The following is a 57,671-nucleotide window of genomic DNA, read 5'->3' on the forward strand; positions in this document are numbered from 1 at the left end:
TGTCGACGCTTCTCTAAAGGAAGTTTATCGAAACGAAGTGGCCAGGCTTGGTGTTGGAATGCAAACTCAATCAGCTAGGTCTCCACTGCATAAATCAGTTGCCTTCTCCTTCAATGAAGGAACAGCTGAAGCCCCATATAGACACCGCATCGTCTCCGCAACTGAGAAAACATCAGCTTCCGCAATGACAGATCAGCGGCACTTCGCGCTTACTGCATGCGATGACGGATCCACACGGTGGGTCGAATATTTCCCTGACCGCGGAATGGAAGATCCAATGGGCCCCGGCTCAGCACGCATCGTGACTCTCCAGGCCGACGGAGAACTCAGTGAAATTGACGTTGAGTGGAATTTCCCGGATCGGCCCTCCGCCCCAATTATTCTGTCTTGCGAAGATCCAAGCGCTTATATAGTTTCAGAAGAAGACATCATCTATGTAAAAGACGAGGTAAGCCCTGCCGAATCCATAAGAAAATTACGTGCATATGAAACTCCGGACCGCGCCCGATTCGATACAGTTTCCGGCGAAGACTACTTCGCTTTTACGTCAACTGGGATGCTGACACGCATCAATATTCCCCAAGCAAAAATCGTCTACGCACAATCCATTGACCTCTACGGCAAGCATCCGGTTTCCATAACTTTCGATTCCGACCGTGCATACGTGGTTACTGCCGGGGATTCCGGGGAAAGCCTTCTTGAAATCGACTTGAATGATCCAACATGCACTTCAGATCAGCTCTCGCTCACTGGTTTCAACCAACTGCTTACAGCTCGGAAACCTAAGCCAGAACCGTCGATCATCATCGAAACCATCTTGCCAATTGACCCAAACTACTCACTGGGTTGTAAGAGTTAGATTTTGGACGGAAGTGTGTATGCCGTTATTTCTTCCACCTGCCGCGATAGTTCAAACCGCCAGGCAACTTCACTGAGATTCCACCACGCGAATTAATAGTCACCGGCCCGATTCGCTTCGATCCGGAAACACCAGACTTGGAAACATTCAGCCAACTGCCTTTTCCGGTCTTAATAATTTTCCGATAATTCAGCCCCATGTGAACCAGCATAATCTTCATCACATGGTGTGTGCAGAAATATTTTTGCCGGCCTATTGTGGCGACCGAGGGCCTTTGAAGGTTCGACAAACTGTATAAGGCCTTAAATCTTGAGAATCTATTTTGAGGAAGCAAGAGGAAGTGTCATGAGCAAAGTTGCAATGGTTACCGGTGGTGCACAAGGCATCGGTCGTGGAATTTCAGAGAAGCTGGCAGCAGATGGTTTCGATATTGCCGTAGCCGACCTGCCACAACAGGAAGAACAAGCTGCAGAGACCATCAAGTTGGTTGAAGCTGCAGGTCAAAAGGCTGTATTCGTTGGATTAGATGTCACCGATAAGGCTAATTTCGACAGTGCAATTGATGAGGCAGCAGAGAAACTTGGCGGCTTCGATGTGCTAGTAAACAACGCCGGCATCGCACAAATTAAGCCACTTCTGGAAGTCACCGAAGAAGACCTAAAGCAGATCTACTCCGTGAACGTTTTTAGCGTATTTTTTGGTATTCAAGCAGCATCCCGAAAGTTCGATGAGCTTGGCGTAAAAGGCAAGATCATCAACGCTGCATCAGTCGCTGCTATCCAAGGTTTCCCAATCTTGAGCGCCTACTCCACCACCAAATTCGCGGTTCGTGGCCTCACCCAGGCTGCTGCTCAAGAACTTGCTCCGAAGGGCCACACTGTCAACGCATATGCACCTGGCATCGTGGGTACCGGAATGTGGGAGCAGATCGATGCTGAACTTTCCAAGATCAACGGCAAACCAATTGGTGAGAACTTCAAGGAGTACTCCTCCTCCATCGCGCTGGGCCGACCATCTGTCCCCGAAGATGTAGCCGGACTCGTTTCCTTCCTGGCTTCAGAAAACTCCAACTACGTCACCGGACAGGTCATGCTTGTCGACGGCGGCATGCTTTACAACTAGTTTTTATCTGCTAATCCCCCGCGTATTCTTGACTAATCTGCGCGGGGATTAGCTATTCAACCAGTCGCCCAGACTGCGAATTACTTCAGCTCCTCAAATTGTGGAACATCACCTGACTTATACCGTTCCCAAGCACGAGAAAAGAGCTGTGGCATCGGCACTAACGGTGGGCAAGATTTCACCACTGGACGCATCCGTGCGTCTTCCCACAACAGGTAAAGCGGCGCTTTCCACACCTCCATCCCCTTTTCACTGACAATTGAATCTAACCAGCCACCGGGCAAGAAACGTGTTCGTCCTGCTCCCGGGCGTTTCCCTACCTCAAGTACTCCCAACTCAGTCAAAGGGGCAGCTGCTTGATCAATTTCCTTCTTCTGCCACGCATTCCATTCCCGAACTAAAGCATCCGACGGAGTTGTCAGTGTCAGTACTTGGAGGAAATAGCGAGCCGCATCCTGGGGTACATTCAAGGAACTCATCACTGATTCCACCACTTCAGGTGCAGAAACCATGGGATCAAAAGGATGACCAGGTGGCGATTCATAAGTAGTGCGCAGATCTGCGATAAGACCATCGAGATGCCCTTCGCTAAGTACTCGGAGCGCATGTACCTCACGATCATCTTTAATCACCGAGAACTCTGCACCTAACTCGCATATAGAGATACTCTGAACAAAATCTTGATCCACTGACCATTGATCAATATGATCCCGGAGACGATCAAACTGCTCCGCGATGAAAGGTCGGATTGGATCATCGCTGCGACGAAGAGCAGCAAGGGTAAGCAGTGGAGCAACAAATTCATATCGAGCACGGTAGAAGTCATCTTCAAAGATCAAGGGGCGCAAGATCTTTTCTACTTCCGCAGAGTCCCTCGAATCCACTGCTCTTTCCAATGCGGTCCGCTCTTGCTTAGTGATTCGATGCCCGGCGTCGTTGGTGCGACTACGCCACACGGCAGCCATTGCAGGATAATCAAGCCCCGCTGCGATTTCCGCAGGGTTTTCTGGAACTGAAGCAACGATCATTTCGCTCATGAGATCTGGCCTTACCGAAATCAGACGTTGCCTAGCAGCCCGAAATTCCCCCAATTTAAGTCCCAATGCATCACGGTGGGCGATGCTTGCTGGACTGTCTGGAGATCCCCTAAACAGCACAGGTCCACCTGCAAGGTAAATACACGCTTCTTCAGGCAAGGTAGTTCCGGACAACAATTGTGAAACTCCATCAGAAATATCGGGAACCACCCCAGAATCCAGCCGTTTTTCTAGGGCGGTCAACGCGCTGAGAAACTCGGCAGCTGAGATCTGTCCACCCATATTCTCATATACCGGTACACCAGCTACTTCTTGAATATCGTCTTGGGTAAGGAGGGAACCACTAAAAACTCTGCGACCGACCTCGCCGGAGATTGCAAACGATCCCTCAACCCAATCCCCTTGTTTCCAAAGTCTCTTATCGCAGCGCACACTCACGATTCGCCACTTTCCACACAGTATTCCCATACTGACCAACTCTCGGAAAATGCCAATTATAGGACGAATGCTGAGAGGATTAAGCTTGGGCGCTGCAATCCGACCTAGCAACTCACGTTCACTCCCCATGATCGAAAGCGCCGAAAATTGGCCATACAGTAGACCTGTGGCCTGCTCGCCCGGATTCTCCAAAATCTCTTTCACATGCCCAAAAAAATCCAACACGGAGCGACGGCTCTTGTGCATACGAACGCCAATGAGATCCATAAGCAATATCGAGGTCTCTGGTTCAAAATCTTCAATTACTGGTTCGATCGGCTCTTTCACCGGCGTAACCAAAGATTCACGCAGTGAATCCCACATCCGTCCAAGCGCGACTGCATCTTCTGCCATATTCACAACAGCAGAGACAAGCACTGGATCTTCGGAGTCCAAAAAGTCCGCAGCTGCGCTCCAAACTGAAGTTCCCGGTTCAGCGTCTACTTGTTCCACATCGGACGGATAGCTCCCCGACAATATCGATTGTCCAGCGACTTTCCGTTCCATATTTGGTTCTACTGCGCCTAAAAGCACTTGAGCTGAAGCAACATTGCAGTTGCGCATCTTTACACTTGCTGCCTCATCTCGAGGTCTCAAGTGGTGAAGATGATCGATGCCATCAAGCATATATACAAGGTTTCCCCCATAGATACTTAAACACAGATCTGAAGAGGCATCACGCAGTTGCTTCCAATCAGTCAACCAGTATCCTCCACCAGGACGAGCTAAGACCTGTTTGAACTTCGCTGGGGATTCAAAGACCCCTAGAGGAGTGACCACTTGGTGGATCTCATCATGTCGAGAAATAATCCTGACATGTTTGCCGTTAATATTTCCTGCCAGACTCCCTTTAGTTTCTGGAAATACCGGGAATATGGAAGGTTGAATCTCACTAGGATTGTCCAGATTCACGCCCAGATCCGCTACCCCCAGCGCATCTACTACTTCGTGTACATCGATTGGATCACTGAATCTTTGCTCCTCCGAGAGCCACTGCGCAGTTCGTTCCCGATCAAATCTAAAGATTCGGTCATCGTGAAGGCTGCAGACCAAACCACCACAGTAGGTCTTTAAATCCAGCGACCCTACAGTGACCAGTCCAGCTGCGGTGAGGCGTCCACCAGCGTAAGGGAAACTCATCTGATCATTCCCTCTGAAGGTCACTGACAGATCCGCGGTCGATACCTCGACTGTGTCACCGTTCCAATACACCAAAGGTGGCCCACTGGAGTAGGAACAAAACGCCACGTCGTCATCGATGGAATAGGCTGTGGCGAGGCGCTCTTCCACTTCATCGGGAAGCTCACCCCGAGTGCGCACGTTATGCGCGTCGATAAGCTCAAAGTACTTTCCGCAATTAACGACAAGATCAGGGAAGGTGCCGAGCAGTTTGATCTTCGATTCGGGGCTTAGTTCTTTCAACCGAGACACCGATTCCTCAAAAACCTGCCAAGTCAGTTCCGCGAACGTCCCTGCACGAATTGACCAAGTAAGTGCTGCAGCTGGATCATAGCTAAGGATCTTGTCCATTGCGGCAGGATTGACCTCCACAAGAAGCGGGATACCCAGATCTTTGAGCCGTTCCTCAAAAATCCACGATAATTCGGTCAATGAACCTTGAGCATTAATTACTAGATCAGCAATGGAATCTAGATATTGCGCCAGCAAATTACGTGCGCCAGAGACCTCACACAACAGATCAAGATTCGCCTGTATGAATTTTGCATCAAGACGGAGTGCCGCACACTTTGAAAGCACTGGATCTGAAGCAATGCTCTCCAAGTCGCGACTGTGTTGTTCTTGTGCAACCCAATTGTCCCACTGCCATTGTGGATAAAACCCGACCTCCGTCCAGGTCACGCCAGCCGCACACAGCGCATCCAGGTATTCCAGGGGAAACTCAAGAATGTCAATTTCTATTTGTGTCCCTGCCAACTTAGTACCCAGCAACTCAATGGCAGCAAGCATCCGGGGACTAAAAGATCTGGATTTCCTATCTTTTTCCGCGAGTCTTGCTCGAACCCAAGTAATTAACGCGTCCTCATCGGAGAGCAAATTTTGCCAGACGCCAGCATCTTCTAAGAATTCCAACCACTGTTCCATCGAAAACTCTATTGGCCGATTCTGCAGAAGAATACCGGCGCGTCCAGGATTGTCCCGAAGCCAGAATGCGAGTGATGCCTGGGCCGTCTTCCAAAAACCAGCTGGAGCGTAGATTATTGAACGAAACTCAATCATGGAATCAAAAAAGCGAGCATCTGCCTCGGTAGAACTCAATCCAGCGAGCGTTCCTAGCTTTCTTAAATCTCGCAAGACACCCGGATATAGTGGCTGCCCGGCGCGCAGACTATTGACATTAATCCGCACAATGGCATCAAAAGCACGGGCTGGGTCTTCGAAAAACTCTGGTGTATCTTTAGCTGCCCGGGTAAGTTCTTTCGGTCCAACTACACCGCTGAGAGCAAACTCAAGAAGTGCTGCCTCATGACGTGCTGGGTCAATGGAGATCCCATAGCTTCGTTCAACCTCCCGTGCCCTGTTGAAATATTTCCGAGCGACATCGTAGTTGCGCACAGCAATAAAAATTCGTGCGAGTTCTTCAAGCAAAGTCGGCACGAAATGCGGCGCGGACCTAGTGAGATCGCCAACACGGTCATCAAACCGGTCTCGTACTTTCTTCGCACTACTGCTTGCGTGTTTTCGCGCCCACTCCAAATCACTGACCAAGTTCAATGCGAACCGGGCATTGTCTGGATCAGTGATGATCGGCCAAGCCGGAAATCCCAATGCTCTTGGCTGCACTCGTGCAACCGGTTGCGCATCCTGCGCAAGAAAACCAAGGGTCGTCTGCATTACTGTCTCTGCAGCTAGTAGTGCTTCGGGAACCAGTCTCACCATCTTGCGACCACCAGCAACGAAGCTGACTGCAGACAGTGTTACTGAGTCAGCGTCCGGGGTTCCTAACGCCTGTAGCTTTTCGACGACCACTTGAGTTTCTCCTTAGCGCCTTCTATAACGCTGTGTTCTTAGCTCTTCGTACCCTGGGACGTCGCCGCTTTGGTAGCGTGCCCAGGCATCTGAAAATAGCTGAGGTAGCGGGGTAAATGGTGGGCAAGTGCGCACAATTGGACGTACCTTAGCATCCTTCCACAAGAGATACAGTGGAGCTTTCCATACCTCAAAGCCTTTTTCACCGGCGCTAGATTCCAGCCAGCCGCCTGGAAGGAATCGTGTTCGCCCTGCTCCTGAGCGTTTTGCGGTGATGAGAAGTCCGCGGTCAGTCAACGGAGTCGCTGCAGCATCGATGTCCTTCTTCTTCCAAGAGTTCCACTCCCTGATCGATGCATCAGTAGGCGCTGTCAGTGCGAGTACTTGTAGGAAGTATCGGGCAGAATCCTCGCTGAGATCCAAGGTAGTAGCAATTTCGGCTACCGTTTCGGGCGCTGATACCAGTGGATCCAAAGGGTGACCGGCTGGGCTTTCATAGGGGTGTTTGAGATCTTCGATGAGATCGTCAAGAAGCCCTTCGGTGAGAACCCTAGTTACATGCCAATTGCGGTAATCACCAATTTTGTCAAAGCTATCACCTAATTCAACTTTGTCGGTTTCTTTTAGATAGGGATTTTTAGCCTTGTGTTCCTCAACGAACTGTTTAATTGTTTCAAATTGTTGAGCGATGAATGGCCGAAGTGGATCGTCACCACGCACGTTCACTGCCAAAGTAAGCAGAGGTGCGATAAAGCGGAACTCTGCAGAATAACCTTCCTTATGAAGTTCCAGCGGTCGCAGAATACGCTGTTCATCGTTGCTGGTATGAGGTTCAGTGGCACGATTTACCGCACTGCGCTGTTTTTCTGTGATTCGGTGTCCCAGATCGCCGACTTCATTGCTCCAGGCAGTGGCCATGGCGGCAAAATCTGGATAGGTTGCTACTGCTGCTGGATCAGATTCAGGAACGAGAGCTGCGAACATTGTTTGCAAGAGTGTCCAAGGTTCTGACCGCAGCTGTGTACGTGCAGAATTGAACGCAGTAACTCCTAGTCCCAATGTCTCGCGGAGGGTGTTGAGCTTCTCATCAACCTCGCTGCCCCATTGGTTTGTGCGTCCGGTAACTCCGCTCTGGAGATACGCGCAAAACTCTGGTGTCAAAGTAGTCTTTTGGGCCAAATCATCGACATTTATTTCCCGAGTATTTGCAAGATTGTTTTCAATCGCAGATAAGCCTGCGAGGAAATCTTCTGCGGAAATTCGCTGGTCATGGTTGTCCACGACTGGGAAGCCAGAAATCGTTGGTCGATCGCCAAATACCAATAATTCATAGCCGTCGTAAACCTTTGGGCCCAATGCTAAAGCACCGTCAACCCACTCCCCTATTTTCCAGCCTTGGTGTTCCGCGTATACGACTACTGATCGCCAGCCAGAACACAACAAACCAGCCTTTGTGAACTCTCGGAAAAGCTCAACCAATTCCTGGACGGCTGGCTTCTCCGTGATCTGAGCAGCGAGCATTCCCAATAAGGCTCGTTCATGGCCGATCAGCGCAGGAAGAGCAGATTCAGTAATGTTCTTTTGCTTCACCGGAGTTCCCGGAGTCTGCAATCCTGCCAAAAGGGTTTCAAAGGCCTCTGGAACATCGAGGTAGTTACTAAAGTAGTGGTGTCCGTCAATCAAATCTACGAACAATGCTGCTGCCTGTGATGTCAGCTGTCGATTCTCTGGTTTTGTATCGGGAGAAATCAGCTCGTTTCGCAAGCGTTCAAATTCCAGATCCAAAGCTGCGCTATCAACTGCCAGTTCCACCACAGCGCTGACCAGTACTGGATCTTCAGAGTTCAAGAATTCCGATGCTGCTTTCCATGCGGATGTCCCAATAGCAGAATTAATGTTGCTAGAAACTTCCTCTTCTTCTCGGTAACGATCCCAAGAAGGACGTACCCTAGCTGCTTCACTCGATACCTTGCGCTCAGGTTCTGGTTGCAATGCGTCCAGTAGCTTTTTCGCATCAGAAGGCGTGCACGACCGCATGACTTCGCTGGTTTCGGGGGATCGGGCCTGCAGCTGGTGCACCGCGTGTACTGGCAGTTTGTCTAGATAACCGGAATGCCGACTGAGGTTGTTACCGCTCTCTGCATCGATAAGTGTTAGATCGCGCGACAGCCATACTCCACCGCCTGGGCGACTGAGCGCATAGTGGAAATCCGTTGGGGCGCTGAAGCTACCCAGAGGGGTCACTGCACGATAAGTGTCGTCTGAACTTGATCGGATTGTAAAGTGCTTGCCGTTATACGTTCCGGCGAGGCTGTCATTAGTTGAAGCAAAGGCAGGGAAAATCGTTGGCTGGAGTTTACCCTCGCCATCCTCACCGACCTCTCCAACCTCAGTATCCGCGCCAAGTGCAATGCCGATTTCGTCAAGGCCAAGGTGTGGCAAGATCTTTGAATTTACTTCCCAGTCACTGAATTTTTCAGCGTCGGCTAGCCACAGGGAACCACCGCGATAATCAAACTTGTAAATCTGATCGCTATTCAGCGAACAAACTAATTCACCGACTCCATAGTTCTTATCGGTCGCTCCGACTTTAAGCAATCCGCTGCCTGTCAATCGACCATCCGGTACCGGGAAGGTTACGCCCAATCCGTACCTGAAATATCCGCCGCTGCTATCGCTAGCTTTTTGCCCGGTGCCACCATTCCAGTACACGTGGATTTCCCAACCTGACGGTGGGCGGTAGAAAAACACCACGTCATCGCCAACTGAAAAAGCAGACTCGATTCGGGCGCCTACTGGTAGCTTTCCTGTAATGCGTACTGAAGAACCACTGATCACCTCAAATTGATCACCACACACCACAATTAGGTCTGGATGACTGTGATAAAACTCGATTTCTTTATCTGGTGATTCAGCTTGCAACCTCGACGCGGATTCTTCCATTGCAGGCCACGCCAATTCAGCCAGTATTCCAGCACGAATCGCCCAACTCAACGCAGCTTGGGAATCAAAGGCAGTCATGGTCTTCATTGCCTCTGGATTGAGTTCCATCAGGCGAGGGTCATTTAGATGAACCAAGCTCTGATTAATTAGCAGCGCTAATTCGGCAAAAGCTCCTTGTGCATTAACAACCCGTGATGCAATCAGATCGAGATAACGGGATAGCAGTTCCTTTGCGCCGGAGACCTCAAGGAGCAGATCTAAAGAATTGGAAACAAATCCGGCCTCTAGTGATTTTGCAGCCAACTCAGAGATTTCTGGATGTGCGACTAGCGCTTGGAAATCCCTAGTTCGGCTTGTTTGCTCTGCCCATCCGCGCCAGTTGACGTCATTTCGTTTCCACTCAGCAGCCTCTGTCCACTTAACGCCTGCAGCAATTAGTGCGTCAACATATTCCAAAGGCAGCTGGCTATATGCCCCTTGGATTTCGGTGCCACGCAATGCATCGCCAAGGAGCTCAATGGCGCCAAGAAGTCGAGGGCTAAATTTCATTAGCTCATAAGAACTTCGTCCAAGCACTATTTGCATCCAGGTGAGGAATGCTTCATCATCTGCAATGAGTCGTTGCCAAATTCCGGCTTCATCCAAGAATTCAAGCCACTCTTCATTGGAAAACTCTTGTGGCTGATCATTGATAAAGGCTTCCCCTCGATCTGGGTTGGAGCGCAGCCATTCTGCAAGAGGAGTCCGCGTTGCTTTCCAGAATCCACCAGGGGATTTAAGAACTGAAGACAGTCCTACTATTCCATCAAAAAGTTGAGCGTCTACTTCCTTAGCGCTTAATCCAGCAGTGGCTCCGAGCTTGCGAAGGTCCCTGGCAAGATACGCATATGGTTGTTGACCTGCACGAATACGCGCGACATTAAGACGCAGGACATATTCAAAAGCAGCTGCTGGAGACTCCAACCTAGCCGATGCATCAGTGACTTCCTGAGTCATGTTTTTCGCACCAACAACACCAGATCGGGCAAACTCCAAGAAGGCAGCTTCGTGTCGTTCTGGATCAACAGGAATATTGTGGGCCCGTTCGATCTCACGTGCCCGACCAAAATACTGCTTGGCAAAACTATTATTTCCGGCAGCGGAGAAAATTCGAGCAAGTTCCTCAAGCAATGTCGGAACGAAGTGTGGGGCAGAATTTGAAAGATCACCAACGAGGGCGTCGAAACGCTCTTTTACTTTCTTTGCCTGACTACTTGCATGGCGACGCGCCCACTCCAGATCGCCTACCAAGTTCAACGCGTGCTGGGCATTATCCGGATCATGGATAATCGGCCAAGCAGGGAAACCAACTGCCCGAGGCTCAGCCTTTCCAACAGTATGATTTTCAAACAAATTGAGTCCAAGAGTTGCCTGGGCTATCGATTCCGCTTCAATGAGAGATTCCGGAATAAGCCGGACGATAGTATGTCCACCACCAACGTAAGTGGCAGCGCTAAGCAACGAAGTGTCTGTGTTTTCAACTCCCAGGGCATAAATCTTATCGACGCTCACTTGTTTTCCTCATTATTGTCTTTAATGGTGCGGCCGCTGAACACGAACTCAGCCATTCGTACGCCTTCAGACCAGACGACAGGTCCAACTTCCTCAGCTGGAACAATTCGACCGTCCCAAGTGAAATAAAGGGCACCCAGGGATGCACTTTCTTCGTAGGAATCAATTACCTCTAGTGTCGCAGTAATCTCCGCGTTGTTTTCCATTCCCGGTTCAACCACATCAAGGCTGACACCAGCAACGCCTTCCTCAAAGTCCACGGTAAATCCACCACCGCGGGAACGACCCACCAAAACATTTGTCTTCTCATACTCTCCGCCAGAGTATTTTCCGAGAACTTCGCGCTGCCCTGCCTCGTCAGCAGGCTTGGGATAAGTGTCTCGGAATAGTTGGTCAAATCCTTGGTGAACGCTAAGCTCCACGGCGAATTCACGCCAGTCGCTTAAGTCATCCATCAAAATGGGATGTGGCAAAGAAATCACAGAGTTATCATCAACCGGCACGTTGACGGTTTCTCCATCAAGGTCAACCAAGCTCAGTGAATCTGCTGTTGCATCCCGAAGAAGACCAACGGAGCCATCGAAGTTGAGGATGGCGTCTTTCAGCATTGCTTGCCATGCCGGATCATGCCACACTGCTGAAATCACCCGAGTAGGGATTGTTTGGCCGTTAAGAAACCAAGCACTCACTGTTGCAATACAGGTCTGACGGTGCTGTGAAAGTGCAGTTCTTAGGGCATCAAGCTGCTCAAACTCTGGTAATTTACGAGCCTTTGCAGGAACCGTTTTGAGCTGTTTTCCTTTAGCATTACGCGCTAGGATTTCTTCCCCGTCCAGCAGGAATTGATATTCCCCCGCGTCAATCCACTCAACTGCCAACTCAGCCATATTTGCTCTTTTCGTCTTGACTTTCAACGAGGAAGTCACCGCAACGGGATAGCCACCGCCATGAGGCGACCCTTAGAATTTTCTTAAGTCTAAATGAACTTGCGCCCTGTCGCCTGAGAGAATTACATCCGCAGCGAAAATCAAATACCGATTATTCACATCACCAGCGCTGGAACAGCCAGATTTGTATTTGAATTCCTCCTAGAAATTACCCAAATAGCCCTGTATTCGAGCCAGCGCTGTTGCATCCAGTTCGGTTAAAAGACTGCGCAATAGACCTGCCGCCACAGGTGCCGCCAACGCATCGAGTTTGGCAGCATCATTAGCCAAACGGTTTGATTGTCCACCTAGTGCCACAGCGCCACCAGCTGTAACAATCCCACACCACAGGGACAGTAACTCTGACACACCGAGAGTTTGCATACGGAGTTCCCGAGGACCTGAATCATCGGGAAGATCAGTTCCATCTGGGTGATCTAATCCGGGAAACACTTGTTCCGTGGAGGTAAAAACTCGAACCACATGTCGGTCTCTGCTCACTACCTGCAGTTCAGGTTGGTTTTTTAGCCAGCTCAGTACATCACCAAGCCCGGCGCGCCTGGCTGCCGATAAAAAACTAAGGGGAATGTCACCAGAGTCGGTGCGCAGAATAAATCCGCGTCGGTCACCGGATATTACGGTTCCGGAAAAGTACTCAAAGCCGGGTACTTCGGGGAGGTCGGTAATCCCCACGGCCTCACCAAGGGCAGCACGCACACCTTTGCCTCGACCGATCCTGCCGTCTGCGCTGGTTCGGCCACCAGAGAGCAACAATTTGTGCTTGGCTAGTTGTGAATAGGAACAGTGAAGATCTCCTAAAGCTGCGCGGCCTTCCCAGGCACTTGCAACGTCTTTAGCTTCACCTGGCGGGGTATGTGCGAGCTGGAATAATTCGCCTTGGGTATCTGCAAAAGTGACTACCACTCCAGCAAATCCAGAGGCAGCTACCACTGGTTCCGCCATCAAAGGCACAAAGATTCCGGTGCCTTTGCCATCAAGATTTGAATAGCTGCGCCGTGTTTGTCCGATGGCTTCTTCAGACGTCGGATCTTTAGCCAACACGAAGGCGGCTAACGCGAGAACGCTCAGTCGGTTTCCAAGATCATCGCGTCCTGGTGGCGTGCCTAAACGTGTACTTCTCAATCCACCAACTACGCCGGTGAGTGCCCGTTCGAGTCGAGGTAGCACTGCTGCGCGGGTTGCTTGAAGCAAGGCCAAAGCTCCTGCGTAATCTTGGACGCTCAGTGCGCCGAGCCCATGTTTCAGGCAGGCGTTAACCAGATCAGTGCAGCGAGAGGCTAGTTGAATGCGGGTATTCAGTGCAGATTCGTTAACAAGCTTTTCCGGCTGCGCCACATCCTGCGCCACATCCTGCACCCCACCAACCGGCACCTCAGCAGCAGCTCCCACCGGCGCGGCCAACACAACTGCTCCAACGTGAGCGCATTTTGGAGAGAGCAAACAACTGCACGTGATGTCTTCAGCGACCGTCACAGTGTGCTCGCCAATCACCACCACACCATCCTGAACGGACCAGGAACTACTTTCGGCGGCGAGTGCTTCGGCTCGTCGTTTTAGCCGGGAAGGCAAAGCGGAAAGCAGATCAGCTGCAATATCGGGGGCGACAGCAGGAAGCGATGTTGATGTCATGAAAGTACCTCTGCAACCCATCGTGCCAATTGCATGGGGCTTAATGAGGCCACGCGCATTCCCGCGGCTGCTATTGCTTGAGCGATGCCAACGTTATAGACGGCTGCTCCGGTGTCATCGAGTGCTGCGCAGCCGATGAGGTGAACTCCAGATTCTGCGAGGTTGCGGACTCGCTGAACCAGTCTGGATACTGGTCCGTATTCGTCGAAGTCAGAGACCACAATAATTGCAGTGCGCGATGGTACTTTTACTAGATTTCCGGCGTAAAACAGTGCTTTGGCAATGTCAGTGCCGCCGCCAACGGAGATTTCTAAAAGCAGTTGCAGTGGATCATCAACATGTCCGCTTAGATCCACTACTTCGGTGTCAAAGGTGAGGAAGCTGACTTCATAGGTTTTGATTCCGGTAAGTATTGCTGCTGTCATTGCTGCATAAACAGTTGATGCTTCCATGGAACCGGAAACATCAACGACCACGATGATATGCCAGGGGCTGGTGCGGACTTCGCGTGATTTGAAGTATGGGGTCACTGGAACAACGCGGGGAGTATCGCCAATCATGGTGACGTGCCGGAGGTTTCGTCGAATAGTGGCGTTGAGATCGATGTCTGGTCCGCGGCGGCGGGTGGGCACGGTTGAGGGCACACCTCGCAACACTGGGGTGAGGTCGCGGGCGAGCAAAGCGGATAGTTCTGCAACAACCTTTTCGATGAGTGGCCTGATCTTGCGCAGACGTGCTTCGGGCAGCGCGCCACGTAGATTAAGCATGGTGGTGAGTAGCTCTACGCTGGGGCGGACCGCATCTAGGCTGAGGTTTTCCACCACGTCTGCTCGCCCCATAGAGGCGGCTGTACCGATGATTTCTTGAAGGTGATCATCGCCGAAAAGCATGGTGATCTCTTCAGTCCACTCGCGGGCGCTCAGTGTTCCGGGTTCATTTCCAGCGCCGATCCGCCCGTCTGATTCCCCGGATGGGTCCAAACCAGGGTTTCCGTAAAGTTCATCAAGAGCGGCTGCAAACCTGCCAGCGCCAGCGCTTAGTGCACCCGGTTCAGCGCCGAGTGCCAAACGCCAGCGAGTAGCAGGACTGAGAGCAAGGTCCATTAAGCCAAGAGCTCGAAGGCGCGCGGCTGCTGCGGTATCTGCAGTAGCATTCGCAGCAAGGGTGTCCGGATGCGCAGCTTGCGGGGGAATGGTGCCGATTCTTAAGGACAAATGATCCAAAAATCTTTCCCGCTCTGCGGGTGGCACCGGATCAAAGGCAGCGCGCAGGCGCGGGAGGATCTGGATGAAGCCCGCGTCGGAAAGCTGTTCCACCCGCGAGGTCGCGCCGTCGAAAAGCTCACTTTCGCTCCATGTACCGTGGCTGGCGATGAGGAAACCGCTCAACGTGCGCGCGGCATCGGCGGAGCCGGCAAGCTGGTCAATCCAGCTGCCTACCAGCTCAGATATGCCCTCCACAGATCCCATTGTGGCAAGCACAGCCGTTGCGGCGCCGCGCATGAGTGGCGATCCGGCATCCGCAATGTGCTTGAGCAACGAGGTCGCACGCACCTGATGGCTTTCCACCAACCCATTTACTCCGGACAGCAGGGCAGCATCTGAAAATTCATTCGACCCCGCAATGCCGGGGAGTTCGCGAACTGCCGCAGCGCTCAGCGTTTCCGCCACCTGCGTGGAGCGTTCAAGCAGCGCCTCGGGCAACAGCACAGCTGCCGGTTCCCTGCCACCGCTTAAGCCCAACAAAGTTTCTGTTGCGCGCACTGCAGTGGCAAAACTCGCCCGCGCAGACAGATCCAAGTCAACAAGATCCAAACAAGCAGCCACTTGTTCAGGCAATGCGCAGCTCACCGACGTATCAAGCAGGTACAACAGCTCATCCGCATCGCCCGCCCAACAAGCAATACGATTCGCGATCGTATTCTGCACCGCCTGCTCCAACGTCGCACCCGCAATGCACACGCCCAACGCGCCCGCAGTTCCAGTACTGAAATTACATTCGGCACTATAACTACGGTTTTCCAACCCACGATTTTGCCCCAAGCTACGCTCGCGCACATACGGAATGTTCAAGGCCTGTAAACGATTCAGCGCAAGATGCCGCTCGAGCTGCCGACCGCCCTTAAAAGGCTCAACGCGCACGATTGCGCTCCGGTCAGTCTCACCAGCAGGCAGCCTCAGCTGCGCCAACAACTGCTTCACCTGGCTCAGCAACGCCGGCACAGGCGCGCCGGGAGGTAACGTGCCACGGCGATCGCCGATCATGACGGCCTGCAACGCCTGAGCCACCGCGCGACCTCGGCCAATCACGGAGCCTTGCGCGAATACGCTGGTTAAGGCTTCAATTGCTTCTCGACGTCCAGTTGCTGGCAATCTGCGCAAGCGAGCTAAATCCCCCGCCATGCGTACTGCTTCAGCCACTTCGCCGGTACCCGCAGGAGTGTCTTTCAACCGCATGTAGCGGGCTACTTCAGTAACAATTCTTGCAGTGTGCTCTGCTATGTCCTCGGCATTTGTTGCGTCAAAAACACCTTGCTGCCACTGGGGATCCCTGATTCCGGAACCATATCCAGAACGAGAATCCAATTGTGCAAAAGTATAGGGCAGCAATGAAACCGCAGCTGGCGGTGTTACCGGCGGCCGGATTGCGGGTCCTTCAAACAAACCCCCGCAATGATAAGAACCAACCACCACTAAAGTTCGGGTTCCTTTGAGATCCTGCAGGCAAGCTCGCATATGCGCTTCCCTGGCGCGCGTTTTTGCATCTGGAGTGTGCTCAGCCAAACGCACACCTAAACCCACGCCCAGAGCTGCCCGGCGCACCTGCTGCCAGGTTTGCCCCACTGCACGCGCCTCCACCTGGGTATCCCAAGATTCCTGTCCGACCAGCTGCTCCACATCGATCGTCGGCCCCTCTTCGGGGATTTCGTCCTCTAATATTTCCGCCCCTGCGGGCAAATCAATGCAGTGCACCGGAATGTTCTGAGCCTGCGCCCACCTTAGAATGGCAAGTTCAGGAGAAAAATCCGCAAAAGGATAAAAGCCCGTTCCCTGACCACCCGCAATGGCCACTGCAACCGGAGCTTCGGTTCGTGGATCGGCAATTATTGGAACAAGTTCATCAAGGTCAGTGGGTAATTCAATCGCAATTGCCTCTGGCTGCCACTCCTGCGCAGCTGCTACCACCGCGCGGGCACATGCTGGGGAATGATGCCGCACCCCGAACAGCAAGGTGTCAGCATCAGGACCTGCAATAAGGTCACTTAAGAGCTCTTCCACGGACTGCATTAGAGCTGGCTCCGCTGCTCCCACAGCACGGTCCAGGCACTATTGTGATCAGCCTGACTACGACGATGAACCACGCCATCCCAATATGCGCGAAGACGATCAGCATCACGATCATCATCTTTACGAACCGCACCCAACAGATGCTCTGGGATAAGTGCTGTTGGTGACGCCACAGGAAAATACGCGCCGGCAAGCGCAATGGACGATGAAATAGCCACTGCTTCTGCAGTCGACAGCACACTGCCTGGCTTTTCCACCGCCCAACCTTCACGAGTTCGACCCATGCGCAGGTCCCGGAAAATATCCACAAGAGTGTGCACTACGACTTCGTCGACATCAGCAATGACATCAGCTTGTGCCAGAGCAGTCGCGGTCTTAGACATCACCAACGATACTTCCGCATCACGATCAGCGATGGGTTCAACCAACTCAAAGTTAAAGCGACGCTTCAGCGCGGCACTCATTTCACTGACGCCCTTATCCCGCAGGTTAGCTGTGCCAATCAGCCCAAACCCCTCCACTGCCGCAACGGAGTATTCACCCAACTCAGGGACGGAAATTCTACGTTCAGAAAGCACCGGCACAATTGCGTCTTGAACCTCCGGCAAACAACGGGTGATTTCCTCTACCCGAGCAATACGTCCCGATTCCATTGCCTGCATCACTGGCGAAGGAACAAGCGACTCCCGCGAAGGCCCATGCGTCAATAGCAGACCGTAGTTCCAGCCATAACGTAATTGATCCTCTGTGGTACCAGCACTTCCCTGCACCGTCAGCGCGGAAGAACCACAGATCGCCGCTGCCAAAAGCTCCGACAACATGGACTTTGCCGTGCCTGGTTCACCAACGAGCATCAGTGCCCGTGATCCAGCCAAGGTAACCACGCAGCGTTCAACTAGTGCCCGATCCCCCACGAATTTGGTGGAAATATCCATCCGCTTCCGGCCATTTCTTAAGCCCTGCGCACCGCAAATGAAATCCACGGCTCGCGCCGGTGTCATTGCCCAGCCTGGTGGCCGAGGCCCATCATCCACGCTACGAAGAAACTCGAGTTCATCCTGATAACGTTGCTCGGGCAATAAAACTTGGGCGCGGGAGTTCATAAAGCGAAATACTACCGAAAAAGCGCCATTGCTTTTCGACGACAAAATGCGCTACACCCAGGTGACTAAATTTCCCGGGACTTTATCTAGTTATTCGTTTGAAGCTGTATACGGTTTTCTGGGCGTTCTTGAGTCTCATTGGCGAATCAATGTCACGACCATTTGCTCGGGACTCTGACTTTTGTGTTTTCGCTTCGCGGTAGGAAATCCACGCATATCTGAATTCCTCAGGGTTTAGATCTAAGGATTCACTATGGAAGTGAGCAATGAGCGCCACCAGATAATCAATGACAACGCGTCCGCCCTTGAGCTGTGCTACTACCTGTTTCCTCTCCCCATCACCTTTTGTTCCGAGCTTTAACTCAATCAGAAGAATCCTAGAATGTTGGGCATCAATAATTACGTAATCGCACCTTTTTCCCACATCTGAATTTCCGGCAGTACAAATGAAACGACCTTGAAGATCAAAATTGTCGACCTTAATGATCTGCGCGTCAGCCGGAACATCCGAGAGTTTAACGGTCCTCTTTTCTCTACCCGCCTCATCTTCAGTTAGAACTAACAAGCCGTCCTCATTAATACGTTCGCCAGCCAAGAAAAGGGAATCATCCTTAAGCAGTTCGCTTAACTTCGCTGCAAACCTGGATAGCTCGCTCATCCCCACATGACCTCTTCGAAGACATCATTCTGTTGCCGGATTGCGTCGTCGAAAAAGGGAGTGGAGATTCCATCTTCAGCTGTCACTTCAACTGATCGCAGCTTTGACCGTTGTAAATCTCCTTCAAACTCAGTGTAATCAACTCTCACATCTTCAGGGGATAAGACGAAGTCATGAATGTAACCAGTGGGCAGTGCTGACTGGTCTTTTTGACTCAGCATCACAAGAATCGACAGTTCCCTAACGATGTAATCACTGTGCGTGGTCACCAAGATTTTGAGCCCTGCATTGGATAGCGCGGCAAGTAGACGGCCCATCAACACTTGGTTTTGTGGATGGAGATTCAACTCAGGCTCGTCGATAATTAACCACTGACCTTTTTGAGCTCGGTACCTGAGAAACTCACCCAACTCAAAAAGCGCACGAACAGTACTAGAGGTCGAGGTCATTGGGATGGGGCCTTCAGCACCTTCTGGGGCAAACTTGAAGGCTCCGTCAATTTCAACGAACCGTCCCGAGACCATTCGGTCAAACAGTTCCAATACTTCCGGATGATGAGCTGCTAGAAAGCTGTTGCTCTTTCGCCAACGATTGAGAGAACGAAAAGTATTGAAATTATCTTCAATTGCAGGCGACCAGATACTACGGTCAACTCCGTCTAGGGCTTGTTCACCCTCAATGCGAAACTCTTCGACCATGCGAGATCGTCCAAAATCAATATCTTGCTGGAATAAACTGATTCCGGTTCGCTCTGCACTTAGAATATATGGAACAGGATTAGATCTGCTGAATGCCATTTCTAAAAGGAACTTGATGTTCTGGGAAATTGTCCTAGTATCTGGCGCTGAAAGACGATTTTCAGATTCATCGTTTGTGCTATTTTCAACACGACTAATAGTAAAAGTAGCGCTGCGCTTAGATGAATCCACTTCCAAATTGCAGTTGAAATCCCCCGATCTAGCTTTCACCTGAACGCCAATTCGTCGATGCATCTTGAATAAGGACTCTTCAACCGTGCTTTCATCCAAGGTGAGTTGCAATCCCAATTGAGCTTCACCATCTCCAGCGTTCAGAAAACTTTCGAGCTGTCGTGTAGATGCACTAGCTCTACGTTCAATCAGTTCTTTTACTAATTCGATCAGTTCTTGTCCGCCCAGCTCGACTATATGGTCATCGACAAGTAGCTGTGCAAGATCCTCTAGAACCGGTGAAATCTGTTTTTCTGAAAGACGGATACTCCTGGACAGGCCTTTAAGCAACAGGTAGATGGCATGCGCCAAGTATGTTTTTCCCGAGCCATTGGGACCTGCGATAACATTCAGATTTTTTGGGGACCATTGAGGATTTTCAAGTGGGCCAAGTTTGCTCGCGGAGATCTGCATATCTGCAGGTTATCACAGTAATTTCTGATGAGTCTGGATCAGACACAGACCAAACCCCGTAACCTTTTTCAAAGTTACGGGGCTTGGTTTTTACGTCGAGAAGCGTACTACTCCTTGCTTGGAGCAGTGCCTCCCTGATCATCGGTGCCGTAGTAGTCACCGGATACCTGATCAATGTCGGTGCCGTTTTCTACATCTTCCTCGAACTTCTCAAGGGTTTCAAGGTCAATGTCGGAAAGTGAATCGGTTTCTGGGACATCGCCGTCAGCTGCGGAATCTACATCTTGGATTGCTTCTGCAGCCTGTACGGAGATCTCAGAGAACTTACCTTCTGGCATTGGCTTTGGACGTGGTGTGAAGGTGAACTTCGCACGGTCGGTGTCCTTGGACTCGCCGTCCCAGCCTTCGACGTCGACGGTGACGATCTCGCCAGCACCGATTTCTCCGAAGAGGATCTTCTCGGACATCTGGTCTTCGATTTCGCGCTGAATGGTGCGACGCAATGGTCGTGCACCCAGAACTGGATCGAAGCCGCGGCTGGCAAGGAGATCCTTAGCCTTCTCAGTCAGTTCGATGCTCATGTCCTTCTCAGCCAGTGCGTTGGACACGCGGCCAATAAGAAGGTCGACCATCTGAACGATCTGATCCTTGGTGAGCTGGTGGAAGACCACGATCTCATCAATACGGTTCAGGAACTCAGGGCGGAAGTGCTTCTTCAGCTCGTCGTGGACCTTGTTCTTCATGCGGTCGTACTGAGCATCGCTGTCAGTCTCAGAGGATCCGGAGAAGCCCAGGCCAACAGCCTTGGAGATGTCAGAGGTGCCCAGGTTGGAGGTGAAGATCAGGACGGTGTTCTTGAAGTCCACAATGCGACCCTGACCATCGGTAAGGCGACCATCTTCCAACACCTGCAGCAAGGTGTTGTAGATCTCCTTGTGGGCCTTCTCGATCTCGTCGAAAAGCACAACGGAGAATGGCTTACGGCGAACCTTCTCGGTCAGCTGGCCACCTTCTTCGTAGCCAACGTATCCCGGAGGGGCACCGAAGAGTCGGGACGCGGTGAAGCGGTCGTGGAATTCACCCATGTCGATTTGGATGAGGGAATCATCGTCACCGAAGAGGAATCCAGCAAGTGCCTTGGACAGCTCGGTCTTACCAACACCGGATGGACCAGCGAAGATGAAGGAGCCGGAAGGACGCTTAGGATCCTTCAGACCTGCACGGGTACGACGGATCGCACGGGAGACAGCCTTGACAGCTTCATCCTGTCCGATGATGCGCTTGTGCAACTCTTCTTCCATGTTGAGCAGGCGGGAAGACTCAGCTTCGGTGAGCTTGAAGACAGGAATACCAGTCCAGTTGGCCAGTACTTCTGCGATCTGCTCTTCGCCAACCTCAGCAATGTCCTCGAGGTCGCCGGAGCGCCACTGCTTTTCCTTCTCTGAACGCTCTTCGCCGAGCTTGCGCTCCTTATCGCGAAGACCTGCTGCCTTCTCAAAGTCCTGAGCATCGATCGCTGCTTCCTTCTCACGGCGAACATCAGCGATGCGCTCATCAACCTCGCGGAGGGAGGACGGTGCGGTCATGCGCTTGATGCGCATGCGGGCGCCAGCCTCATCGATGAGGTCAACGGCCTTATCTGGCAAGAAGCGGTCGTTAATGTAGCGATCAGCAAGCTGAGCTGCTGCGGTAAGAGCACCATCGGTGATGGATACGCGGTGGTGAGCTTCGTAGCGGTCGCGCAGACCCTTCAAGATCTCAACGGTGAGATCAACCGAAGGCTCTGGAACCTGCACTGGCTGGAAACGACGCTCAAGAGCTGCGTCCTTTTCAATGTGCTTACGGTACTCGTCCAAGGTGGTTGCACCAATGGTCTGCAGTTCACCGCGGGCAAGCTTTGGCTTAAGCAGGGAGGCGGCGTCGATTGCGCCTTCTGCTGCACCTGCACCCACGAGGGTGTGGATCTCATCGATAAACAGGATGATGTCGCCGCGCTGGTTAATCTCCTTGAGGACCTTCTTCAGGCGCTCTTCGAAGTCACCGCGGTAACGGGAACCTGCAACCAGTGAACCTAAGTCAAGGGAGTAAACCTGCTTGTCCTTGAGGGTCTCTGGAACCTTGCCGTTAACAATGTCTAGTGCAAGACCTTCAACAACTGCGGTCTTACCAACACCTGGCTCACCAATAAGAACTGGGTTGTTCTTGGTACGACGGGAGAGCACCTGCATGATGCGCTCGATTTCCTTATCACGACCAACAACTGGGTCCAGCTTGCCGTCCTTTGCGGCCTGGGTGAGGTTGCGGCCGAACTGGTCAAGAACCAAAGAGGTAGAACGCTCGCCTGGGCCGCCCGAAGATGGACGACCGCCAGGAGCAGCTCCTGCACCAACAGCGTCACCGCCAGTAGGGGCGCCCTGACCGCCCTCTGGGGATCCGCCCTGGCCACCTTCGTAGCCGGAGAGAAGCTGAATAACTTGCTGACGCACGCGTGGCAGATCAGCACCAAGCTTGACCAGGACCTGGGCAGCAACGCCCTCGCCCTCACGGATCAAACCGAGAAGCAGGAACTCAGTACCGATGTACTTGTGTCCCATCTGTAGTCCCTCGCGGAGGCTGAGCTCCAGGACCTTCTTGGCACGTGGAGTAAAAGGAATGTGGCCGGTGGTGGGCTGGGAGCCCTGGCCGATAATCTCTTCGACTTCCTGGCGGACGGCGTCCAGGGAAATTCCCATGGATTCCAAAGCCTTGGCTGCAACGCCCTCGCCCTCGTGAATGAGGCCGAGGAGAATGTGCTCCGTGCCGATGTAATTGTGGTTGAGCATGCGCGCCTCTTCCTGCGCGAGCACAATCACGCGGCGTGCACGATCGGTAAACCTCTCGAACATGTCTCTCCCCTTAATTCTTTATTTCTAAATTCGCTTTCACTCACTTTAACGCCCTTATTGGGCAAAACTTCCAGACTTTTTCAGCTCGGCTTGGAATTAGCTAAACACCAAACCATATAAGCCCTGTTCAGGGCTAGTTTTTGAGGCCCGAAAGGCCCTGTACGCCTGTAGCGAACACCGGGTTGGGGCGTCGAAAAGCAGTAGTAAAGCAGCAGGAAGGCGGTGGAAAGAGCAATTGAGGTACCCTTGCCGTGTTCAGGGATAACTGATTTACCAACTAGGAGACCCATGCGTTTTCTTAACAATTCCAATCCGCCCTATGAGCTGACCTACTCGGACGTGTTTATGGTTCCTTCACGTTCTGATGTGGGCTCCCGCATGTCCGTGGATCTGCGCACCAACGACGGAACCGGAACAACCATCCCGCTCGTTGTGGCAAACATGACTGCTGTTGCTGGCCGACGCATGGCTGAGACCATTGCGCGCCGCGGTGGCATGGCGATTCTTCCGCAGGATGTGCCCGCCGATATTGCTGCAGAGACTATCGCGAATGTGAAGAAAGCGGACCTGGTTTTTGATACCCCAATTACCGTAAAACCGCACCACACCGTGGGTTATGCACGCAACTTGATCCACAAGCGTGCGCACGGTGCAGCCATTGTTTTGGAGGGCGATCAGCCGGTCGGCATCGTCACCGACAAGGACCTCGAAGGCGCAGACAACTTCACTCAGGTGGGCACCCTCATGTCCACCTCCCTATTGACGCTGCCTGAGGATATTTCCCCCGAAGACGCCTTCGGAATCCTCCACGAACACAGCCGCAAACTCGCCCCCGTCGTCGCGGCTGACGGCTCACTCCGCGGCATCCTCACCCGCACCGGCGCCCTGCGCGCCACCATGTACAAGCCGGCTATCGACGCCAACGGCCGCCTGCGAGTCGGCGCCGCCATCGGCATCAACGGCGACATCGAAGGACGCACCAAAACGCTTCTCGACGCCGGCGCCGACGTTCTAGTCGTCGACACAGCACACGGCCACCAATCCACCATGATCAGCGCCCTCAAACGCATCCGCGCACTCGACGTCAACGTCCCCATCGTTGCCGGCAACGTGGTCACCGCCGACGGTGTCCGCGACCTCGTCGAAGCAGGCGCAAACATCATCAAGGTAGGCGTTGGACCAGGCGCAATGTGCACCACCCGCATGCAAACCGGCGTTGGCCGACCACAGTTCTCCGCAGTGCTGGAATGCGCAGCCGAAGCCCGCAAACTCGGCGCACACGTATGGGCAGACGGCGGAGTCCGCGACCCCCGCGACGTCGCCCTCGCACTCGCAGCTGGCGCCTCCAACGTGATGGTCGGATCCTGGTTCTCCGGAACCTACGAATCCCCCGGCGACCTCCGCTTCGAATCCGACGGACGCATGTACAAAGAATCCTTCGGTATGGCATCCCGGCGCGCCGTGGAAAGCCGAAACCAAAAGGTCGAAGCTTTCGAAAAAGCACGCCGCGCAATGTTCGAAGAAGGCATCTCCACTGCCCGCATCTACATTGACAAACGCCACGGCGGAGTCGAGGACCTGGTAGATCAAATCATCTCCGGTGTCCGCTCCTCATTCACCTACGCAGGCGCCGATTCGATTGAATCTTTCTTCGAACGCGCCACCGTCGGAGTTCAATCCACCGAAGGCTATGCAGAAGGAAAGCCACGCGCTTCACGTTAAATGTTGTTGGTGGTTGCGCCGGGAGCCGTAGGGTTCCCGGCGTTTTTCTACGTTTTGGAGCAACAACATGCTTTTCAAATTAGTCTCAAGCTCATGGAATCCATTGATGAACTATTGAACCTGATCCAACGTGGCGCAGAGACAACAGTGAGCATGGATCTCACGGTCACTCGCACACAGAAATCTTCAGGATATTCAGGTTGGCATCTCGGCGAGAACCTATTGAAATACATTGAAGCAGACGGGCTGACTGTTCATTACAGCTCGAACAGCTTACATCTAACCCGCGGAGATGAAGACATTCTGCGAGGGGTAGGCTCCATGCGCTGGCTTTTTAATGAAGATGATTTTCCTATTTCCGTCAATTCCAAAGATCTTAAAATCCTGGGCGGAGTTAGATTCTATATTGATCCGCTTTCAATAATTCGTGCTTTAAGGATCACTGCTACCGACCCCAGCGCAATTACTAAAAGTTCAGTGTTGGAACGTGATACCTGGGTTATTCCAAGCGCTACCCATGGATTCCACAACAATGAAAATCAGCTTAAACTTGTTGAAATCGATGCTGAAGCAGGTGTTATTTTAGCTGTAGAAAGCAACCGAGAACGGATCGAAGTCAGTAGCGTTTCCTTCCCGAGTGAACTACCTGATCCCACTTGGGTAGGCTCCTCAATCGAATGGGCGAATCCTGAAGATCAAATAAATCTCCCCGAAACAGTTCCGCATGCCGTCTCCGCTTTGCCTGCCCAACCCGAAAGTCCTCGACATCTGAGAATCTGGATCAGTGAAGATACATTAGAAGGTGCTTACCCAAAATTTAAAGTCGGCGAGTCAGTACGTTTAGCACTCCATTTCCGGAATGATCCAGCACCAATAGCCAGTCTAGAAACCACTCGACGAGGGTGGATTGAACATTTAGGAGACCCGATCCCTGGTCCGAAATGGCCAGTGCGATTTATAGGGGATGGATGGTCTGCTGACTCTTTTATCACGACTCCTACTTATTCGGATATCGAGATGAAAGGCTGGTTTTCCTACGCTAATGATATTGAGAGAAACGATGTGAGAGTACTGCGTATTTACGGTGGAATCGGTGTTTACAATAAGCCGGAGCGTCTATGGCAAGAACTCGACAACACCACTGATGCTTTCCAAACTAAAGATATCCGCCTCCGCGACACCGTCCTCGATGTCACAGTCGACGGTGCAGTTTCCCCACCGCTTCAGCCTCTGCGTTTTGAACGTGGAAGCACCCACCTTGTCGACGGGAAGCTCTGGGTCCTGCACTATTATTCTCCAGTGTTACGTTGCTGGGACTTAGAAACTGGGCATTATTTAGGACAAACCTTCGTACCAGTTTCATTTCAGTCCGCCGATTCTCTCTCCTTTGCCGAACAATTTATCCATAACGATGATATTGCTTGGCGTTTAGTCCCTGGAGCCCATGCTTTATCCGATCCTCAACCCTGGTCGCCGTCCTCCCCAAAACCTGGTTCGAAATCTCCACTTCACATACCCGAGCCATGGGAACTAATGTCAGATCTCACGGATGGGCTCTATTCACTTTGTGCTTACTCTGAGTATGAATCACGCATTGCTTTAGGAAGAATGAATGCCAAAAGGGAAATAGAAATATGTCCCATCCCTTCAGACGGGATAAGCATCAATTACGCCACGCGCGTGGGTGATGAGTATTTTGTTAATCTCTGGCAGATAAGTGTGACAATCGATTCTGATTTTCACATCACTTCCCTGCAGTATCATCACCCTGCTGCGGCACCGTGGTCATGGTTTGTTTCTGAAGGCGTTGCAGTTAACACTGATGAAAATCAAATCTTTTTCGTCGAACAAGATTCCACTGCAGAAATTACGCACTTAGAAACTCTGCCAGATTGCTCTCCACAAATCGAGGTGCATTCTCCCAGTCATTTCACCGTGCTGATGATCCCTCATAACACCAACTCACACACCAGGTCGCTTCCAGTGCCCAGCTCAATTTCTATTTTCCAATCCGGACAATGGATCACAACAAGATTTGAAACAGCCCCTGGAGAAATCTAACTAGAGGGATCTTATGAAGAACATGTTCTAACCCATGTGCATGTCACCAGCACGGATGTAATCCGCTTTTATCGACTTACATATTAGTGACTTATGTGATCTGAGACTCTATTGTGGTACGCACCATGACTGCTCAACCAGACCACGAGCTGCCAAGGCATCTCCGGTTCAGTACGAGCGGAATCCTCCCGGACAATCGCGTCCAAATGTGGGAGGGCCACAATGCTCGCGCATTGCTTCCGCTCGACATTAGAACCATTGACGATCGCCCCATGCAGGCCTCCGAAACCAACCTGCACCTCCCATCAATGCGGATGGCGAGCGTATTCGGGACTTCGCAATTTGTCGAGCGTTCAGAGAGTTTCATCTCAGAAAACCCCACGGGTGTGGTTGCGATCTTCTTTGCGACTGAAGGCGAAGCAGTCTTCTTCCACCGTGGTGGACATGTAGCGCTTCGCCCAGGTCAGGCCATTGTTTACGACGCCGACCGACCATTTCTCCGCGGATTCAACAATCGCTTCCGCGAGCTAGTTCTCACCATCCCAAAGCAGTGCTACCTTGAAATTGTTGGCTCAAAAGGTCCTGAGCTTCCCGCTATTTTTGAGTTCGGAGCAACAGGAACGGCCAACGAACAAGCTTTAGCGCGACTAGTTCAAGAATCCCTGCACAGGATTGAGAGTGGCGAGCCGAAACATATCGATTCCAGCGGCCTTTTAGGAAAACCGTGGAGCGATATCGAGCACGAGGCCCAGGGGCTTATCCGCAATGTGCTTGGCGATGCCACAAGTAGCGAAGAAGGCTTAATTTCTGCAGCCCAGAGATTTATTGACATCAATATTTCCGATAGTGGCTTACAAGCATCACGAATCGCCGCAGCCGTCGGAATTAGCGAACGCCAACTAAGTCGAATCTTCTCAGAATCAGGACAAACTATCGGACGCTACGTCCTAAACACCCGACTGGATTTTGCAAAGGAAGCGCTGTCGACACCGGAGCGAGACAAGGTTTCGGTCAGTGAGATCGGAAAGCGCTTTGGGTTCGCTTCTCCAAGTCATTTCAGTCGCACCTTCCGTGAGCGGTTTGAAATGACACCGCTTCAATGGAGGAAGGAATCGCAGCGTCAAACCTTTCAAGATTGAGGTTTTTGTTCTCAGGCGGACATCATCTTGCCCGAGACGGACAATAAGATGAATCACACTTTCATTCAGAGTGTGAGCTGAACTACATTTCTGGTTACTGTACGGAACACGCTCCGTGAATGAGATTGGAAATCCCCTCGAAAGGACCAGACATGCAGTTTCATTATGATGGATACGCAACCGGTGACCCAATGGAGATGCGCGCGGAAGGTAGCGGAATCAACCGCCCGGACGACCTCCCTGAGGTCATGGATGTTCTCATCGTTGGTGCAGGTCCCGCTGGCACCATCGCAGCGGCTCAGCTTTCCCGATTCCCCAATGTGACCACCCGCCTCGTAGAGAGAAGCGACCGTCGCCTCGAACTAGCCAATGCAGATGGCGTGCACTCCCGAACCATTGAAACTTTCCAGGCATTTGGTTTCGCCCACGAGATCCTCGCCGAAGCTCATGAAATCACCGACATGGCGTTCTGGAAGCCGGACCCGCAAAACCCTCGTGAGATCATTCGTGACAACAGCACCCGCGAGCTGCCACAGCACATCAGTGAATTTCCGATGGCGTTGCTCACCCAGACCCGCATCATCGACCACTTCAACCGGTTCATGAAGAACTCCCCAACCAGGATGAAACCTGACTATGGATACGAGTTCGTGGACTTTGAAGTAGAAAAAGACGCAGAATATCCGGTAATTGTCACCCTCCGCCGCACCAGTGGCGAGCAAACTGGCGAATTGGTCACCGTCCGCACCAAGTACCTGGTCGGTGCCGATGGTGCACGAAGCCAAGTGCGCAAATCACTGGGATACCGACTCCAAGGTAAGCAGGCTAACCACGCTTGGGGTGTGATGGATATTCACGCGAACACCGAGTTCCCCGACGTGCGCAAGAAGTGCACCATCAAATCTGATTCGGGTCGCACCATCTTGCTGATCCCACGTGAGGGTGGCTTCCTCTTCCGTCTCTACGTTGACCTGGGCGAAGTACCTGATGATGGCAGCAAGGCTGTTCGTGATACCCCACTCCAGGATGTCATCGACACCGCGAACCAGATCATGGCTCCATTCACCCTCGACGTGAAAAACGTTGTGTGGAACTCCATCTACGAGGTAGGCCACCGCGTCGCAGACCATTTCGATGACCGTGTTTCAGAAAAAACCTCGAGCGAACACCCACGCATTTTCATTGCTGGCGACGCCTGCCACACTCACAGCGCTAAGGCTGGCCAGGGCATGAACGTGTCCATGCAGGACGGATTCAACCTTGGCTGGAAGCTTGGACATGTGGCCAGCGGAAACAGTCCACGCGAACTACTTCAGACCTACGCTGAAGAGCGCGAAGACATTGCCTACAAGCTCATCGAGTACGACAAGAACTGGTCAACACTCATGGCAAAGCCAAGCAGCGAAATGGGCAGTGCCCAAGACCTTGAGGATTTCTACCGCGCGAACTCTGAGTTCAATGCCGGCTACATGACCCACTATCCTCCTTCTTCCATCACAATGGATGGCAGCAACCAAGATCTGGCAAAAGGCTACCCAATTGGCCGACGCTTCAAGTCAGCGATGGTTGGTCGAGTCTGCGACTTCACCGAAACACACCTCGGTCATCAAGCAACAGCCGACGGACGCATGCGTGCATATGTCTTCGCAGGATCCGATGCACTAAACGGCGAGGGTTCTGAGCTAGACCGCTGGGCAGAATGGGCAAAGGCGAACCTTGACCCCACGCTTGTCGACGCCAAGGTTATCTACCAAAGCCCTTACACCGAGCTCGACATCCGCCAGGTTCCATCCGCGTTCAAACCTAAGGTAGGCATCTTCGAACTGACCAATGTGGAGAACTCCTTCGGTATCACTTCAGACTCCGACATCTTCGACAGCCGCGAGATCTCCCGCGATGGTGTCGTGGTGGTAGTCCGACCAGACCAGTACGTGTCCGGAATCTTCCCGCTCACTGATACTGAAGGTCTCGGCGAGTTCCTCACCGGATACTTCCCCAACATGAAAGGCGCACATCAGCTAATCAACGCGAACTAAGGCACAGCTCTTAAGACAGTGGACGTTCTGCTCAAATTAAGCAGAATGTCCACTTCTGTCTAGCCGTGTACAGCTCGAAGGACTCGAAGAGTCTTAAGACTGTCCCTCACTCTGCGAGCAGCCATTGCGCTATCGGCAGCTACCTGCAAGGTGCGCTGGTGGGAAGCGTCGACAAGCATCTTTAAGTAGCGTTGATGTATGCGCTCACTTCAATCGGTCCTTGACCTGCTGACTTCTAAGTCCAAAGTGGCTACCAAAATTGTGGTGGAACGAATTGAAAAGCATCCTGTTCATGGATTGGGATGGATGATGTATCCGCCATTTCATCCATGGACTGATGCTTCGACCTTGACGATTGAGCGAAACGGAACCAGTCGGCGCGCGAGTCAGAATGGCGTTGCGGTTCTTCATCAGCATGAGCAAGTTCAAACTATCGGTCTGGCCAGCTATTTTATCGACTCAAAAGTTTGGGTAAACGAGCTGGCTGGCCTTGATCGTATCAACATTTCTGAGAGTGAAGTTGCTGGTCGTGACGTATTAGTTCTGCCGTTATCTGATCTGACTTTAAGCATCGATGCGAAATACGGCGTGGTTTTGGCTGCGGAAGACAGCGATGAATCAGTGCGCGCGGTATCCGTGGAGTTCCTGGACCAGTGGGTAGATGAAGAAGAACCCCCAGCGGAAGAAGTGCCTAAATATACGGAAACCAGGGAGGAACTTCCTCCACTTGAGATTCCTCCGGCTCCTTCCGGAAATCGTAATCTCCGAGTTCTGTGCACGTGGGGAGCGATGGAAGGAATTATTCCTGAGTGGAAACCCGGCGATCAAGTTTCACTGTTTTTGTCTTTCGACCTCGACGATCCGCCGTTCGAACAGCTCAAAACCACTCGTCGCGGGTACACCGAACCTGGCGAGATTTATGGAAACCAGCGCAGCTATAAATTTCACGCTGATGGTTGGAACGCTGTTATTTCCGCCAAAGTGCCACTGCACACCGAAGAAAACCTCACCGGCTACTTCACCCACAGCTCCTACGCGGACACGAGCCGCCGCACGTCAGCGGTCATCACCGCAGTCTACCGCCACGGTAAGGACGCAATTATCGACGTGACCCTCGACGGTGCGAAACCTCCTAGATATCAAGAATCCTTGGATTGGAGCAGCACCAGTACCTGTGACGGTGAAACATTCTGGCTGTCCGATAAGAGCTTGCCCTTCGTCCGCGGTTTCAATGTCTCCACAGGCAAGCTAGTACACGAGATCTCCATACCCACCTTCAATGAGATCGCCCTCGAATCCGGCAATAGAGCCCGCGCAGCGAAAAAACTTTGGGAACTTCCAGACCTTAAAGAGGCAACCGACCCTGTCCCAGCGATCCCCGCAGGCTGGAAACTACACAAAAGATTCGGGAAGAACTTCCATGTCGTAAGCGCTGACAACGGAACCTGGAAACAAACCATCCTTAGGATCAAACCCTTCAAAGCAATTGAGCTTGATCTTGGATACGCCGAGATTTCGACGATTTACCAATACGGTGAACGAATTTATCTGCGTTCCGATCTTCACCAGATCACGTTTAATCAGGATCTTGAAATCCTCAGTGTAGAGGTCCACGGAAATCCCGATGCAGGTTATTGGCCACTTTCCGATCTTCCACCAGGGGATTCTCCAACGCTGGGATTTCCTATCGGATCACTCATGATGTTCCACGAACAACAAGATATCTACGCTTTCCACGATCCTAAAACAACAAAGCAACTAACAACTGTGAACTTGCCCAAAAGGCAGTTTGAAGTGGAATATGCTTCTCAGAACAGAATTGTTATTTCGCTGAAAAATCCAGAAAGCCGCCTCATTGACAAACTGTTGGTGTGGGAACCACAAACCGGGTGGCGAGAACAAAACCTGGAGCGCTGAGCACGCTTAAGGTGAGGTGGCGGCGGGAGGCGTCGAGAAGCAAAAAATGGGGCAGAAAGTCAATGACCTTCTGCCCCATTTTTTGGTGTTTAGTGAGTTTCTTCCTCGACGCGAGTGACGAAGAGGGAAATAACCAAAGCGATCACTGCGATGATTGCGCCTGCGATGAACGCAACCTTGGTGCCAGCGGCGACAGCTTCGGCGTGTGCAGATCCGGAAGACGCTGCAATGGAAGTGCCGAAGGAAAGTGCCGCAATCATGATCGCTGTTCCGGCTGCGCCTGCGAGCTGTTGGAACGTGTTCAGAATTGCGGAGCCGTGACCATAGAGGTGCTTCGGAAGGGCGCCGAGAGCGGTGGTCATGAGAGGGGTCATCATCAAACACATGCCGATGCTGAACACAACGTGCATGACCACGACCATCCACACAGGTGAATTCTCATTGAGGAAAGTCATCGAGGATGCCGCGATAGCCAGCGCAATTGCTCCGGGAATCAGCAACGGACGTGGACCAACCTTGTCGTAGAAACGTCCGATGAATGGGCTGATCAGACCCTGGAGGAGGCCGCCGGGCATAACAACCAAACCGGTCACCAAAGCAGTAACTCCGAGAGAAGTCTGCAGGTAGATTGGCAAAACCATGACGGTTCCGAGCATCGCGCCGAACGCCAAAAGGATGGTGGTCAAGGAGAAGCTGAAGTTCCTCACCTTGAAAGCACGGAGATCCATCAGTGCCTTGTCTTGTTTGCCGAGTTGGTGCTGTCGCAAAGCAAAGATGAGAAGTGCGATGGCGCCAACGACGATCGCGAGGATACCTACGGTGCCTTCGCCCTCCAGGATTGCTCCGAAGGAACTGAATCCGTACACCAAACCACCGAAGGCAAACACCGAAAGGATGACAGACAGAACATCCAGTGGGGTGATCTTGGTTTCGCCGATATTTTTGATCAAAAAGAAGCCAATAACCAGCGCAACGGCCACGATCGGGAGCATCATCCAGAACAACCAGTGCCAGGTCAAAGAGTTAAGAATGACACCAGACAAAGTAGGACCAAGCGCCGGCGCGACAGAAATCACGATGGAAATAATGCCCATCATCGAACCACGACGCTCCGCAGGAACCACCGTCAACGTGACTGTCATTAGCAAAGGCATCACCAGCGCAGTACCAACCGCCTGAATGATACGAGCACCAAGCAGCACAGCAAACGTTGGGGCCAACGCCGCAGTCAAGGTACCAACAGTAAAGAACAACAACGCAGTAACAAAGATCGTCTTAGTGGAAAAACGATCAAGCAAATAACCAGTAGTAGGAATCACCACTGCCATCGTCAACATAAAGCCAGTGGTCAACCACTGCGCAGTAGTTTCTGGAACCTGGAAATCCGCCATGATCGACGGCAACGCGACCGACAGGATAGTTTCATTAAGAATCATGATCATCGCAGAAATCACGAGGATCGAAAGAACAACAACGACCTCCCTAGGCAACTTCGCAGCTGCCGGAGAGGTCTGAGTATTAATTTGGGAATCCATGAATGGAGAAAAAGCCTTTCACAGCATGAAGCTCAGTTTCTAGTGTTACGAAACTGAGCTATGAGAAAAAACTCCTAAAGAGTGCCATAAGCAAGTGCATTGTGCAAGTGGTGGTTCTTGGAGTGTTTAGGCGGCTTGCCTGAGGTGCTCTGGTGGGGTCTTCTGCAAAGTGTTTTTGAGGATTCCGATGAACTCGCACTCGCCGTTTTGGTCGAGGTCTAACGGATTTTGACGTCTTTCCTAGTGGTATCGAATATGCGAAATTGAGTACAAGAAATTGAACGCGAGAAACCGAAACCCGTGAAATCGCTGTTAAGGTCTCGAAACCGTGAAATCGAACTTACGGACCGACGCCGACCCGACCTTACAAAACCCATCCCGATCAACCCTAGGAAGAGGAAAACTCCAGGACACAAAGTCCTGGAGCTAACCTACCCAAACAGAAAACCTACTTTTGTTCTGGTTTCACCATTGGGAAGAGTACGGTTTCGCGGATTCCGAGGCCGGTGAGGGCCATGAGGAGGCGGTCGATTCCCATGCCGTTGCCGGAGGTTGGTGGCATGCCTTGTTCCATTGCGGTGAGGAAGTCTTCGTCGAGGACCATGGCTTCGTCGTCTCCGTCGGCGGCGAGGCGGGCTTGGTCTTCGAAGCGTTCGCGTTGGATGACTGGGTCGATGAGTTCGGAGTATCCGGTTGCTAGTTCAAATCCGCGGACGTAGAGGTCCCACTTTTCGGTGACGCCTGGCTTGGTGCGGTGTTGGCGTGTGAGTGGGGAGGTTTCTACTGGGAAGTCTTTGACAAAGATTGGTCCGTAGAGTTGGTCTTCGCAGAGGAGTTCCCAGATTTCTTCGACGAGTTTGCCGTGTCCCCAGCCGCCATTTTCGGGGACGGAGAGGCCGATTACCTTGGCGATTTCGCGGAGTTCTTCGACGGTGGAGTCGATGGTTACTTCTGGTTGTCCTGGGAATTTGCGTGCGAGGGCTTCGTTGAGGGAAGGGTACATCTCGATGACTTTCCACTCGCCGCCGAGGTCGTATTCGGTGCCGTCTGCGAGGGTGACCAGGGTGGTTCCGAAGACTTCTTGGGCGACGGATTGGACGAGACCCTTGATCAGTTTCGCGCCGGTTTCGTAGGTGCCCCAGGCTTCGTAGGTTTCGAGCATGGCGAATTCTGGGGAGTGGGAGGAGTCGACGCCTTCGTTGCGGAAGTTGCGGTTGACTTCGAAGACACGCTCGATGCCGCCGACAACGCAGCGCTTGAGGTAAAGCTCTGGTGCGATGCGCAGGTAGAGGTCAATGTCGAGGGCGTTGGAGTGGGTTTTGAATGGTCGTGCTGCTGCGCCACCGTGGAGGGTTTGCAGCATGGGGGTTTCTACCTCAAGGAAGTCTTGGTCTTCGAGGTAGTGGCGGAGTGCACGCATGACCTTGATGCGGGTGAGCGCGTTGGTGCGGGCTTGTTCGCGCATGATGAGGTCGGTGTAGCGGTGGCGGACGCGGGTGTCTTCGCTGAGGTCCGCGAATGCGACTGGCAGTGGGCGCAGGGACTTGGAGGCCATGTGCCAGGAGTCAGCCATCACGGAAAGTTCTCCGCGCTTGGAGGAGATTACTTTGCCGCGGACGGAAACGATGTCACCCATGTCCACATCGGCTTTCCAGGCCTTGAGGGATTCTTCACCGACTGCTGCCAGGGACAGCATTGCTTGGACGGTGGTGCCGTTTCCTTCTTGGATGGATGCGAAGCAGAGCTTGCCGGTGTTGCGAACGAACATGACGCGGCCAGCGATTGCGACCTCAACGTCGGTTTCTTCGCCTACTTCGAGGTAGGTTACGCCTTCTTCGCGCTCTTGGAGGTCTTCTGTAATGACAACAAATTGGGAGCGCAGGTCAGAGATTGAGATGGTGCGATCAACCTCGACTGGGTAGGCGTCCAATCCACTGTCCAGAATGCGCTCGCGCTTTTCGCGACGAATTCGCAGCTGCTCAGGCAAATCGGCGGAATTGTTCTTGGAAGTGGGATTGGAATTAGTCACGATTTCCTAGGGTAGTCGAAAGGTATGCGAACTGGGTAAACCGGGATCAGCCTTCGATGTTTTTGAAGCCGATTCCAAGGGGTAGGCCGACGTTGTCGTGGAGTTGGACATCGCCAAGCGTGATGGCTGCAAAGAGTCGGGCGTCACCGATTTCGGGGGCTGGTCCAAGATCCAGGCCACGGATTTCCACATAATCGGGGGTCACGCCGGCGGCTTTGAGCACTTGCGTGACGGTTTCTTTAACTACTGCTTCGCCGTGTTCTGCGGAGTGTGCACCGGCGGTGAGGGCTGCTGCCAGGCTCAATGCAGTTTCACGGGAGTCTTCGGGCACTGAAACGTTACGCAGGGAAATAGCAAGGCCGTCTGGCATGCGCACGGTTGGAACGGAATGCAGTTTTACTGGAATATGCAGATCATTAAGGGCGCGCTGGACTAGAACCACCAGCTCATAATCCTTTTCACCAAGCACTACATCGGTTGCTCCGGTGATTCCCAACAGCCCCAGCACCTTGGTTACTTCCGCACCTTGTGGGGTAAGTGTTGGGCCACCTGTCACTTCCACCCGGATGCCGTGAGGCCATAGCGTTTCGGGATTGAACGGGAAGATCGCGTCGATAAGCTCTTCCCTTAAACGTGCGTGATCGGATTCCGGGCCGGCATAGGTAACGACGACCACCGCACCGGGGATGCGTTTTGCTGCGCGGATGAGCGCAATATGGCCTGCGTGGAGGCCATTTCCCAAGGGTACGAGCACCACTGGTTTGCCGGTTTTGCGCAGGGCGCCGCCGAACATGCGGATCTGCTCGACGGTGTCAAAAACTCTGCCCTGACCATGCGTGAAACTCAACGGTCCTCCTTCTGAATTGCCCACAGCTCGATATCTTGCGCGCGGGAAATCTCTGCCTGCCTGCGCGCCAAATCCCGGAAAAGGCGTTGCCTGCCGGGGTTGTTAATCGAATCGTACTGGGCAATGACCTCATCCAACGAAGGCAGTGCCTGGAATTGCTGTGCGGAATCCATAATGATGTCAGAGGTCACATCGGGATCGCCAAGAAATTCATCCAAGAAATTCGACGCATCGCGCTGCAAGGTGCTTAAAAATCCGGCATAGGTCAACGCCGCAGCCAACTGTGCGCGCTTGTCATCAGCGATATCAATGACCGAACCGCCGAGCTCCCCCACCAAAAGCCCCACGATGGTCTCCCCCAACTCATCCAACGCGGACGCCACCCACCGGTCCTGACCAATCGGGTGCGCAGACATCACGATGCCGCCGGACGTCTCCAGCGGATCCATCACCGTGATGCCATGCGTGAGCGAGGTATGCAGGAACATCTGGCCCCGGCGCGCATAAGCAGAAAGCTTTTCGACGTACCCCTCCACCCCGAGGGCATCAATCACGACAAGCTCAAAGTCACGAATATCTTCGGGCGCGTGAAGCACAGTCACGTAGTGCCCTACAGAATCTAATTTCTCCGCCATGTTGACGGTGGATGATCCATCATCAAAAATTCCAACGCGAAGGCGAGGAGCCTGCATTAGTTGTTTTCCTTTTTCCTTGCTGCTGCCAGAAGATCAGCCACGCTCAAACCGCCTTGGCGTTCATCTTTGCGTCGGCGTCCGCCAGTTTCTTCGGGAGCTGCGTGCCTACGCCTTCTACGACCTGGTGCTGGTTCTTCCTCAGCTTCGACAGCAACTTCAACTGGCTCAGGTTCTGGTACTGGTTCCGGCACCGGTGCAGGTTCCGGCGTTGGCTCTGGAACTGCAACAGGCTCCGGGACTTCTGGCTGCGGTGCCTGGAACTGCTGGGAAAGCTGCTGGGATTCCAACTCAAGGATTCGTCGGGCTTCGGCACGCAGCATGGTTGGCTCATAGCCCCATTCACGGCCAGAAAGCTCTGACAACTGAGTGCGCATTTCCTCCAGCTGAAGTTTGATTTCCTCGAGGGTTTCTTGATCGCGTGCACGACGGGATTCAGAAATCTCCATTTTTTCTTGGAGGAGTTCAGCTTCTAGTCGGTTGAGTTCAGACTGGTGTGCGTATTCGAGGGTTTCCTTCTCCCGCGCAGCAGCTTCGACTTGTTTGCGGGATCGATAAACAAGGAAGAATCCGATGATTGCCGCCCACAGCGCTGCAAGAAGTGCTATTTTCATGGCGCCGTCACTGTTGGCCAGCAGCATGATGACGCTGGCAATCAGGGCAAGTCCAATGAGTACTGCTAGCAGAATCTGTCCACGGTCGACAGAATTGCCGTCGCCGGAATCCTCGTGTGACAGGTCTTGATTCATGAATTCCAATCTAGCTGATCGCTTCGCCAGATTGGGGAGGCGGAGCCTCACAGCTTCGCTCTAAATAAAGTCCGGCAGCTGAGAGCGCGATTCCGCCCAGCGCACAGGCAATAACTCCCGGAAGATCATTCGATGCTGCGGACAACTCACCGGCGCGTGGGATCACGTAACTGCCAATTCCCACATAAACGCCACCGAAAATTGCGCCACCCCACGCACAAGCACGACCCAACATGGCCAGATAAGCAATGGTCACGGGGTTCATTTGGGATTTGTCCTGGCCGATCAAGCCCTCATCGAGGCGACCTTGGACTTTCACACCGGCAAATCCACACACCACAGCCAACAACCAAAAGGTGATGGATACCGTGATGGAAATAGAGGTCATGGATCCATAAAAACGCCACGTCAAAATGGCGGACACAGCGGCGAGGAAACCTCCCGTTGCGATCAACCAACCTGCTGACGTTTTCTGCATGAAAGCCACGACTCCTTAAATCTTGGTGACACCTTCAATGTCTGTGGGATCAAGATTATCCACATGTTCTGCAATGGTCGTGCCGTGCAGAACGGCGTCAGGTTCTGCTTCCAGCCAAGGGATCAACACGAAGGCACGCTGCCATGCCCATGGGTGTGGCAAGGTCAGTTCGGGATCCTCCGAGAGAATCTCTTCCCCATCTTTAATGATCTGTACGATATCCACATCGAGGGTGCGTGGCCCCCATTTGCGGACGCGGACTCGCTCGGCGGCTTCTTCGAGTTTTTGGCCACGGCGCAGCAACTCGATGGGGGTGTCTTCAACCTCAACAACGAGCACTGCGTTGAGGAATTCATCCTGATCCTCAATGCCCCACGGTGGGGTTGAGTAGATCGCAGACTGCGCCACGATCTCATCTTTGAATTCCTCGATCACTGTGTTGAGCAGCGCGTAGCGATCATCCATGTTGGAACCGATGGACAAAACTGCATGCATTAGGCGTTGCTCCTTCCAGCAGCCATGGATTTCCTGGAACGTCGGGCAACCACCGCGACGTCAGCAAAAGTACGTGGGATCGGTGCTTTGGGCTTATGGATGGTTACTTCCACCGCATGAAGCGCATCAAATTTAGCCATCACAGCATCCGCAGATTCCGTGGCCACCGTCTCGATCAAATCCCTGGATGGGCCTTCCACGATTTCAGCAACCAACAATGCCAACGCGCCGTAATCTACGGTGTCGGAAAGGTCATCGCTGGCACCTGCGGCATCGAAATCCATCCAGCAGGTGACATCCACAATGAAGGGCTGGCCTTGCTCTTTTTCAAAGTCGAACACACCGTGGTGTCCGAAGCATTCAAGGCCTTTAAGTTCAATACGATCAGCCATGGTGAGTTCCTCCACTTCGCCACAATGCGGCAACATCAACAGCGTCCCTTGATACTGGGACATCGTGCACGCGCACACCCCATGCTCCCATATGTGCAGACACTGCGGTCACCGCTGCGGTTGCTGGGTCGGCATCAATGGGGGTGACATCTAGGCCACGGTCTTTGCGCACGCCAGCCAGGAATCGCTTCCGGGATGCTCCCACCAGGATGGGGAAAGGTCCAGAAATAAACTCGGGCAGTGCTTGCAGCAAACGCCAGTTGTCTTCACGTGATTTGGCAAAACCCAAACCTGGATCAAGCACGATCTGGTTTTCGGCCACACCAGCAGCGGTGGCGCGGGCGACAAGATCATCAAGCACTGCGTGCACATCGGCTACAACGTCTCCACCGTGATCTGCCTGACCTGCGGCATCACCGAATTGGAGGGTGCGCCAGTGCATCAAACACACGGGAATTTGCGCTTCCGCCATGACAGAAAACATCTCAGGATCAGCCAAACCGCCAGAGACGTCGTTGATCATGGAGACGCCAGCGCCCGCGGCAGCCTGCGCCACGGAGGCCCGCATGGTGTCTACGGAAGTGTGGATGCCGGCGTCGTGAAGCGCCTTAATGACCGGCACAACCCGGTCCCGTTCCACGGACGCGTCGACGCGCACTGCCCCAGGCCGGGTGGACTCGCCGCCGACATCAATCATGTCGGCGCCAGCAGCCACCAATTCCTTGGCATGCGCGATCGCCTGATCAACGTCAATGTACTTGCCACCGTCCGAAAAGGAATCCTCAGTGACATTGACAATTCCCATGACCAAACAGCGTCCCGGGATGGTCAAAGAGGATACGTTCATTTAGTGCCCCCGAATCAGGGAGAACACCTCAGCACGGGAGGCAGCGTTGTTCTTAAAGCCGCCACGCACCGCAGACGTCGTGGTCACAGCACCAGGCTTACGGATTCCGCGCATAGCCATGCACAGGTGCTCAGCTTCAATCACCACGGCCACGGCCTGGGCATCAAGCTTTTCGACGAGAGCATCCGCAATTTGGGAGGTCAAGCGCTCCTGAACCTGAGGTCGCTTAGCAAACATATCCGCTAAACGCGCCAGCTTGGACAGGCCAGTCACCTTGCCGGACTTACCCGGAATGTAACCAATGTGCGCCACACCAAAGAATGGCACCAAGTGGTGCTCACACATGGAGTAAATCGGGATCTCACGAACCAGAACCAACTCTTCATGGCCCTCAGAGAACGTCTTCTCCAGCACAGTGGTGGGATCCTCATGCAGACCCGCGAAAGTTTCCTTGTACGCCCTAGCCACTCGAGCTGGGGTTTCCAACAGGCCTTCGCGATCTGGATCCTCACCCACAGCGATGAGCAACTCACGAATCGCAGCTGTTGCGCGCTCCTCATCGAACTCGCGAACTGCAGCGTGGTTATCCACGGTTGTCTCCTTCATTTTCCGGATTCTCCTGTGTGCCCTCAGCGGACTTCCCGGAATCACCATCGATGGGCTGATCTGGAACGACAGGCATTTCTGTGGTTTCAGAAGCATCCAGCACCGACTCTTTTTGAGCCTTTTCTGGGTAGTCCGAACGTTCATGATCCGGCAAACGGAACCCGATCATTTCGGTTGGGGCTTCCTGTGAAACGTTACCTGGGGTATGTTCCGCACCTGTTGATTGGTCCATGAGTTCGGAATCGCCGAAGCCATAGGCCTTCATACCAGGGTGCTCACCGGATGCGGTTGGAGTCGCGTAAGGGTTGGGGCGGCCGCCACTTGAATCAGGGGACTGCTCAGGAGCTTGTGCCGGGGTCTGAGCCGGGAAGCCCTGCTCAGCTGGCTGCTCTTCTGCCTGTGAGCGGTGCTTTCCAGCAGAACCGGGCACGCTCCAATCAGCTGGAGGAGGGGTGCCGTAGGATCCGGCAGCTGCTCCGGCCGCAGGTGCCACACCCACAGAAGGAGCCGGCTGCACCGGCAACTTACCCTGAGCTTCCAATTCCTTGCGACGGCGTTCGCGGGTTGCGCGGGAGGCCTCAAGAATGGAGAACTTCTTTGGTGGTTCTTCGCCACGTTCCAGTGCGAGCTCCACTGGGGTTTTTACTGGTTCGCGATTTTCTTGGCGAGGGAATCGTGTGGACTCGTCGGGGAAGACTTCGGCGACCTTGCGTGGGACGATGTCGTCGAAAAGCGCTTCGAGGTCTGGGCGTCGCAGGGTTTCCTTTTCCAGGAGCTTTTCTGCGAGGCGGTCCAGGTGGTCGCGGTATTCAGCCAGGATGGAGTAGGACACTTCATGGGCTTTGTCCAGGAGGAACTGGACTTCGGTGTCGATGGTCGCTGCGACTTCTTGGGAGTGGTCCAAGCTTCCGCCGCCACCGCGTCCGGAGAATGGGTCGCCTTGTTCTTGGCCGTATTTCACCATGCCGACAGCTGGAGACATGCCATATTCGGTCACCATGGATCGGGCGATCTTGGTGGCCATTTCAATATCGGCGGAGGCGCCGGTGGTAGGTTCACCGAAGACGAGTTCTTCCGCGGAGCGTCCACCCATGGCAAAGACCAGGCGGGCGAACAGTTCGTTGCGGTTGTACATGCCCTTGTCATCTTCTTGGGCAGTCATGGCGTGACCGCCGGTGCGACCGCGGGCCAAGATGGTGACCTTGTAGACGCGCTCGATGTCTTCCAACGCCCATGCGGACAGGGTGTGTCCACCTTCGTGGTAGGCGGTGACCTTCTTTTCCTTCTCGGAGATCACCTTGCCGGAGCGACGTGGTCCACCGACAACGCGGTCGGTTGCTTCTTCCAATGCGTCGGCGGTGATCACGTTGCCACCCACGCGGGCGGTTAGCAGTGCGGCTTCGTTAAGCACGTTTGCCAGGTCAGCGCCGGACATGCCGGCGGTGCGCTTTGCCAGAGCCTTGATATCTGCATCGGGTGCGAAAGGCTTACCCTTGGCGTGAACTTCCAGGATCTGTTCACGGCCACGCAGGTCAGGGTTAGTGACTGGGATCTGGCGGTCGAAACGGCCAGGACGCAGCAGCGCTGGGTCAAGAACATCTGGGCGGTTGGTAGCAGCCATCAGAATGACGCCTTGACGATCACCAAAGCCGTCCATCTCAACGAGCAACTGGTTCAGGGTCTGTTCACGCTCATCGTGTCCGCCACCCATTCCTGAGCCACGGGCGCGACCAACCGCATCGATCTCATCGACGAAGATGATGCAAGGGCTGTTTTCCTTGGCCTGCTTAAACAGATCACGCACACGCGAGGCACCAACACCGACGAACATTTCCACAAAGTCAGAACCGGAAATGGAGTAGAATGGCACGCCAGCTTCACCAGCCACGGCACGAGCCAGCAGGGTTTTACCAGTGCCGGGAGGGCCGTAAAGCAGCACACCACGGGGGATTTTCGCTCCCAGGGCTTCGTAGCGGGTGGGGTCTTCCAGGAAGTCCTTGATCTCATGGAGTTCATCCACTGCTTCTTCAGCGCCAGCAACATCCGCGAAGGTGTTGGTGGGCATATCCTTGGTCAGCTGCTTGGCCTTGGATCCACCGATGCCGAACATGCCACCACCCTGCATGCGGGTGAGGAAGAACATCAGCAAACCGAAGATGATCACCATCGGCAGGATGAAGCTCAGCATGGACATCAGGAAGCTTTCCTGCGTCACATTGGTGGTATAGGAATCAGTGTTGGATGCTTCCACCTTCTCAAAGATCGCTGGCGCGGTACGAGCTGGGTACTGCGCGAGAATCTCTTCAACGTCTTCGCGTTCATCCACCGTGATGGGTTCACGCAAGGTCAGTCGGACGCGCTGTTCCCTGTCATCGATTTGAGCTTCGGCGACGTTTCCGGCGTCAAGCTGTGCCATCGCAACAGAGGTATCGACCTCCTGGAAGTTCCTGGTGTCACTGCTAAACAGGGACACCAAGAACAGAACGATGAGGATTACGGCTGCGATACCGCCGAACTGCAGGTATTTCTTGTTTTTCATACGCAGTGGCAACCGGCTCAACTAAGGCCGTTTTGCCCGTGCCTTTCTCGGAATCGAATAAAAGGGATCTACTAGACAACTAATCAAACGAAGTTGAGGGCCAAAACGTTCCCTCTTTCGCACTTTTGATTACTAGTCGGAGTACACGTGAGGCTCGAGGGTGCCCACATATGGCAGGTCGCGGTAGCGTTCTGCGAAATCAAGTCCGTAGCCCACAACAAACTCGTTTGGAATATCAAATCCAATGTCGAACATGTCGATGTTGGTGGTCAGGCGCTCTGGCTTACGCAGCAAGGTGATCACGTTGAGGGACTTAGGGTTGCGGTTTTTCAGGTTGCGCATCAGCCAGGACAAGGTCAGTCCGGAATCGATAATGTCTTCCACGATCAAAACGTCGCGGCCTTCAATTTCCTTGTCCAGGTCCTTGAGAATGCGCACCACGCCTGAAGAGGAGGTGGAGTTTCCGTAAGAGGACACCGCCATGAACTCGGACTGGGTGGGGATGTCGAGCATGCGGGAGAAATCTGCCAGGAAGTAGAACGCACCCTTGAGCACGCACACCAGGATGAGGTCTTCTTCGGCGTCTTTGAACTCTTCGGAGACGCGCTTGGCCATTTCGGCGATGCGCTGCTTGAGCTTCTCTTCGCTGATCAATACTGATTCAATGTCGGTGCCGTATGGGTTGGCTGGAACATTGAGATCTTTGTGGTCGGCCATTTCTACGTTGTTGCTCATCGTCGCGTTCCCCTTGTGTTGTAAATTCAGGTGTCAATCAGTGATCTTAAGCTTGCCACTTTGCCGCACCACTTCCAACCTTCCATTATCGCTTTTACCCACGGCTACGCCACCCTGTCCGCGCCAATCGGTGAGCAATCGGTCAATGGCGTCGAGTTTCCTCGAGCTCACAGCGATGCCTTCCCCACGCAAAAAATCCGCCAACATGCGTCGCCTAAGGCCCGTAGGTTCCCCGGCCAACGCCACAGGAAAACCGTCCTGCCACTCCAAACGCCGCTTCTCGACGTCGCCCTCCACCACTTCGGCATCCTCCACAGCGCGTCGCGCCGCAAGTGCCAAACCAGGTACAGGGTCTCCCCCGTGCACCTGCGCAAGAAGAGGAATCACCTGGTTTCGGATGGCTACCCGCCGAAAGGCATCGTCAAAATTTTGCGGATCGTGCCACGGTTTCAACCCCAACTCCACGCACGCCCCGTGCGTGTGCGCACGCCGAGCCCCCAGAAGGGGTCGAATAATGGATAGCTCGGGGCGTCGAGAAGCATCTTTCATGCCCGCGGGATTCCCCCGCAAACCGCCAAGGAGATAGGTCTCGGCTTGATCATCCATGGTGTGCGCCACCCAAATCTCATCGGTGAGCTGCGCAAAAGCCGCGTACCGAGCCTCCCTGGCGGCGGCCTCCATCCCCTCCCCCGGCGCGACCTCGATGCTCTTCATGATCGCCTGTGCGCCCATGTGGCGCGCCATCGCAGCAGCGTTGTGCGTGACTTCAGCAGAACCGGTCTGCAGATTATGATCGATACAAATCGCCGTTACCTGGGATTTCTCCGCGAGCACAGCAGCCACCAGCGCCAATGAATCCGGCCCGCCCGACAACCCAATGTGCACATGCTCTTTCAGGTAAGGGCGCACCGCCTTGCGTAATTCCAAGAAATTAGGGCTTACCCTAGGCAGCTCAAGATTCCCGATGAGGGATGCCACCTTAAAAGTCCCTCAGAATCGACGCCATCTCATCCAAAGCCTCACGCGCCGGCACAATCGCGGAACCATTAGACACAAAAGCAAAGGTAAACACACGCCCCGACTCCGAGGTCACCACCCCTGCCAATGCCGATGTATCCGTCAGAGTGCCAGTTTTCGCCCGCACCCAACCCGCGCCCGAGAGTCCGACGTAGCGATCCTCCAAAGTGCCCGTTCCGTGCGCGATCGGCAGCGATGTCAGCAGTGAACTCAACTCAGGTTCCGTGGCGGCGCGGGTCAAAATATCATCAAGCAGACGAGGCGTAATGAGGTTGTCAAAGCTCAAACCCGAATTATCCACAATGGACACGCCACTCAAATCGAACCCCTTGTCCTTGAGAATCTCCAACGTCATCTTCGAGGTACTCGCCGAATCGGTCGCCACATCCTTCGACGCAGCCACCTCCTTAGCGATACCCTCTGCCATCACATTGTCAGAATCCTTCATCATCCGAGCCAGACGCTGATCCAAAGTGTCAGACTCCACGGATGCCAGCACGGTTGTGTCCGGAGCGCTGCCCTCATCTACGGTGTCCGCGCCGACACGATCCGCTAATGCCTGCGCAACATCTAACGCAGGGGTATGCGACCTCGGCAGATCCCCCTCCGACCCACCAATGCGGGCAGCCTCAATCATCGCGGGCTCCACATCAGCGATATAACCAGCATCAACATCCACTGGATCCCACGTACTAGCAAAGCCCTCATCAGGCCAAATAGACGTATCGATCAACACAGTGCCAATATCTTGACCATCAAGCTGGGTGGCCAAATCATCGAGCATCTCCTCACTCAACGTGACATCACCACCCGCCTTAATCACCACCGTTCCCGGCTGCTCCCCCTCAACAACCTCCGTCTTAATGGTGTCCTCACGGCCAAGCTCATACAAAGCCACCGCCGCCGTCAGAATCTTCGTCGCCGACGCCGGCCTCACCGCAGTCCCCTGATTCTGCTCCCACACCACCTCACCAGATTCCACATCCCTGGCAACACCGACAAAAGTGCCCAACCGAGAATCCGCAGCCTGCGAGGTCAAATCCTTCTCCAAAGTGGCAAAATCTGGGGCTTCCGTCGCATCCGGATCAATCGCAGAAGAAAACAGCTGCTCAGGCATCTCCACCGACATGGGCTCCGGGTGATCCAAACCAAAACCAGAATGATTCACCCACACGCCACCACCGATGACAGCCCCCACTGCAATCAGCACACCAACCGATGAGCCAACCCACCACGCATTTTTCATGGGCGCTCCTTCTCCTGCAAATTCTCTTGCGATTCTTCTTGCGATATCAGGACTCCAACCTTATATCGACCGTCGTCTCACGCACGAACCATACGCGCGGTTCCAAAATTTTCGAGGATTTCCTTGCCCCGGGTCTCGTTTATTTTTGAACACGCTAGAATTCAAGGGCAGTAACTAATTTCAACCCGGGAGAAATACCTATGAGCATCGAAGTAACCGTCGAAATCCCTAAGGGATCACGCAACAAGTACGAAATCGACCACGAGACCGGAAAGGTCTACCTCGACCGCTACCTGTTCACTCCAATGGCATACCCACTGGACTACGGCTACATCGACCACACCCTCGGCGAAGACGGCGACCCATTGGATGCACTGGTCATCCTCCCCGAGTCCGTTTTCCCAGCAGTTGTGGTTAAGTCCCGCATCATCGGTGTCTTCAAGATGACCGACGAAGCCGGCGGCGACGACAAGCTGCTCTCCGTTCTCGACGACCCACGCTACGACCACATCCAGGACATCTCCGACGTGTCCGATTTCCTCAAGGATGAGATCGAGCACTTCTTCGTCCACTACAAGGACCTGGAAAAGGGCAAGCACGTTGACGGTTCCGGCTGGGGCGACAAGGCTGAGGCTGAAAAGATCCACGCTGAGGCACTCGAGCGTTACGAGGCATAGGTCTTTTGTAATTTAAGAGCTGCGCACCCCGCCGATTCCGGTTTCCTGGTCTTTTCTGGTGGGGTGCGCAGCTTTTTGCATGCTTGCTTGGGCTGGGAGGGGTGTCTGCGGCCCTCCGACTCCGCAAAACCTGGCACATGTGACAAAGATGTCGGATTTTCAGATTCTTTGTCCCACTGGTCTCGCCCGAGCCCCGCCTGATTCAGCATTCGAGTGCCACGACCAAACCACGGTGCCCACCAAATCCATTTTCATGATTCTTGGGCATCGTGGTTTGGTTTCAAGACCTCGAAACCAGTCACAGATGCCCACGAAACTCATTTTGGACCTTCGTGGGCACGCCTGTCTGGTTTTCCAAAAGTCAGCCAGAATTCCAGCTCAAACCCCAAAAATCACACCATCACAGAATGCGATTTAAGGGACTTTCACACCCATCCCGATACAAATACTCATTCGAAAAAATCGACCGCTTAAATCGTCACACAGCGCATCGTTGCAGCTAGTCGCCTGATTCGCGATATCCCTTGCGCAGATCCTCCACCACGCGGGGATGATCCAGCGTGGAAGGTTCCAATTCACGAGGCTGATTATCCAACCCAAACACCCCAGCAGCCACCAGAACTTCATCATTAAGGAAAGTCAGTGGCGGGGTGTCTTCCCGAAGCTCTAATTCCATGTCGGCAGGGCCACACAGTTGGAAGCCCCAGTCGCCAAATGTGGGAACATGCACGTGATATGGGATGACTTGTTCACAGCCCGCCGATTTCAAGGTTGCTCCAACTCGCCAGAACACATCTGGAGTGGTGTAGGCGCTGGAGGATTGCACCACCATGCGGCCTTGTTCGTTCAGTCGTGCTCGGGCCAAGGTGTAGAACTCTTCTGAATACAGCCTGGCCATGGTGTCGTTGTTTGGGTCGGGAAGATCGATGATGATGGAATCGTAAGTTTCGCCATTATTTCCGCCGGAGCGCAGCCAGGTGAAAGCGTCGTCAACGATGATGGAGACGCGGGGATCTTCCATCGCTCCCCCATTGTCAGAGCGCAGCACTGTGTTGGCTACTTCGATGACTTCTGGGTCTAATTCAACTTGGGTGATCTGCATTGATGGGAATCGGAGGAGTTCCCGTGCTGCGAGGCCATCGCCACCGCCGATGATTAACACCGATTCTGCCTCTGGATTAAGGCTTGGATACACCAGTGATTCTGTATATCTATGCTGGTCACGAGTGGAATACTGCAAACCGCCATTGAGGTAGAGGCGTCGGTCTTTGCCTCGTTCTGTCACTACGATGTCTTGGTAGTCAGATTGGTGTGAATAGATCACGGGGTCGCGGTAGAGCTGTGCGCGGGCGGTGGCAACGATCCCGTCGGATTTCACCAACACGGTGGCAAGCGCTGCGATCGCGAGAAGAAGCGCCACCACGGATACGAAGAAGTGGGTGCGCGGAAGCAAATGTCGCAGCAGCACACATCCCACGAATAGTGCTGCAACGAGGTTGATCATTCCGGCTGCTGCGGCACCGCGCATCATGCCAAGCCACGGCAGCAACACAAAAGGCCAGGCCAGGCCACCTAAAAGTGCGCCAAGGTAATCAGCAGCATTCAAGGTGGCAACCAGAGATCCTGTGGTTTTGGCGTCGGCGAGGCGGCCTTGCTGGATCATGGTCATCAGCAGTGGAAGTTCAGCGCCGACCAGGATGCCAATTGCAGCGGTGGCAATCACCAGAATCCACAAGGACTGGCCGATGGTCGCAAAGGTGAAATATAGCACCAGCGCGGAGCAACCACCGATGAGTCCCAGCAAGGTTTCCACACCGAGGAAGGTTTGTGCAGGCCAGTTGAGAAACGGCTTGACCAGCAGTGCACCAAGTCCAAGGGCAGCTACATAACCTGCGACGATGAGGGAGGTTTCTACAATTCCGCCACCGTTCAAGCTGGTGGAAAGGGACACCAGGGCTAGCTCATAGACCAGCCCCGATGCCGCACAAATGGAGACGGAAACTAATAACAGCCAGCGCCAGATGGGTCCTAAATCAGACATGCAGCGTTTACGGCTCCCACCACGATCAAGATGACGGCGGCCACGACGGCACCGGAACGGAGTTTGGGATCTTCCACGAGATCACGGAAACGTCCCGGAATGACAGCTTCCAACACCGCCATGACCACCACTTGGATAACCAGACCAAGGGCACCGAACACTGCAGTCTCCAGCAAACCTTCACTCAGAATATCTGAGGAGGTCAGCACAGCAGTGACCACGATGATTCCGATGGAAACCTGCTGCGCCACGGTGATCACAGCGGCGTTGGGCAGATGGTGCACAAACACGAGTTCATGCAGTTTACCTGGGGTGATCAAGTCCAAAATCACAAAACCGACCACGAGGATCACTGCGGCCAACACGAAATATGAAAGGGTGCCGATCACTCCGTCGACAAGATATTGAGTCATAGTGTTCTTTCTATTTCACGCCACCGCCGGAACCGGAGGATCCGCCGCTGGAACTGCTTGGTGAGGATGGGCCGAAACCGCCACCGAGCCAGATGAACGCACCACTGTTGACGCGGTCAAGGCCTTCGACGGTGATGGTGCATTCCGGCGTGCCTTCACCTGAGATGATGATCAGGTTTTTACTGTATCGCAGGTAAGTATCGCCAGTTGCGGGGTCGGTGGCGCGGTCGGTTGGGGTGGACATGTTCACGATTTCATCCACAACCCCACTTTCGCCAGCGCATGAGTAGGTGCCGTTGTTTCCGGGCCAGCGGTCGGAGACTTGGCTTCCCACCGCAGGCTTGGCAAAAACCGCAGCGAACAGGCACAACACTGCTAAAAACAGCAGGATGAATCCTATGCTTCGGTAGTTTCGGGAGCTCATGGTTTGTAAATGCTCCTCGTGCTCACGATGGTGAGCTCTTCTGGGTAGAGGTGGTGGCTAAACCATTCCCATACGTCTTCCAGAAATTCTGCGGTCAGCGCGGTGAGGTGGTGTTCGCCGGCGCCGGGGAAACTGGCGATCAACCAGTCGTCGTCGCCGTTGGAGATTTCTTCGGCTGCGCGGGCAAAATCTTCCTCAGACAGCACGGCGACGTTGGTTTGCAGCAGGTAGTTTTCCCGCGTGATGCTATCCGGCAGTGGCCAGCGGGAATCTTCCGCTTCTTGTGCATGGCAGGAAATTTCTTCCCGGAAACGCCCATCGGGCGTTTCAACGGTAACCACATGCGAGCCGCCAATCACCGCTAAATGGCAGGTGCTGGGGTGTGGGGATGCGTCGATAAGCTTATCGACGAGCACCTCCGGCGATTCCCCATTCCAGCTCACGCCGAGCGCTTCGGCGGAGACATCTGTAGGCATGCAATCGATGTGATGAATCATGAGGCCTCTGGTGCTGGGTAAACGGTGAGTTCGCCGGGCAGCACCGTCCACCCGAGCGATACTTCAAATGGACTGTCTTTGCCGTAGCGTTCAAAACTGAGCAACCTGTTTCCGCCAACTTCGGCGAGATCCCAGTATTCAAATTCACCCTGATCAGCCACGCCGGTGGTGCCTTCGGAGGTGAAGGTGCCCACGCCGGATTCGGTTTTACGGTAGCGAACGCCCTCCACCGTGACATCATGTGCGGGCTGTTGTGCCAGGTCAGGGCGGGTAATCCACCATCCGAGGTTGAGTTGGCCCTCATCGTATTCCACGCTCAGGTACTCACTGCCTTTGCCGCCGTCGAGTAGATACTCGTGCCAAATGTATTGGCCTTGACGGAACTGGATGGCTCCGCGGCAGACATAATCCACACCGCCGCGGGAAATAATTGCTCCAGGACCCAAAATGCGGGCATTAAAAGTGTCGGATCCGTCGGCAAATTTCAGAGGATCTTGACGCTGACGAGGAGGCTGCGGTTCGCTCTTTTTCTTCTGTGCTGAAAGATAAAAGAACACGACAGCGATGATGGCTAAAACACCGGCCAGGATAAGCCACGTGATATTCATGCGAAACTCCCATGAGTTTTCTAAGTTCGGTACGAGCCAATCCTACAGACCGACACGCCCCTCCTCTTATCGCGACAACTTCATCAAACTCGCTACATGCAACGCCAACTGCAGCACCACTGGAATGCCTAGGAAGGTAACGTCATTACCAGCCTTTTGGAAAGCCACCAGAGTCATCGACTGGAGTTCACCGTCAACCAACACGGTTACTGCCTGAAGCTGTGTGTGCAGCAATGCACCAGCTAGTGCGACTGATGTAAAGACATTGGCACCGAATTTACGAGCCGCAGTAATCGCCAAAATGACTGCCAAGAACATGAAAAGGCATCGCCTGCAGCATAAAGAATTTGATAGGTCGTGGATGTCGTATCCACCGAGTGCGCTGCAGCTGCAACAGCTAGAAGGCCTTTGAGGATACCAACACCAGCCATGGGTCCCAGAATCGGAGCAAAGATGGAAGACACGATATCCACTGCTTTGCCGAGACAGTTTCCAGAACCTCCACCTTGCGCAGCGCCCTCTGAATCCGCAGTGATCGATGCCGGTAGTGCTGCGTGAACCTAAGGAACGTCGTTTCCAATCACAACTTGGAACTGACCACCGGATTCCACAACGGTGATAACACCTGGCAGCTTCTTGATATCGTCACCGTTCGCTTTGGCGCGATCTTTGAGTACAAACCTTAAACGCGTTGCGCAGTGAACAACTGAAAAAACATTTTCTTCCCCACCGATGCGCGACATTATCTCACCCGAAAGGGCTTGATAATCCACTTTTGTGGCCATGATGGACCTCCCTAAAAACCTTTAAGGACTGCTTTCCATCTGTTTCTGAAATGCAAAAAACCTGGCCACCGTTGGCGAAAATGCATCCTCAAAAAAGGAGGCAGATTCAGCATTTGATGACCAGGTTTTGCTTCCAGTGCCTGGAAGAACAACCCTGATGGACTATTGCTTATGTAACTGAAATTTGCTCTAGATCAATTCTTTCAAAAAATGCAAGAGTGTTTTCCAACCCACTCCGCCCCAGACAAGAAAAGGCCACGCCTCCCCTCTTTGCAAAAGGGCAGCGTGGCCATCAAACACACTGCTTAGAGCTCTGAATACGGAACTTCTGGATCCACTAGATTCTCGGTGTCAACGCTCTTTCCTGATGCGATGAGAGGCTTGATTTGATCAGGAACATCCCACACATTCACGTTCATTGCGGCGAGAATTCGGTTTTCAGCATCAACCCAGAAGGCGACAAATTCTCGTGTTTCAAGGTTTCCACGGATGAATACCTTCTCCTGCGAACCGGTGGCGTGGCCGACGTATTCACAACCCAGATCGAATTGATCTGTAAAGAAGTACGGAAGGTTGGTGAACTCGGCGTCTTTGCCAAGTAGGGATTTCACCGCAGCCGCAGGTTGATTCAACGCGGTGGCCCAGTGCTCCACGCGGATGCGGTGTCCTAGAACTGGGTGATCGTGGTTCGCGATGTCTCCAACTGCGTAGATATCTGGGTCGCTGGTACGCAGTGCTGCGTCCACCAAAACACCATTGTCGATTTCTAGGCCAGCAGATTCTGCCAGGTCAATCACTGGGGTGACACCGATGCCAATGACTACTGCGTCTGCGGGAACCACTTCGCCGTCATCAAGTCGCACGCCAACTGCACGTCCATCTTCGGTGACGATGTCCGTAATTTTCACTTCGGTGCGCAGGTCAACGCCGTTTGCCACATGCAGATCGGCAAAGACTTGCGCGACCGTTTCACCAAGGACTTTCAAAAGTGGGAGCTTTCCACCTTCCAAAACAGTGACGTCAGTGCCAGCTCCTCGTGCCGCTGATGCGACTTCGAGTCCGATCCAGCCACCACCGATGAGGACCAGCTTTTTACCTTCACCGAAGGTTGCCTTGATCGCGTCAGAGTCTTCCACGGTGCGCAGGTAGTGCACATTAGAGGCGTCGGCTCCCGGAATTGGAAGTTTGCGCACTGCTGAGCCAGTAGCAAGAACTAGTTTGTCGTAGTTAATGGTCTCAGTGTTTCCGCCATCATCAACGGTGACTTGGCGTGAACCCGCATCAATTGCCGTTGCACGCACACCTTGACGCAGCGTGACATTGTTTTCTTTGTACCACTCCGCCGGGTGAACAATCGCCTTGTCAAAGCCTACTTTTCCCGCCATGTACTCCTTTGACAGCGGTGGGCGTTCATATGGCAGATGATTTTCTGCTGCGATGAGCGTGATGGAGCCTTCATGCCCGTTTACACGTAGTGCCTCTGCGGTTTTCGCTCCGGCTAAACCGCCGCCGATAATGACGATGCTTTGTGGTGTGCTCATGCTGTACTCCTAGTCCCTAAAAAAGTGGACGGTCAGGCGCAAGGTCGACCGCATGGATCTATACGCCATGCTAGTTAAAAGGCCGAAACCCTCGGCGAGCGCGCTAAATACCCGGCCCCAATTGGGGGTGTGAGGCAGCACACAAGACCAAACTCTAACGAAATCGCCGGACTCCTCGCAATCACAAGAAGCGACGACTAGCCTGTGGGGACAAACTATTTCAAGAATTTATTCAACAAAGGAGTTCTTCGCACATGAAGGAAGTAGCAGTCAACGAAGTCCCAGCAGGCGCACAGCTGATCGATGTCCGCGAGACCGATGAATACGCAGAGGTTCGCGCACAGGGTGCCGTCAACATCCCTATGAGCGAGTTCGTTGGCCGCATCGATGAGATCGATCTGGACCGCGACATTTATGTCATTTGCAAGCTGGGTGGACGCTCCGCTCAGGTTGCTGAATACCTTGAGCAGCGCGGAATTGAAGCCATCAACGTAAACGGTGGCACCGACGGCTGGGTTGCTGCAGGACTGCCAACCGAGGCATAAGAGCACGCCGCAAAAGATCCCGGCATCTGAATTCACGTCAGATACCGGGATTTTTCATGCCTGCTACATGCCCACTACAAAGCCCCAGAAAGCCCCCACCCCACATACCCCCACTCTCAAGTAGACGTCGAGATTTTCATTTCACCGCAAACATAGTTCTAGATCAGACCATTTAAAAAATCACACCCTCACCTGGAATTTTGTAGAAATAGGGCAAGAATCAAAATAGTGGGAAATCCCCATGTTTCGCGAAGTCCCATTGTTGGAGTTAGGCTTATACCCATGGCTACACATCCAGATATTCCCACAGAGTTGCTCGAATCTCCGAGCTATCAACTTGAACGACTTCGACGACGCACTCGTGACCATGTTGAGGCCGAATTGGCCAAGCATGAGACCACGATGAGGGAATTCTGGACGCTTACATGTCTGGTTCATTCCGACGCTGCAAGCCAGTCAGTTCTGTGTGAGCTGCTGGCCATCGATGCATCGGATATGGTCAGACTCGTTGACGCACTTGAAGTACGCGGCTGGGCGAAAAGGGAACGTGATCCCAAAGACCGTCGTCGCCAAATTGTTGCGTCAACGAAGAAGGGAAAAAATGCCCAGGCGGATCTGCACAAAGTTGTGCTTGAGGCAGAGGATGCTGCGTTGGATGAGTCTACGTCCAAGCAGTTGAAGCACCTTCGTAAATTGGCCGCAGCAATTATCTCCACCGAAGAGGACTAAATATAACGTGGCATTGAGCAGTGTTCCAGCACAGTTCCTGAGATCCGCCCAGGCGCCCCCGAAGCGTACTTTGTGGGACGTTTTAGAATCCGTCGCCTCTACTTATCCTGAGGCAGCAGCTATTGACGATGGCCAGGTATTGACCTACGCAGAATTGATGGAAGAAGTCACCGCATTGGCTGATTCCATTCATGCACAGGGCATTCGCCGTGGCGATCGCATCGGTATTCGCATGCCGTCTGGTACGCGTGACCTTTACATCGCTATTTTGGCCACTCTCGCTGCTGGTGCTGCTTACGTGCCAGTTGATGCAGATGACCCCGAAGAGCGCGCCGAGATGGTGTTTGGTGAAGCAAATATTAATGCGCTTTTCGACGCCACCGGCTTCCACATGCTTCGCCCGACCGCGGGAGGCGATACCCGTAGACCACGCTTGGATGATACGGCGTGGATTATCTTTACTTCCGGTTCCACCGGCAAGCCTAAGGGTGTGGCTGTGTCACACCGTTCAGCTGCGGCTTTCGTGGATGCCGAAGCACAAATGTTCCTTGTCGATCACCCTTCCGGACCCCTTGGCCCAGAAGACCGGGTCCTTGCAGGATTGTCTGTAGCCTTTGACGCATCTTGTGAGGAAATGTGGTTGGCTTGGGGCCACGGCGCCTGCTTGGTGCCAGCACCACGCTCCCTAGTCCGTTCCGGTATGGACTTGGGCCCATGGCTGATTCGCCGCGACATCAGTGTCGTCTCCACCGTCCCAACTCTGGCTGGTCTGTGGCCAGCAGAAGCATTGTCCCAGGTCCGCTTGCTCATCGTCGGCGGCGAGGCTTGCTCGCAGGAGCTCGTTGAACGCTTATCGACGCCTGACCGCGAGGTGTGGAACACCTACGGCCCCACCGAAGCAACGGTGGTTGCCTGCGGTACTCAACTCTATGCTGGTCAGCCAGTGGGCATTGGTTTGCCACTTGCTGGTTGGGATCTTGTTGTTGTCGACGATGCCGGCGAACCTGTCGGAATCGGCGAGGTCGGCGAATTGGTCATCGGTGGTGTGGGTCTTGCACGCTACCTTGATCCAGAAAAAGACCGCGAGAAGTATGCGCCACTGAAGTCTGTTGGTTGGACCCGCGCTTATCGTTCCGGTGACCACGTTCGTCTGGAAGAAGATGGCCTCTACTTTGTGGGCCGCGTTGATGATCAGGTGAAAATCGGCGGTCGACGCATTGAGCTCGGTGAAGTTGATGCCAATGCGGCAGCGCTTTCCAACGTTCGTTCCTCCGCAGTGGTTGTTCAGACCACTGGTGCGGATCAAAAAGTTCTGGTTGCATACGTTTCTTTGGAAGATGCTGCAGCTGGATTTGATCACAACGTCGCGACTGCCCGACTCACCGAAACCATGCCTGCTGCTTTGGTTCCGCGCATTCACGTGATGGATGATCTGCCTGTCACCACCTCCGGCAAGGTTGATAAGAAGTCTTTGCCGTGGCCTCTTCCTGGCACCGTGGTGGAAGCTAATGACCTCAGCGCAACGGAAGCCTGGATTGCTCAGGAATGGGTCGATATCCTCGGCACTTCTGTGAGCAGCAAAGACGCCGACTTCTTCTCCCTTGGCGGTACCTCTCTCGCGGCTGCGACTTTGGTTGGCCGGGTACGTGCAAAGGTTCCCACCGCTGCGGTGCGTGATCTTTACGATCACCCTCGTTTGGAGAAATTCGCCGAGCGTGTCGAGGCTATCGCCGCCGACACTGGCATTTCTTTGGAGGCGCCAAACCAGGTGGAGGAGCGCGTCGTCAAGCCTGTTTCTTTTGGCACTCGTGTGATGCAGACCCTCATCCAGATTCCGATCATGACGCTGCAAGCAGCACAGTGGATTGCATGGTTGCTGTTGGGCAACAACATCATGGCAGCGCTTGATTTCGATTGGGCTGTTCATGTCTCCTGGTGGCTTGTCATCGGCATGATTTTGGTGTTCGCTACCCCGATTGGTCGCTTGCCGATCGGCGGTTGGGGCGCCCGCATCATCACCCATGGCATAACTCCTGGCTCCTACCCTCGTGGCGGTTCCACTCACCTGCGCATTTGGTCCGCCGAGCGCCTTGCTGATGCCTCTGGCTCTCGCAATATTTCTGGCGCAACCTGGGTGAACTACTTCGCGCGTTCCCTGGGTGTGAAGATGGGCAAGGGCGTGGATCTTCACTCCCTGCCACCAATCACTGGCCTTTTGACCTTGGGCAACAATGTTTCCATCGAGCAAGAAGTTGACCTTCGTGGCTACTGGCTCGACGGCGATATCCTGCGCGTAGGCACCATTGAGGTCCATGACAACGCTCGTATCGGCGCTCGTTCCACCCTGCTTCCCGGCACCGTGGTGGGCACCGGCGCTCACCTGCTGCCTGGTTCAACAGTGACTGGTGATAAGACCATCAAGCCTGGTTCTCGTTGGGCTGGCTCCCCTGCACAAAAGGTGGGTCGTGCAAAGCACCGCTTCCCAACCTCCCATCCTCCACGCAGGTCCCGGTGGGTTCCGGTGTTCGGCGCGACCTCCATCGTGTTGTCGCTGCTGCCACTTCAGGCTCTCGCTATTGGCGCTGCTATCACCTTGTGGCTGGCCACGATTAGCCCGCTTCCACTGATCTGGGGTGTGCTGGTTTTTGCTACCGTCGGCGCGTTGGCTGCGTTCTTTGCTTACACCGTGACCATCTGGGTGCTTGTCCGTTTGATCCAGATCGGCATCAAGGGCGGCACCGCACCAGTGAGGTCCCGTCTTGGTTGGCAGGTCTGGGCAGTTCAACGCCTCATGGACGATGCCCGCACCTATCTCTTCCCGCTCTACGCATCTCAACTGACCCCACTGTGGTTCCGCAGCTTGGGCGCGAAGATCGGCAAGGATGTTGAGATCTCCACCGCGGTGATGGTTCCTAAACTGGCTGATATCCGCGAAGGCGCATTCCTGGCCGATGACACTCTCATCGGTGGCTATGAGCTGGGTAATGGTTGGCTGCTCAGTGGTGAAACCCGCGTGGGTAAGCGTTCCTTCATTGGTAACTCTGGCATCGCAGGACCTGAGCGCAAGCTCGCTAAGAACTCCCTGGTTGCAGTGCTCTCCTCCACCCCGAAGAAGGCTAAGGCCAACTCTAACTGGTGGGGTTCCCCTCCAGAGCGCATGCGTCGTGTCACTGTCGAAGTTGATGAGGGCGAAGCAAAGACCTACAGCCCTGGCTTTGGTGTGAAGTTTGCACGTGGCGCGGTGGAAACCGCACGTCTGCTTGCTCCAATAACCTCTGGTGTGTTGGCTGCGCTGTCACTGCTGCTCATGCAGTACCTGCTCACTGAGTTCAACATGTGGATCGCCTGGTTGCTTGGCGGACTGATCCTCATGACGGTTGGTGTGCTCGCCATGGGTATTACGGTTGTGATGAAATGGGTTTGCGTCGGCAAGCATAAGCCGTCTGAGCACCCTCTCTTCA

General features: G+C 53.6%; 43 protein-coding genes (2 of these 43 running past the window's edge). 11 read left to right on the top strand and 32 right to left on the bottom strand.

Going from position 1 to position 57,671, the window contains the following annotated elements:
* Nucleotides 1-859, top strand: partial view of a hypothetical protein gene (locus KW808_RS13735; protein ID WP_003862989.1) — the 3' portion only. It extends 299 nt beyond the left edge of the window; 859 of the gene's 1,158 nt are visible here — the last part of the coding sequence; the start codon falls outside the window, past its left edge; the stop codon is at nucleotides 857-859.
* A gap of 25 nt (nucleotides 860-884) precedes the next feature.
* Here KW808_RS13735 and KW808_RS13740 read toward each other — a convergent pair whose 3' ends face one another.
* A complete protein-coding gene (locus tag KW808_RS13740; protein ID WP_074495980.1) occupies nucleotides 885-1,058 on the bottom strand; it encodes a DUF4236 domain-containing protein in 174 nt (57 codons plus the stop codon).
* 146 nt (nucleotides 1,059-1,204) lie between these two features.
* On the opposite strand from KW808_RS13740, the gene KW808_RS13745 reads away from it, so the two are divergent.
* Complete coding sequence (locus tag KW808_RS13745; RefSeq protein WP_003862987.1) at nucleotides 1,205-1,981, top strand: acetoin reductase; 777 nt, start codon at nucleotides 1,205-1,207, stop codon at nucleotides 1,979-1,981.
* A gap of 80 nt (nucleotides 1,982-2,061) precedes the next feature.
* Here the strand turns inward: KW808_RS13745 and KW808_RS13750 are convergent, their stop codons facing one another.
* From KW808_RS13750 to KW808_RS13790, 9 genes are all read right to left on the bottom strand, one after another.
* Nucleotides 2,062-6,483, bottom strand: coding sequence for a hypothetical protein (locus KW808_RS13750; RefSeq protein ID WP_034983190.1), 4,422 nt, complete (start codon nucleotides 6,481-6,483; stop codon nucleotides 2,062-2,064).
* A 12-nt stretch (nucleotides 6,484-6,495) separates the two neighbouring features.
* Nucleotides 6,496-10,977, bottom strand: a complete 4,482-nt coding sequence (locus tag KW808_RS13755; RefSeq protein ID WP_003862983.1) for a hypothetical protein — start codon at nucleotides 10,975-10,977, stop codon at nucleotides 6,496-6,498.
* Nucleotides 10,974-11,864: a DUF4132 domain-containing protein gene (locus tag KW808_RS13760; protein ID WP_003862981.1), complete on the bottom strand. Its 891-nt coding sequence runs from the start codon at nucleotides 11,862-11,864 to the stop codon at nucleotides 10,974-10,976. The genes KW808_RS13755 and KW808_RS13760 overlap by 4 nt, the downstream gene beginning before the upstream one ends.
* Before the next feature lie 201 nt (nucleotides 11,865-12,065).
* Nucleotides 12,066-13,553 (bottom strand): SWIM zinc finger family protein, encoded by a 1,488-nt coding sequence (locus KW808_RS13765; protein ID WP_003862979.1) that lies wholly within the window; start codon nucleotides 13,551-13,553, stop codon nucleotides 12,066-12,068.
* Nucleotides 13,550-16,840, bottom strand: a complete 3,291-nt coding sequence (locus KW808_RS13770; protein ID WP_003862977.1) for a DUF5682 family protein — start codon at nucleotides 16,838-16,840, stop codon at nucleotides 13,550-13,552. Before KW808_RS13770 ends, KW808_RS13765 begins: the two co-directional genes overlap by 4 nt.
* A complete protein-coding gene (locus KW808_RS13775) occupies nucleotides 16,840-17,943 on the bottom strand; it encodes an ATP-binding protein (protein ID WP_034983192.1) in 1,104 nt (367 codons plus the stop codon). Before KW808_RS13775 ends, KW808_RS13770 begins: the two co-directional genes overlap by 1 nt.
* Nucleotides 17,944-18,025: 82 nt before the next feature.
* The gene (locus KW808_RS13780) at nucleotides 18,026-18,601 is read right to left on the bottom strand and encodes a hypothetical protein (RefSeq protein WP_003862972.1); all 576 of its coding nucleotides are present in this window, start codon (nucleotides 18,599-18,601) and stop codon (nucleotides 18,026-18,028) included.
* Nucleotides 18,598-19,983, bottom strand: coding sequence for an AAA family ATPase (locus tag KW808_RS13785; protein ID WP_003862971.1), 1,386 nt, complete (start codon nucleotides 19,981-19,983; stop codon nucleotides 18,598-18,600). The genes KW808_RS13780 and KW808_RS13785 overlap by 4 nt, the downstream gene beginning before the upstream one ends.
* 107 nt (nucleotides 19,984-20,090) lie before the next feature.
* On the bottom strand, nucleotides 20,091-22,868 hold the full coding sequence (locus KW808_RS13790) for an ATP-dependent Clp protease ATP-binding subunit (protein WP_003862969.1): 2,778 nt from the start codon (nucleotides 22,866-22,868) through the stop codon (nucleotides 20,091-20,093).
* 288 nt (nucleotides 22,869-23,156) lie between these two features.
* Between KW808_RS13790 and KW808_RS13795 the strand changes: the two genes are divergently transcribed.
* The 5 genes from KW808_RS13795 (at nucleotide 23,157) to KW808_RS13815 (ending at nucleotide 31,743) form a co-directional block, all read left to right on the top strand.
* Nucleotides 23,157-24,590: a GuaB1 family IMP dehydrogenase-related protein gene (locus tag KW808_RS13795; protein ID WP_003862967.1), complete on the top strand. Its 1,434-nt coding sequence runs from the start codon at nucleotides 23,157-23,159 to the stop codon at nucleotides 24,588-24,590.
* A gap of 93 nt (nucleotides 24,591-24,683) precedes the next feature.
* Nucleotides 24,684-26,651 (top strand): hypothetical protein, encoded by a 1,968-nt coding sequence (locus KW808_RS13800; protein WP_034983294.1) that lies wholly within the window; start codon nucleotides 24,684-24,686, stop codon nucleotides 26,649-26,651.
* 125 nt (nucleotides 26,652-26,776) lie between these two features.
* A complete protein-coding gene (locus tag KW808_RS13805) occupies nucleotides 26,777-27,790 on the top strand; it encodes a helix-turn-helix domain-containing protein (RefSeq protein WP_034983194.1) in 1,014 nt (337 codons plus the stop codon).
* Nucleotides 27,791-27,942: 152 nt separating this feature from the next.
* Nucleotides 27,943-29,826 carry a phenol hydroxylase gene (locus KW808_RS13810; protein WP_003862963.1) on the top strand — a complete coding sequence of 628 codons (1,884 nt, stop codon included), beginning with the start codon at nucleotides 27,943-27,945 and terminating at the stop codon, nucleotides 29,824-29,826.
* Nucleotides 29,827-30,024: 198 nt separating this feature from the next.
* A complete protein-coding gene (locus KW808_RS13815; protein ID WP_003862962.1) occupies nucleotides 30,025-31,743 on the top strand; it encodes a hypothetical protein in 1,719 nt (572 codons plus the stop codon).
* Between the two features lie 89 nt (nucleotides 31,744-31,832).
* Here the strand turns inward: KW808_RS13815 and KW808_RS13820 are convergent, their stop codons facing one another.
* The 14 genes from KW808_RS13820 to dacB all read right to left on the bottom strand — a co-directional run bounded on the left by KW808_RS13820 (nucleotide 31,833) and on the right by dacB (nucleotide 45,950).
* Nucleotides 31,833-33,278, bottom strand: coding sequence for an MDR family MFS transporter (locus KW808_RS13820; RefSeq protein ID WP_040072988.1), 1,446 nt, complete (start codon nucleotides 33,276-33,278; stop codon nucleotides 31,833-31,835).
* 448 nt (nucleotides 33,279-33,726) lie between these two features.
* Nucleotides 33,727-35,307 (bottom strand): lysine--tRNA ligase, encoded by a 1,581-nt coding sequence (gene lysS / locus KW808_RS13825; protein ID WP_003862959.1) that lies wholly within the window; start codon nucleotides 35,305-35,307, stop codon nucleotides 33,727-33,729.
* Nucleotides 35,308-35,353: 46 nt separating this feature from the next.
* On the bottom strand, nucleotides 35,354-36,154 hold the full coding sequence (locus KW808_RS13830) for a pantoate--beta-alanine ligase (RefSeq protein ID WP_003862958.1): 801 nt from the start codon (nucleotides 36,152-36,154) through the stop codon (nucleotides 35,354-35,356).
* The gene (locus KW808_RS13835) at nucleotides 36,151-36,846 is read right to left on the bottom strand and encodes a 6PGD fold domain-containing protein (RefSeq protein WP_003862957.1); all 696 of its coding nucleotides are present in this window, start codon (nucleotides 36,844-36,846) and stop codon (nucleotides 36,151-36,153) included. The genes KW808_RS13830 and KW808_RS13835 overlap by 4 nt, the downstream gene beginning before the upstream one ends.
* Nucleotides 36,846-37,595, bottom strand: a complete 750-nt coding sequence (locus KW808_RS13840) for a DUF6779 domain-containing protein (RefSeq protein ID WP_040072989.1) — start codon at nucleotides 37,593-37,595, stop codon at nucleotides 36,846-36,848. Before KW808_RS13840 ends, KW808_RS13835 begins: the two co-directional genes overlap by 1 nt.
* Nucleotides 37,596-37,605: 10 nt before the next feature.
* On the bottom strand, nucleotides 37,606-38,073 hold the full coding sequence (locus tag KW808_RS13845) for a DUF3180 domain-containing protein (RefSeq protein ID WP_003853810.1): 468 nt from the start codon (nucleotides 38,071-38,073) through the stop codon (nucleotides 37,606-37,608).
* Nucleotides 38,074-38,088: 15 nt separating this feature from the next.
* Nucleotides 38,089-38,568, bottom strand: coding sequence for a 2-amino-4-hydroxy-6-hydroxymethyldihydropteridine diphosphokinase (folK, locus tag KW808_RS13850; RefSeq protein WP_003853808.1), 480 nt, complete (start codon nucleotides 38,566-38,568; stop codon nucleotides 38,089-38,091).
* A complete protein-coding gene (gene folB / locus KW808_RS13855) occupies nucleotides 38,568-38,960 on the bottom strand; it encodes a dihydroneopterin aldolase (RefSeq protein ID WP_003853806.1) in 393 nt (130 codons plus the stop codon). The genes folK and folB overlap by 1 nt, the downstream gene beginning before the upstream one ends.
* Nucleotides 38,953-39,807 carry a dihydropteroate synthase gene (gene folP, locus KW808_RS13860; protein ID WP_003853803.1) on the bottom strand — a complete coding sequence of 285 codons (855 nt, stop codon included), beginning with the start codon at nucleotides 39,805-39,807 and terminating at the stop codon, nucleotides 38,953-38,955. Before folP ends, folB begins: the two co-directional genes overlap by 8 nt.
* Complete coding sequence (gene folE, locus KW808_RS13865; RefSeq protein WP_011015316.1) at nucleotides 39,808-40,413, bottom strand: GTP cyclohydrolase I FolE; 606 nt, start codon at nucleotides 40,411-40,413, stop codon at nucleotides 39,808-39,810. It lies immediately after the preceding gene.
* A complete protein-coding gene (gene ftsH / locus KW808_RS13870) occupies nucleotides 40,391-42,952 on the bottom strand; it encodes an ATP-dependent zinc metalloprotease FtsH (RefSeq protein WP_003862955.1) in 2,562 nt (853 codons plus the stop codon). Before ftsH ends, folE begins: the two co-directional genes overlap by 23 nt.
* A 132-nt stretch (nucleotides 42,953-43,084) precedes the next feature.
* Entirely contained in the window at nucleotides 43,085-43,669 is a 585-nt protein-coding gene (gene hpt, locus KW808_RS13875) for a hypoxanthine phosphoribosyltransferase (RefSeq protein ID WP_006285928.1), read from the bottom strand.
* A 51-nt stretch (nucleotides 43,670-43,720) separates the two neighbouring features.
* Entirely contained in the window at nucleotides 43,721-44,665 is a 945-nt protein-coding gene (gene tilS, locus KW808_RS13880) for a tRNA lysidine(34) synthetase TilS (RefSeq protein ID WP_003862953.1), read from the bottom strand.
* A gap of 1 nt (nucleotide 44,666) precedes the next feature.
* A complete protein-coding gene (gene dacB / locus KW808_RS13885) occupies nucleotides 44,667-45,950 on the bottom strand; it encodes a D-alanyl-D-alanine carboxypeptidase/D-alanyl-D-alanine endopeptidase (RefSeq protein WP_003862951.1) in 1,284 nt (427 codons plus the stop codon).
* 200 nt (nucleotides 45,951-46,150) lie between these two features.
* Between dacB and KW808_RS13890 the strand changes: the two genes are divergently transcribed.
* Nucleotides 46,151-46,627 (top strand): inorganic diphosphatase, encoded by a 477-nt coding sequence (locus tag KW808_RS13890; protein ID WP_003862949.1) that lies wholly within the window; start codon nucleotides 46,151-46,153, stop codon nucleotides 46,625-46,627.
* A gap of 499 nt (nucleotides 46,628-47,126) precedes the next feature.
* On the opposite strand, the gene KW808_RS13895 is transcribed toward KW808_RS13890, so the two are convergent.
* The 8 genes from KW808_RS13895 to KW808_RS13930 all read right to left on the bottom strand — a co-directional run bounded on the left by KW808_RS13895 (nucleotide 47,127) and on the right by KW808_RS13930 (nucleotide 52,936).
* Complete coding sequence (locus KW808_RS13895; protein ID WP_003862946.1) at nucleotides 47,127-48,668, bottom strand: polyamine aminopropyltransferase; 1,542 nt, start codon at nucleotides 48,666-48,668, stop codon at nucleotides 47,127-47,129.
* The gene (locus tag KW808_RS13900) at nucleotides 48,656-49,081 is read right to left on the bottom strand and encodes a DUF350 domain-containing protein (RefSeq protein WP_003862943.1); all 426 of its coding nucleotides are present in this window, start codon (nucleotides 49,079-49,081) and stop codon (nucleotides 48,656-48,658) included. The genes KW808_RS13895 and KW808_RS13900 overlap by 13 nt, the downstream gene beginning before the upstream one ends.
* Nucleotides 49,082-49,091: 10 nt before the next feature.
* A complete protein-coding gene (locus tag KW808_RS13905) occupies nucleotides 49,092-49,505 on the bottom strand; it encodes a DUF4247 domain-containing protein (RefSeq protein WP_003853779.1) in 414 nt (137 codons plus the stop codon).
* Nucleotides 49,502-50,002 (bottom strand): DUF2617 family protein, encoded by a 501-nt coding sequence (locus tag KW808_RS13910; protein ID WP_003853776.1) that lies wholly within the window; start codon nucleotides 50,000-50,002, stop codon nucleotides 49,502-49,504. The genes KW808_RS13905 and KW808_RS13910 overlap by 4 nt, the downstream gene beginning before the upstream one ends.
* Nucleotides 49,999-50,610 (bottom strand): DUF4178 domain-containing protein, encoded by a 612-nt coding sequence (locus KW808_RS13915; protein ID WP_003862941.1) that lies wholly within the window; start codon nucleotides 50,608-50,610, stop codon nucleotides 49,999-50,001. The genes KW808_RS13910 and KW808_RS13915 overlap by 4 nt, the downstream gene beginning before the upstream one ends.
* Nucleotides 50,611-50,676: 66 nt before the next feature.
* Complete coding sequence (locus KW808_RS13920; protein ID WP_003862939.1) at nucleotides 50,677-50,928, bottom strand: hypothetical protein; 252 nt, start codon at nucleotides 50,926-50,928, stop codon at nucleotides 50,677-50,679.
* Between the two features lie 242 nt (nucleotides 50,929-51,170).
* Complete coding sequence (locus KW808_RS13925) at nucleotides 51,171-51,395, bottom strand: PTS transporter subunit EIIB (protein ID WP_003862934.1); 225 nt, start codon at nucleotides 51,393-51,395, stop codon at nucleotides 51,171-51,173.
* A gap of 305 nt (nucleotides 51,396-51,700) precedes the next feature.
* The gene (locus tag KW808_RS13930) at nucleotides 51,701-52,936 is read right to left on the bottom strand and encodes an NAD(P)/FAD-dependent oxidoreductase (RefSeq protein ID WP_003862932.1); all 1,236 of its coding nucleotides are present in this window, start codon (nucleotides 52,934-52,936) and stop codon (nucleotides 51,701-51,703) included.
* Nucleotides 52,937-53,190: 254 nt separating this feature from the next.
* Here KW808_RS13930 and KW808_RS13935 point away from each other — a divergent pair, with 254 nt between their 5' ends.
* The 3 genes from KW808_RS13935 to KW808_RS13945 form a co-directional block, all read left to right on the top strand.
* On the top strand, nucleotides 53,191-53,481 hold the full coding sequence (locus tag KW808_RS13935) for a rhodanese-like domain-containing protein (RefSeq protein ID WP_003862931.1): 291 nt from the start codon (nucleotides 53,191-53,193) through the stop codon (nucleotides 53,479-53,481).
* 282 nt (nucleotides 53,482-53,763) lie between these two features.
* On the top strand, nucleotides 53,764-54,210 hold the full coding sequence (locus tag KW808_RS13940; protein WP_003853761.1) for a MarR family winged helix-turn-helix transcriptional regulator: 447 nt from the start codon (nucleotides 53,764-53,766) through the stop codon (nucleotides 54,208-54,210).
* 7 nt (nucleotides 54,211-54,217) lie between these two features.
* On the top strand, nucleotides 54,218-57,671 hold the 5' portion of the coding sequence (locus KW808_RS13945) for a Pls/PosA family non-ribosomal peptide synthetase (RefSeq protein ID WP_462574087.1). 434 nt of this gene lie beyond the right edge of the window; 3,454 of the gene's 3,888 nt are visible here — the first part of the coding sequence; it begins with the start codon at nucleotides 54,218-54,220; its stop codon lies off the right edge, out of view.

This window comes from [Brevibacterium] flavum, assembly GCF_019317305.1.
Classification (GTDB): domain Bacteria; phylum Actinomycetota; class Actinomycetes; order Mycobacteriales; family Mycobacteriaceae; genus Corynebacterium; species Corynebacterium glutamicum.

Excerpts from the sequence above, each read along its gene's own strand:
- KW808_RS13740 (WP_074495980.1), bottom strand. The coding sequence starts at position 1,058 with ATGGGGCTGAATTATCGGAAAATTATTAAGACCGGAAAAGGCAGTTGG.
- KW808_RS13745 (WP_003862987.1), top strand. The coding sequence starts at position 1,205 with ATGAGCAAAGTTGCAATGGTTACCGGTGGTGCACAAGGCATCGGTCGT.
- KW808_RS13760 (WP_003862981.1), bottom strand. The coding sequence starts at position 11,864 with ATGGCTGAGTTGGCAGTTGAGTGGATTGACGCGGGGGAATATCAATTC.
- KW808_RS13765 (WP_003862979.1), bottom strand. The coding sequence starts at position 13,553 with ATGACATCAACATCGCTTCCTGCTGTCGCCCCCGATATTGCAGCTGAT.
- KW808_RS13770 (WP_003862977.1), bottom strand. The coding sequence starts at position 16,840 with ATGCAGTCCGTGGAAGAGCTCTTAAGTGACCTTATTGCAGGTCCTGAT.
- KW808_RS13775 (WP_034983192.1), bottom strand. The coding sequence starts at position 17,943 with ATGAACTCCCGCGCCCAAGTTTTATTGCCCGAGCAACGTTATCAGGAT.
- KW808_RS13780 (WP_003862972.1), bottom strand. The coding sequence starts at position 18,601 with ATGAGCGAGCTATCCAGGTTTGCAGCGAAGTTAAGCGAACTGCTTAAG.
- KW808_RS13785 (WP_003862971.1), bottom strand. The coding sequence starts at position 19,983 with ATGCAGATCTCCGCGAGCAAACTTGGCCCACTTGAAAATCCTCAATGG.
- KW808_RS13790 (WP_003862969.1), bottom strand. The coding sequence starts at position 22,868 with ATGTTCGAGAGGTTTACCGATCGTGCACGCCGCGTGATTGTGCTCGCG.
- KW808_RS13795 (WP_003862967.1), top strand. The coding sequence starts at position 23,157 with ATGCGTTTTCTTAACAATTCCAATCCGCCCTATGAGCTGACCTACTCG.
- KW808_RS13800 (WP_034983294.1), top strand. The coding sequence starts at position 24,684 with ATGGAATCCATTGATGAACTATTGAACCTGATCCAACGTGGCGCAGAG.
- KW808_RS13805 (WP_034983194.1), top strand. The coding sequence starts at position 26,777 with ATGACTGCTCAACCAGACCACGAGCTGCCAAGGCATCTCCGGTTCAGT.
- KW808_RS13810 (WP_003862963.1), top strand. The coding sequence starts at position 27,943 with ATGCAGTTTCATTATGATGGATACGCAACCGGTGACCCAATGGAGATG.
- KW808_RS13815 (WP_003862962.1), top strand. The coding sequence starts at position 30,025 with ATGCGCTCACTTCAATCGGTCCTTGACCTGCTGACTTCTAAGTCCAAA.
- KW808_RS13820 (WP_040072988.1), bottom strand. The coding sequence starts at position 33,278 with ATGGATTCCCAAATTAATACTCAGACCTCTCCGGCAGCTGCGAAGTTG.
- KW808_RS13835 (WP_003862957.1), bottom strand. The coding sequence starts at position 36,846 with ATGCAGGCTCCTCGCCTTCGCGTTGGAATTTTTGATGATGGATCATCC.
- KW808_RS13840 (WP_040072989.1), bottom strand. The coding sequence starts at position 37,595 with ATGAATCAAGACCTGTCACACGAGGATTCCGGCGACGGCAATTCTGTC.
- KW808_RS13845 (WP_003853810.1), bottom strand. The coding sequence starts at position 38,073 with ATGCAGAAAACGTCAGCAGGTTGGTTGATCGCAACGGGAGGTTTCCTC.
- folK (WP_003853808.1), bottom strand. The coding sequence starts at position 38,568 with ATGCATGCAGTTTTGTCCATCGGTTCCAACATGGATGATCGCTACGCG.
- folB (WP_003853806.1), bottom strand. The coding sequence starts at position 38,960 with ATGGCTGATCGTATTGAACTTAAAGGCCTTGAATGCTTCGGACACCAC.
- folP (WP_003853803.1), bottom strand. The coding sequence starts at position 39,807 with ATGAACGTATCCTCTTTGACCATCCCGGGACGCTGTTTGGTCATGGGA.
- folE (WP_011015316.1), bottom strand. The coding sequence starts at position 40,413 with ATGAAGGAGACAACCGTGGATAACCACGCTGCAGTTCGCGAGTTCGAT.
- ftsH (WP_003862955.1), bottom strand. The coding sequence starts at position 42,952 with ATGAAAAACAAGAAATACCTGCAGTTCGGCGGTATCGCAGCCGTAATC.
- hpt (WP_006285928.1), bottom strand. The coding sequence starts at position 43,669 with ATGGCCGACCACAAAGATCTCAATGTTCCAGCCAACCCATACGGCACC.
- dacB (WP_003862951.1), bottom strand. The coding sequence starts at position 45,950 with ATGAAAAATGCGTGGTGGGTTGGCTCATCGGTTGGTGTGCTGATTGCA.
- KW808_RS13890 (WP_003862949.1), top strand. The coding sequence starts at position 46,151 with ATGAGCATCGAAGTAACCGTCGAAATCCCTAAGGGATCACGCAACAAG.
- KW808_RS13895 (WP_003862946.1), bottom strand. The coding sequence starts at position 48,668 with ATGTCTGATTTAGGACCCATCTGGCGCTGGCTGTTATTAGTTTCCGTC.
- KW808_RS13900 (WP_003862943.1), bottom strand. The coding sequence starts at position 49,081 with ATGACTCAATATCTTGTCGACGGAGTGATCGGCACCCTTTCATATTTC.
- KW808_RS13905 (WP_003853779.1), bottom strand. The coding sequence starts at position 49,505 with ATGAGCTCCCGAAACTACCGAAGCATAGGATTCATCCTGCTGTTTTTA.
- KW808_RS13910 (WP_003853776.1), bottom strand. The coding sequence starts at position 50,002 with ATGATTCATCACATCGATTGCATGCCTACAGATGTCTCCGCCGAAGCG.
- KW808_RS13915 (WP_003862941.1), bottom strand. The coding sequence starts at position 50,610 with ATGAATATCACGTGGCTTATCCTGGCCGGTGTTTTAGCCATCATCGCT.
- KW808_RS13920 (WP_003862939.1), bottom strand. The coding sequence starts at position 50,928 with ATGTTCTTGGCAGTCATTTTGGCGATTACTGCGGCTCGTAAATTCGGT.
- KW808_RS13925 (WP_003862934.1), bottom strand. The coding sequence starts at position 51,395 with ATGGCCACAAAAGTGGATTATCAAGCCCTTTCGGGTGAGATAATGTCG.
- KW808_RS13930 (WP_003862932.1), bottom strand. The coding sequence starts at position 52,936 with ATGAGCACACCACAAAGCATCGTCATTATCGGCGGCGGTTTAGCCGGA.
- KW808_RS13935 (WP_003862931.1), top strand. The coding sequence starts at position 53,191 with ATGAAGGAAGTAGCAGTCAACGAAGTCCCAGCAGGCGCACAGCTGATC.
- KW808_RS13940 (WP_003853761.1), top strand. The coding sequence starts at position 53,764 with ATGGCTACACATCCAGATATTCCCACAGAGTTGCTCGAATCTCCGAGC.